Origin of the sequence: Variovorax boronicumulans NBRC 103145 (assembly GCF_001591345.1) — a bacterium.
GTDB lineage: Bacteria > Pseudomonadota > Gammaproteobacteria > Burkholderiales > Burkholderiaceae_C > Variovorax > Variovorax boronicumulans.
Genome location: NZ_BCUS01000042.1, coordinates 1 through 47283, shown reverse-complemented (window position 1 = coordinate 47283; position 47283 = coordinate 1). Strand labels below are relative to the sequence as shown.

The following is a 47283-nucleotide window of genomic DNA, read 5'->3' as shown; positions in this document are numbered from 1 at the left end:
CGGGCCGCATCGAAGCCATGCCGCGCACCCACGGCGGCCTGCAGCGCGTGGCCGACTGGCTGTCGCCCGACGCCCTGTGCCAGCAGCTCGCACCGGTGCTCGGCGAAGGCCGGGCCGTGCGCGCGGTGGTCGGCTTCGTGCTGGGCCGCCTGCCCCTGAGCGACATGCTGGCCGAGTGGCAGCAGGAACGTGCCGCGCACGGTGCGACGACACCGGCGACGGGCGAAGACCCGGCCCTGCGCGCCCTGCTCACGCGCCGCATCCACGAGGTGCTGCAGGAGATGGCGACGCCCTCGCGCAAGCTCTTCTACATCGCGCTGGCCGCGCAGGCCGTCCTGCTGGGCGTGGGGCTGTGGCTCGTGCGCTGAGCCCGACCGTCTTCGTCGGTCTTGGGGTGGCCCGCCGCCCTCGCGCTGACGCCTCGGCGACAATCAGCGCCCGCGCGGGCCTTGCGGTGTGCGCGGCCTCCATGCCTGCCTGTCTCCCCTGCCCCCCGCTTTCATGATCGTCCGGAAACGCCCGTCCGGGCTCAAGCTGTTTCTGTCCTGGCGGGGCTCCGTCCTGCCGCGCATCGCTGCGGCGCTGACGCTCAACGTGATCGTGGCCATCGTCGTCACGGTGCTGCACGGGCGCTTCGGCTCGATCAAGATCCCGCTCGGCACCGTGCCCTTCGCGCTGCTCGGCCTGCCGCTGGCGATCTTCCTGGGCTTTCGCAACACCGCGGCCTACGACCGCTTCTGGGAGGCGCGCAAGCTCTGGGGCGAGGTGATCCTGCGTTCGCGCAACCTGGCGCGTCAGTGCCAGAGCCTCATCGACGGCGATGCGCCGGTGAACGCCGGCGCCGACACCGTCCGCCGCCTGGACGACCTGCGCGTGCGCATGACCTTGCGCGCCGCGGCCTTCGCCCATGCGCTGCGCCACCAGCTGCGCGGCACCGACGCCGCCGCCGACACCCGGCCCTTCCTGTGCGAAGCGGAATGGCAGGGCCTGACGCAGGTCGCCAACCGGCCGCATGCGCTGCTGATGCACATGGGCGCCGACCTGCGCGAAGCGCTGCGTGCGCGGCGCATCGATCCGGCGCTGGCGGCGGGCGTCGACGGCACGCTGTCGGCGCTGAGCGCCGCGGCCGCGTCGTGCGAGCGCATCCTCAGCACGCCCATTCCCTTTTCGTACACGCTGCTGCTGCACCGCACGGCGTACCTGTACTGTTATCTGCTGCCCTTCGGGCTGGTGGACTCGGTCGGGTTCATGACGCCGGTGGTGGTGCTGATCGTGGCCTACACCTTCTTCGGCCTGGACGCGCTCGGCGACGAGATCGAGGAGCCCTTCGGCACCGAGTCGAACGACCTGCCGCTCGAGGCCCTGTGCCGCACGCTCGAGATCGACCTGTGCCAGTCGGTGGGCGCTCCGGCGCCGGCGCCGCTGGTGCCGGTCGACTACTTCCTGCGCTGACACCCGCCGCGCGCGCGGTGCCGGCTTTTCTTTTCCCTGCCTGACGAAAGAAAGACGTTTTGTCCCCCATGCCGCACGAAGACCGCATCCGCCTGCCCGCCCTGCGCAGCAGGATCACCACCGCCGAGGCCGCCGCCGAATGGATTCGCGACGGCATGGTGGTCGGCATGAGCGGGTTCACGCGCGCCGGCGACGCCAAGGCCGTGCCGCTGGCGCTCGCGGCCCGCGCGCGCCGATGAAGATCACGCTGATGACCGGCGCCTCGCTGGGCGGCGACGTGGACCGCCAGCTGACCGAGGCCGGCGCCATCAGCCGACGCATGCCGTTCCAGGTCGACACCGTGCTGCGCCAGGCGATCAACCGCGGCGAGGTGATGTTCATCGACCACCACCTGTCGGAAACCGTCGAGATGCTGCGCACGCGGCAGATCCCGCCGATCGACATCGCGATCATCGAGGCCGTGGCCATCACCGAGACCGGCGCGCTGGTGCCGAGCACCTCGATCGGCAACAGCGCGAGCTTCGCGATCCTGGCCGACAAGGTGATCGTCGAGATCAACACCTCGCAATCGACTGCGTTGGAAGGCCTGCACGACATCTTCATTCCCAAGCACCGCCCGCAGCGCGAGCCGATGCCGCTGGTGGCGCCGCACGACCGCATCGGCACCAGCGCCATCGAGATCCCGCCCGAGAAGATCCTGGGCATCGTCATCACCGACAAGGCCGACAGCACCTCCACCGTGCTCCCGGCCGATGCCGAGACCGCGGCCATCGCGGCGCACCTGGTGGCCTTCTTCGAGCGCGAGGTGGCGCAGGGCCGGCTCACCGAGCGGCTGCTGCCGCTGCAGGCGGGCATCGGCACGGTGGCCAACGCGGTGATGTCGGGGCTGGGTGCGGGGCCCTTCGAGCACCTCACGATGTACTCGGAGGTGCTGCAGGACTCGACCTTCGACCTGTTCGACGCCGGCAAGCTGGACTTCGCCTCGGGCTCGTCGATCACGCTGTCGCCCGCGAAGGCGCGGCAGGTGTTCGGCGACCTGGAGCGCTACAAGGACCGGCTGGTGCTGCGACCGCAGGAGGTGAGCAACCACCCGGAGATCATCCGGCGCCTGGGCATCATCGCGCTGAACACGGCGCTGGAGGCCGACATCTACGGCAACGTCAATTCGACCCACGTGCTGGGCACGCACATGATGAACGGCATCGGCGGCTCGGGCGACTTCGCGCGCAACGCCTACCTGTCGATCTTCGCGACCAAGTCGGTCGCCAAGCAGGGCGCGGTGTCGAGCATCGTGCCGATGGTGTCGCACGTGGACCATGCGCCGCAGGACGTCGACATCCTGGTCACCGAGGTGGGCCTGGCCGACCTGCGCGGGCTGGCGCCGCGCGAGCGGGCGGCGGCGATCATCGCCAACTGCGCGGCCGAGCCGTACCGCGCGATGCTGCAGGATTACTACACGCGTGCTGTGGCGACCTGCGGCGGCCACACGCCGCACCGGCTCGAAGAGGCCTTTTCGTGGCACGTGCGCTACCGCGACACGGGCACGATGCGGGTCGACTGAAAGCAGAAAGGCCGGTCCTTGCGGGCCGGCCTTTCCTTCTTGTCAGCGCTTGAAGCGGGGGCTCAGAGCGCCAGCATCAGCTTGAGGTTCTGCACCGCGGCGCCGCTGGCGCCCTTGCCCAGGTTGTCCAGGCGCGCGATCACCACGGCGTGGCGGTGGTCCTCGTTCGGGAACACGCGGATCTCCAGCTGGTTGGTGTCGTTGAGCGCCAGCGCGTCGAGCTTGCCGTCGTCGGTCGGCGGCAGCACCTTCACGAACTGCTCGGGCGTGTTGCTCTTGGCGTAGTGCGCGGCCAGGGCGTCCTGCAGGTCGCCGGCCTTCGGCTTGCCGGGCAGCAGGTCGAGGTGCAGCGGCAGCTGCACCAGCATGCCCTGCTTGAAGTTGCCCACCGACGGAATGAAGACCGGGCGGCGCGTGAGGCCGGTGTAGGTCATGATTTCGGGGATGTGCTTGTGCTTCAGGCCCAGCGCGTAGGTCTCGAACAGCGGCGCCTTGCCGCCCTCGTAGTCCTCGATCATGGTCCGGCCGCCGCCCGAATAGCCGCTCACCGAAGGCAGCGACACCGGGAAATCGGCCGGCAGCAGGCCCGCATCGACCAGCGGGCGCACCATGGCGATCGCGCCGGTGGCGTAGCAGCCGGGGTTGCCGACGCGGTCAGCCTGGGCCACGGCCTGCCAGTGGCCTTCGACGAGTTCGGGGAAGCCGAAGACCCAGCCCGGCGCGATGCGGTGGGCGGTCGAGGCGTCGATGATCTTGGGCTTTTTGCCCGGGAGCTGGTCGATCAGCGCGACCGACTCGCGTGCCGCGTCGTCGTGCAGGCACAGCACCACGAGGTCGACGCCGGCCATGAGCTCGCGCTTGGCGGCCACGTCCTTGCGCAGCTCGGGCGCGATGCTCACGAGCTCGATCTGCGGCATCGTCTGCAGCCGCTCGCGAATTTGCAGGCCGGTGGTGCCGGCTTCGCCGTCGATGAAAACCTTGGCCATATCGGAGTATGCGTAGGGTGGCTAGAAGAAAGTACGTATTGACCGCAACCGCGCATCAAGTATTGGTGCGGCGCACCATGATACAGTCCGCGGTTGTTCGCCGCCCCCAGCCGTCAGGCTGCCGTCGCCCGCGAACAACAGAGCAGAAACAACAGTCTCACTCCCGATCTCCCGTTCTCAACCTCCTCCTTCCGAGAGACATCCCTCATGAAGATTCACGAGTACCAAGGCAAGGAAATCCTTGCCAAGTTCGGCGTGCCGGTGCCGCGCGGCATCCCGGCCTATACGGTTCAGGAGGCGGTCGAGGCCGCCCAGAAGCTTGGAGGCCCGGTCTGGGTCGTCAAGGCCCAGATCCACGCGGGTGGCCGCGGCAAGGGCGGTGGCGTCAAGGTCGCCAAGTCGATCGAAGACGTCAAGAAGCTGGCTGGCGAGATCCTCGGCATGCAGCTCAAGACCCACCAGACCGGCCCTGAAGGCCAGAAGGTGCGTCGCCTCTACATCGAAGACGGCGCCGACATCAACAAGGAATACTACATTTCGGCCGTGACCGACCGCGCCACCCAGAAGGTGGCGTTCATCGCTTCGAGCGAAGGCGGCATGGACATCGAGGAAGTGGCCCATTCCACCCCCGAGAAGATCATCACGGTCTACGCCGACCCCAAGGACGGCCTGACCGACGCGCAAGCCAAGGAAATCGCCGACGGCATCGGCATGCCGGCCGATTCGACCGCCCAGACGGTCGACATCCTGAAGAAGCTCTACACCTGCTACATGGAGACGGACGCCTCGCTGGTCGAGATCAACCCGCTCAACCGTGACAGCAAGGGCAACGTCGTCGCCCTGGACGCCAAGTTCAACTTCGACAGCAACGCGCTGTTCCGCCACCCCGAAATCGTGGCCCTGCGCGACCTGGACGAAGAAGACGCGGCCGAAGTCGAGGCCTCGAAGTTCGACCTCGCCTACATCTCGCTGGACGGCAACATCGGCTGCCTGGTGAACGGTGCCGGCCTGGCCATGGCCACCATGGACACCATCAAGCTGTTCGGCGGCGAGCCGGCCAACTTCCTGGACGTGGGCGGCGGTGCCACCCCCGAGAAGGTCACGGAAGCCTTCAAGATCATGCTGAAGAACAAGAACGTGGAAGCCATCCTCGTGAACATCTTCGGCGGCATCATGAAGTGCGACACCATCGCCACCGGCGTGATCGCAGCCTGCAAGGCCGTGAACCTGCAAGTGCCGCTGGTCGTGCGCATGAAGGGCACCAACGAAGTCGAAGGCAAGAAGCTGCTGGCCGAGTCGGGCCTGCCGATCATCAGCGCCGACACCATGGCGGACGCGGCCCAGAAGGTCGTGGCAGCAGTCAAGAAGGCCTAAGGAACAAGTCATGTCGATCTACATCAACAAAGACACCAAAGTCATCACGCAAGGCATCACCGGCAAGACCGGCCAGTTCCACACCGAGAAGTGCCAGGAATACGCGAACGGCAAGAACGCCTTCGTGGCCGGCGTGAACCCGAAGAAGGCCGGCGAGTCGATCTTCAACATCCCGATCTTCGGTTCGGTGAAGGAAGCCGCCACGCAGACCGGCGCCACCGTGTCGGTGATCTACGTGCCGCCGGCAGGTGCCGCGGCCGCCATCTGGGAAGCTGTCGAAGCCGACCTGGACATGGCGATCTGCATCACCGAAGGCATCCCGGTTCGCGACATGCTCGAAGTGCGCAACAAGATGAAGGCCAAGGAAGCGGCCGGCGGCAAGAAGACCTTGCTGCTGGGCCCGAACTGCCCCGGCCTGATCACGCCCGACGAAATCAAGATCGGCATCATGCCCGGCCACATCCACCGCAAGGGCCGCATCGGCGTGGTCTCGCGTTCGGGCACGCTGACGTACGAAGCCGTGGCTCAACTGACGGAAATCGGCCTGGGCCAATCGTCGGCAGTCGGCATCGGCGGCGACCCGATCAACGGCCTGAAGCACATCGACGTGATGAAGGCCTTCAATGACGATCCGGACACCGACGCCGTCATCATGATCGGCGAAATCGGCGGCCCCGACGAGGCTGACGCAGCCCGCTGGTGCAAGGACAACATGAAGAAGCCGGTCGTCGGCTTCATCGCCGGTGTCACCGCCCCTCCCGGCAAGCGCATGGGCCACGCCGGCGCGCTGATCTCGGGCGGCGCCGACACGGCCGAAGCCAAGCTCGCCATCATGGAAGAGTGCGGCTTCACCGTGACGCGCAACTTCTCGGAGCTGGCCAAGCTGCTCAAGGGCAAGCTGTAAAAAGCACACGCACCGCTGGCGGCATTCCCGCCGCTCGCATTACCACGCAGAAATGAAAAAGCGCCCGCATTGAGTTGCGGGCGCTTTTTTAACTACAACACAGTGGAATCAGAGACATGGAACTTCTTCAAAGCACGGACTTCTGGATCGGTCTGATCAAGATCGTCTGGATCAACATCATCCTCTCGGGCGACAACGCCGTCGTGATCGCCATGGCGGCGCGATCGCTGCCGCCCGCACAACAGAAAAAGGCCGTGCTGTTCGGCTCGGGCGCGGCCGTCGTGCTGCGCATCGTGCTGACGGTGGTGGCGGCCAAGCTGTTGGCGCTGCCCTACCTGCAGATCATCGGCGGCGCCCTGCTGCTGTGGATCGGCCTGCAGCTGCTCAGCGAGGAAGACGAAGGCGACGGCGAGTCCAAGGAATACGGCAGCATGTTCGCGGCCGTGCGGACCATCCTGCTGGCCGACCTGGTGATGAGCCTGGACAACGTGATCGCCGTGGCGGCCGCCGCGCAAGGCAGCATGGTGCTGCTGGTGTTGGGTCTGGCCATCAGCATCCCCTTGGTGATTTTCGGCAGCACGCTCATGATCAAGCTCATGGAACGCTTCCCGATCATCGTCATGCTGGGTGCCGCGCTGATCGGCTGGGTCGGCGGCGAGACCATCGTGAGCGACGTGTCGCTGCATGAGGCGCTGGCGGCCAACCCCTGGATGCACTACGTGGGCGCGATCGCCGGCGCGGTGCTCGTCGTGGCCCTGGGCCGCTTCCTGCAACGGCGCGCACGCGCTGCTGCGCACTGATCCCTTCAAAAGCGAGCGCTGACAAACGATGGCAGGTGTTGGCGTTTCCCTTTTCTCCAGTCGACCGGCGCTGAGCTGGGAGTTTGCGGCGCTGACCGATGTCGGGCGCCTGCGCGCCCACAACGAAGACGCGGTGCATGTCGATCCGGCCCTCGGCCTGGCGTTGCTGGCCGATGGCATGGGCGGTTACAAGGGCGGCGAGGTGGCCAGTGCCATGGCCATTTCGCTGATGCACGCGAGCTTTGGGCGCTGGTTCGCTCAGGCCGGCATGCAGGCGCCCGCCCGCGTGGTCCGGCGTGCGCTGCAGGCGGCCACCGACGAGGCCAACGGCGCCATCCTCCAGGCGGGCATCACCCACGAAGAACTGCGGGGCATGGGCACGACCCTGGTGCTGGCGGCGTTCCGCCCCCAGCGCGTGGTGGTCGGCCACATCGGCGATTCGCGCTGCTACCGCCTGCGCAACAACAAGCTGGAGCAGCTCACGCGCGACCATTCGCTGCGCCAGCAGCAGCTCGACGCGGGTGCCATCACGCCCGAAGAGGCCTTGAACTCCCCCACCCGCAACCTCGTGACGCGGGCCATGGGCGTGGAAGCCCAGGTGTTGCTGGAGATGCACGAGCACAGCGCCAGGCCGGGCGACCTGTACATGCTGTGCTCCGACGGGCTCAGCGAGATGGTGCCGGATGCGCAGCTTTTCACGCTTTTGAGCCGTGATCTGGGGCTGAAGGAGATGGCTTCACTTTTGGTTGCAATTTCAAACGACAATGGCGGACGGGATAACATTTCAGTTGTTCTGGCCAAGGCGGGCGTCAGCGAAGCGACCCGCGGGGCCATGTAGCAGCCAACCCAGGCGGCGGACCGTTTGCGCCGCCTGACGGTGCTGGATCTTTGCAAACGGGGAGTAATCGGCCATGCCGAAGATGATCATTTCGGTCGATGGCGTCGTCATCGGCCAAGTGGCGCTCGCCAAGAACCGCACGACGTTGGGCCGGCGCGCCTACAACGACATCGTGATCGACAATCTCGCCGTCAGCGGCGAGCATGCCGTGCTGCACATGAGCGGCGGCGAAGTCGAAATTGAAGATCTCAACAGCACCAACGGCACCTACGTCAATGCGCTGGCCGTCCAGAAGCAGGCGCTCCAGGACAACGACGTCATCGAGGTCGGCGGCTGCCGCATCCATTTCCGCTCGCACAGCAACCTCATGGCCGGCCCTGGCTCCGTGCGGGCCTCGCTCTCCGAGTATTCGGCGCCGATGCCGCTCTCGTCGGCACCCACCGAATCGGGCGCGCTGGTCGAGCTGGGCGTGCCCGTGCTGCGCGTGCTCTCGGGCACCAACGAAGGCCAGGACGTCCCGCTGCAGAAGGTGGTCACCACCATCGGCAAGCCCGGCGTCGCCGTGGCCGTCGTCACCCGCCGCCGCCAGGGCTACGTGGCGGCCACCGTCGTCGGCAGCGTCACGCTCAACGGCGCCCCGCTGGGCGCCGAAGCCGTCGCGCTGCAGGAAGGCGACGTGCTCGAACTCGGCGGCGCCTCGCGCATGCAGTTCGTCCGGATCTGAGCCGGCCCGGACGCCCTGCTCCGCTCCCCGTTTTCTCGCCGGCAGGCATTTGTTGTCCAAGGCTGACCAGCCATGAGCGCATTGCGGCGGCACTGGCCGCGCATCGCCATCACGCTGCTGCCGGTGGTGCTGGCGTTGCTCCATGCCACCGGCGCTTGGCGGCTGGGCGTGATCGAGCACCTGGATCACCTGATCTACGACGCCCGCCTGCGCGCCACCATGCCGGGCACGCCCGACACGCGGGTCGTGATCGTCGATGTCGACGACGCCAGTTTGGCGCGTGAAGGCCAGTGGCCCTGGCCGCGCGACAAGATCGCCAGCCTCACGACGGAACTGCTGGCCCGCCAGCACGTGGCCGTGCTCGGTTTCGACGTGATGTTTCTCGAGCCCGATCGCAGCTCCGGCCTCGGGCGCCTGAAGGAAATCGCAGCCGGGCCATTGAGCGGCGTGCCGGGCCTCGCCGCCGAGATCGACCAGCTCGCCCCCACCCTCGACCACGACGCCACACTGGCCCAGGCCCTGCGTGGCCAGCCCGTGGCGCTCGGCTACTACTTCACCCGCACCGAACAGCCCAGCGCCAAGGGGCTGCTGCCGGCGACGCCCGTGCTGCCACCCGACGCCTTTCCGCCCCATGCTTCCTTCGTCACGCTCTGGAACGGCTTTGGCGCCAGCCTGCCGGTGCTGGGGCGCGCGGCGCCGGTCGCGGGGTTCCTGAATACCCTGGTCGGTGACGGCAGCGACGACGGCGTGATCCGCAGCGTGCCGCTCATCGCCCGCTACGAAGGCGAGCATGCGTCGCCCGGGCACTACGAGTCGCTGGCGCTGGCGGTGTACCGGCTGGCGAACGGCTCGCCGCCCGTGCGGCCGGCGCTCGTGGCCGGCGACGGCAACTTTCCGCGCCTGCAGGCGCTGGTGCTGGGGTCGCTGCGCATCCCGGTCGACCAGAGTGCCAGCTTGCAGGTGCCGTTTCGCGGCCCCGGCGGGCCGCGCGCAGGGTCGTTCCGCTACGTGGCCGCCGCCGACGTGCTCGAGGGCCGGCTGGCGCCGGGCGAACTCAAGGGCAAGATCGTGCTGCTCGGCGCCACCGCGCCCGGCCTGCAGGACCTGCGCGCCACCCCGGTCGGCGCGGCGTTCCCGGGCGTCGAAGTGCACGCCAACATCGTCTCGGGCTTGCTCGACCGGCGCCTGCTGGCCGTGCCCGACTACGCGCCGGGTTATGAAGTGCTGACCGTCCTGGCGGCGGGGCTGCTGCTCGCGTTCGGGCTGTCGCTGCTGTCCGCATCGCGCGCCGTGCTGCTCGGCGCGGGCGTGGTCGCCGCGCTGGTCGGCCTCAACACCTGGCTCTACGTCGGCCACAGCCTCGTGCTTCCGCTGGCGTCGGCGCTCGTCATGGTGGCGCTGGCCTTCGCGCTCAACATGAGCTGGGGCTACTTCGTCGAATCGCGCGCGCGGCGCGGGCTGGTGCGGCTCTTCGGCACCTACGTGCCGCCACAGCTGGTCGACGAAATGCTTGTGCGCCCCGGCCGCTACAGCATGCGCGCCGAGAGCAAGGAAATGACCGTGATGTTCTGCGACATGCGCGACTTCACCCGGCTGTCCGAGCAGATGGCGCCGGCCGAGCTGCAGGCCTTCCTGAACACCGTCTTCAGCCGGCTGACCGAGGTGATCAGCGCGCACCGCGGCACCGTCGACAAATACATGGGCGACTGCGTCATGGCCTTCTGGGGCGCGCCCATCGACACGCCCGGCCATGCCGCGCTCGCCGTGCAGGCGGCGATCGACATGGCCGCTGCCGTGCACGACATCAACCGCCAGCACCGCGCCAACGGCCGCCCCGAGATCAGCGCGGGCATCGGTTTGAACAGCGGCCTCATGAGCGTCGGCGACATGGGCTCGACCGCGCGCCGCAGCTATACCGTGGTCGGCGACGCGGTCAATCTCGCGTCCCGGCTGGAGGGCCTGAGCGGACACTACGGGGTCGAGATCGTGGCCAGCGGCGCCACCCGGGAGGCGGCGCCCGGGTTCGTCTGGCAGGAACTCGACAGCGTGCGCGTCAAGGGCAAGGCCCAGGCCGTCGCCATCTACACCCCGCTCGTGCCGGAAGCTGCGGCCGAGTCGCAGGACACACGGCAGCAACTCGACCGCTGGAGCCAGGTGCTCGCCGCCTACCGCCGCCAGGATTGGGCGCTGGGCCGGAACTTGCTGGCTCCCCTGCTCGCCGCGGATGCGAAAAAAGTCCTTTACCAGCTCTACGCCCAGCGTTTAGCCTCGATGGCGCTTCGCCCGCAAGACCCGGACTGGGACGGCGCCACCCGGTTCGACACCAAATGACGACAGACGCATACAAGGGGTCTTCCACAATGCAGGTTCGCGTGCTGGGTTGCTCGGGCGCCATCGCCAAGGACTGCCGCACCACCTCGTTCCTGGTCGATGCGGACCTGCTCGTGGACGCCGGCACGGGCGTCGGCGACCTCACCCTCGACGAGATGGCCGCCATCGACGACGTGGTGCTCACCCACTCGCACCTCGACCACATCGCCGCCCTGCCCCTGATGCTCGACGCCGTCGGCAGCCGCCGCACCCGGCCCCTGCGCGTGCATGCTCTGGCGGCCACCATCGACGCGCTGCGGGCGCATGTGTTCAACAACGTCATCTGGCCGAATTTCGAACGCATTCCCAGCCCCGAATCGCCTTTTGTGAGCTTTCACGAGATCGCAGTCGGGCAGTGCCTCGAGCTGGGCCGCGACGCTCCCAAGCTGATCGAAGTGCTGCCGGCGGTCCACACCGTGCCGGCCTGCGGCTTCGCCATCCGTCGGGCCGAAGGCGGCGCCCACTGGGTCTTCAGCGGCGACACCGAGCGAAACCCGCCCTTCTGGGAGCGCATCAACGCGATCGACGTGGCGATGCTGGTCATCGAGACGGCCTTCAGTTCGCGCGAAGAGGCTCTGGCCGAACGCAGCCTGCACCTGTCGCCGGTGGCGCTGGCGCACGAGCTGGCGCACATCGATCCGGGCAAGCAATACCCGATCTACATCACCCACACCAAGCCCGCAGAGACCGAAGAAATCATGAGCCAGATCGAGATGCTGGCGGGGCGGGAGGTGGCTGGCTTGGCGCAACGGGACATCCGCTGGCTCAAGGCGGATGGGGTGCTGACCTTCTGACCGGAAACGGTCGGGCATGACAAATTTGTCGACACAATTGGCATCTGAGTGCGAGTTGTGTCACATCATGTAACCATCTTGTGACCAAAGGCGGCCTGATCGAGGGCTGCAGGGTGGGGAAGCTGGGTGGCACGGATGCTGCGGAAGTTACTCCGCTCCGGGCTGGTTCCCGGGCTTTACAAACCAACCTGGAGTTAATGAATGAACCGTCGTTCTATCGCACGCAATGTGCAAAAGGGTTTCACCCTGATCGAATTGATGATCGTTGTGGCGATCATTGGTATCTTGGCTGCGGTGGCGCTGCCGGCCTATCAGGATTACACGACCCGCGCCAAGGTCAGCGAACTTCTTCTGATGGCAGCGCCGGCCAAATTGGCAGTGGCCGAAACGGCGTCGTCGTTCGGGGATCTGCAATCTGTGACGGCGACCAATAACGGCTACAGCTTCCCTGGTGCCACCAAATATGTGTCGGGCGTGACAATTGCAGCTGGGGGCGAAGTGACGGTTGCTTCACTCATTCCGGGCGCAGGCGGCAACATCGTCCTGACCCCCACGGCCGTCGCCACCGGCAGCGCTCAACTGACGTGGAAGTGCACGACGACCATCAATGTGAAGTTCGTGCCGGCTGAATGCCGCCCCTGAACTGGGTGAGCTAGCCTTGATGAAAAGCGGCCCTTCGACGGGCCGCTTTTTCGTTGATCGCTGTGCGGCGACGATGCCGCACTCGACAATCCCTCTGCATTCAGCCGGATGAACCTCTCTATCAACGTTGGACGCCGGCTCAGGTTTGCCGATGCGAACCGCAGTCTCACGCGCCCAGCGGTCTACGTCATATGCACGCTGCTCGCGGTCGCGTGGACGCTTTTCGCCGGCAAGGACGTGCCATGGGATGCGCTGCATTACCACCTGTACGCTGGTTTCAGTGCCCTCAACGATCGCTTTGCGATCGACTTCTTTCCGGTGGGGTCACTGACCTATCTGAACCCCTACGCGCATCTCCCCCTGTACCTGATGGTGCATGCGGGCTGGCCCTCGCTCGCCATCGGCATCACCTTCGCGTGCCTGCACAGCGTGATCCTGTGGATGACCTACGAACTGGCGTGCGCCGTCAGCCGCCGCAGTGATGGCACGGCCCCTATCGTGGTGACCTGGGCTGCGGTTGGGCTTGCGTTGTTCAATCCTGTGCTGCTGCAGGAAATAGGCTCGTCATTCACCGACATCACGACGGGTGCGTTGGCGCTCGGCGGATACGTCGCGATCGCAAACGCTTTCAATGGCGGCCGCCTCGGCCTTGTCGCTTTGGCTGGCGCGTTGCTCGGCGCGGCCGCGGCGTTGAAGCTGTCGAACGCGTTCCTGGCGCTTATCCCGGCACTGCCATTCGTGCTGGGCTGCGTGGCGACGGTTCGGTTGCGAGTGCGCGCCGTGCTGGTATTTACGGTCTGTGCGGGCGGGGCCGCGTTCGCTATCTTCGCGCCATGGGCATGGCGCCTTGAGCAGGCCTTCGGCAACCCGTTCTTCCCGATGTTGAACGATGTCTTTCAGCCACCCGACGCCACGACAGGGGAGATGCGCAACCAAACCGCTCCGTACATGTCGGCGATCGAAGCGCTGGGACGATTGTTCAACGCAATGCGCGACCCGCGCTTTCTACCCTCCTCTCTGACCGAAGCGCTTGCGCGGCCCTTCGACATGTTGAGCCCGCGGCGGCTGATTCACACCGAAATCATGGCGGCCGACGCGCGCTATGCTGGCCTGCTGATGCTGGTCGTGATGGGGTTGGCGGTTGGCGCGTGGCGGCGATGGCGCGGCACCACTGCGGCCGTGCAACCAAGTCGTCAGCCCTTTGCCTGTCTGGCTGCGGCGTTCCTGATCAGCTGGGTGATCTGGATCGCCATCAGTGGCAACAGCCGCTACTTTCTACCCATGGCATGCGTGGCGGCTGTGCTCCTGGCAGCGGGGCTGCATCGCGTGTTTGTCGGCGCGCCGCGTGCACTCGCCTACGCACTCGCCGTGGTCTTCGGCATCCAGGGGGTGCTGCTGTGGCAGGCAGCTGAATTCCGTTGGGGCGGGCAGCCATGGGGCGGACAATGGGCGCAGGCGACGATACCTCAGCGTCTGCAAACTGAGCCGTACCTGTATCTTCCAATGGACTCGCAATCGCAGTCGTTTCTCCTGCCGTCGCTGGCGCCTGGTTCGGCTTTCCTGGGCATCAGCACCGGCCTCACGCCGGAAGGGCCAGTCGGTCGGCGTGCCTTGGCGGTGATCGAGACCAACCTCACACGGCTGCGTACGCTCAAGCTCGTGCGGGCGATCGAAGCGGATGGGCGGCCAGTGGCGCCCGCTGCGTCGACTTTCGACTATCAACTGCGGCGTTTCGGCCTGCGCGTCGACACCTCGGACTGCGATTACATCAGCTACAAGGGCAACCCGGATGTCGTTGAGCGATCGGGGGCTCAATCCGGTCCCCGCGATCAGGTTTACCTCTATACCTGCCGCGTGGTGCCGGGGCCCAAGCAAACTGAAACCGAGCGCGAGCGCAAAGTCATTGTCGATCTGGTGCTCGATCGGGTCGAAGACGCATGTCCCTGGTTGTTCCCGTCGGGCGGGGGCAGCTACCGAAGCGGGGCCATCTGGCGCCGCAACTATGCCGACGTGGTCACCTGGGTCAACGATGAGGGCCAGGTGCGATTCGCCGACCTGATCCGTGGCGGCGGGGACGTCGTCACCATAGGAAGGGAAGAAGACTGGATCAAATCGCCGCAGAAGCTGACCTGCTGGCGCACCGAGGGTCGCGCCCATGTTGAACTCTCGAAGCGCTGAAATGATCACGCAAGTTCGGTTGTCATCGGACGACGCTGCTGTCGGGTCAAATGCAGGCCCCTCGCCAGGTTTTGGGCTGGTGGGAGGTATGGGAGAGATACCAGCCATCGAGGCCAACCTTTTGCAGCACTGCTCGAGCGGCAAGGGCGACCATACGCCGGGTGCTTCTGCAAGCGAGGCCGTCGTGCGCTCAATCTCCGACGTATCGCCGCCCCTTATATCCGCATCCATGCCCACCGTCGTCGGGGCTGGGCCACAGCTCGAATTGACGATCCTGATGCCTTGCCTCAACGAGGCGCGCACTTTGCCGACTTGCATTGGCAAGGCAAAAGCCTTCCTGGCGCTCGCCGGCATTCACGGTGAAGTGCTGGTGGCCGACAACGGCTCGACGGATGGGTCACAGAGGCTGGCTGCGTCGTGCGGCGCGCGCGTCGTCGACGTGCCGGTGCGCGGTTATGGTGCGGCACTGATCGCCGGCATCGATGCTGCGGCAGGCCGTTACGTCATCATGGGCGATGCCGACGATAGCTATGACTTCGGCGCCCTTGCCCCCTTTGTCGCCGAACTGCGCGGGGGAAATCAGCTTGTGATGGGGAACCGCTTCCGCGGTGGCATCTTGCCCAGTGCAATGCCTCCATTGCATCGCTACCTGGGCAACCCGGTGCTCAGCTTCATGGGACGGCTATTCTTCAAGTCCAAGATTGGCGACTTCCACTGCGGCTTGCGCGGCTTCGAGCGCGAAGCCATCCGACAACTTGAGCTAAGTTGTGAAGGCATGGAGTTCGCCAGCGAGATGATCGTCAAGGCATCCTTGAGCGGGCTGCGTGTCGCCGAAGTGCCGACCGTTCTTTCTCCGGACGGCCGAGATCGGCCCCCGCATTTGCGGACCTGGCGCGACGGCTGGCGGCATTTCCGATTTCTGCTGCTGTTCACGCCGCGCTGGTTGTTTCTGTATCCGGGTGCGGTGCTGACCTTGTTGAGTCTCACGCAACTGTTGCTTGCGCACTTCCACCCGGTCAACCTGGGCCGCTGGCCGGTCGGCATCCATACCCAACTGTTCGCGGCCGCAGGCATGGTGGTGGGCTATCAGACCATGCTGTTCGCCATGGGCGCTGTACTTGCTCGGCATTGCGCGCGTCTGAATACGCCGCACCCGCGGGAACGATGGGCGCTGCGCGCGGCCGGCGGAGGATGGCTGTCGGTCGGGGGAGCGCTTGCGACGCTGGCTGGATTGGCAATGTGTGCGAGCCTCACGTGGCAATGGGGGCGTACCGGCTTCGGAGCGCTGGATCCCGAGACCGCCATGCGGCAGATCATCCCCGGCGTTGCGCTGTTGTTGATGGGAACGCAATCGTTGTTGGCTGCGATTTTTTTTGCAGCGCTTCGAAGCGCTTTCGACCTGCGGCGAGGAGCCAGGCCTGCGCATGGCATCGAGCCCGAGCTCCCAGGGACATGAACGGTGTTGCAGGCTGGCCAACCGGCAGTCTGCGCTCCTGCATATCCTTGCTCCATTGAGCACTTCATCGGAACAGGCAAGTCTTGCCCACCTCTCAGCATGAGTAAAGAGAACAACCAGAGTCGTGATTGGCCATCCGAAGGCCTGGAGCATCTGCGCGCCTGCCCGATCTGCGCAGGTGAGCGCCGTCATTGCGTGCATCAGGGCTTGGCAGATCATTTGTTCAACGCACCGGGACGTTGGGATCTGTACGGCTGCGAGCAGTGCGGCACAGCCTATTTGGATCCCAGGCCCAATCGTCAAACGATCCATCTAGCGTATCAAGACTACGGAACGCACGAAAGCCAGTTGGACGATGATCCAGAGCAGCCAGGAACGGATTGGCGTGGGTCTCTCAAACAGGCCATCCTGCGCGCATACATTCGCGTGCGCTTCAGCAGCAAGCCGTTCAAGCCGAGGGATGTCTTTGCAGGCGCGATGTGGCTTCGCCCATTTTTGAGGCCGCGTTTCGATGCGGCCATGCGGCATCTTCCTGTTTCGATCAAGCCCGGCACAGTGCTGGATATTGGCTGCGGAAACGGCCGTTTCCTGGCGTGGGCACGCGTCGCGGGCTGGCAGGGTTGTGGCACCGAATTCGACACACAAGCGGCGGCAGTCGCACGCGCGAAAGGGTTCGATGTTCACGAAGGGCCTCTGGATGAATTGGTCAACAGCGGTAGCAAGTTCGATGCGGTCACCATCAGTCATGTCATCGAGCATGTGCACGAGCCATCCACGCTCTTGCGAGCTGCGCGTCAATTGCTCAAACCAGGGGGGCATTTCTGGATCGAAACCCCCAACATCAATGCACGCGGCCATGCGTATTTTGGTGCGGGTTGGGCGGGACTTCATCCGCCACACCATCTCCAAGTGTTTGCACCAAAGGCGTTGGAAAGGCTGCTTCAGGACGCCGGGTTCATCGATATTCGTGTTGCTTCTTCGCAATCCGGCTGGCGGGCGATGGCTTCCTTGAGCCGACTGGCAGATCCGGCGCAAATGGGCAATATCCGTTCCCAAGCGATCCGCGAAGATATGGCGGAATTCCTGGGGCACAGCGATGCGGCACAGAGAGAGTGCATTACGCTGACGGCGACAGTGTCTGCTTGAATGGTTCTCGGCGTGTCAATCCCATCGCAATCGATGTCCGATTCCATGAGCGGCACAGTGTTCGCTGTGGTCGTTACCTACAACCCGGACGACAAGCTGGCCGACCGGTTGCAGGCCTTGCGCGAGCAAGTGCACGGGCTCTTGGTCGTGGACAACGGTTCAAACAACGCCGAAGCTGTGCATTCAATGGCGTTGCAAGCTGGGTGCTCAGTGGTCCTCAACCTCGAGAACCTTGGCATTGCCGAAGCCCTCAATCAGGGCGCCCGTGCCGCCATTCAATTTGGAGCCGAATGGCTTGCGACCTTTGATCAGGACAGCCAGGTAGCTCCGGAAGCTATTGCGCAATTGCTGGCTGCTTCTGCGACATTGCCGCAGCTAGACCGTGTCGCGATCCTGGCCATGAGCCATCGCGACCGTGGGACAGGGCGTGATTACCATCGCGCCGGCGAAATCTTGAAGGAAACGGAGCAATGGCGGTCGGTGCGCACGACCATCACATCGGGCAGCTTGGTGCGCGTATCGGTTTTCCCCCAAGTGGGATTTTTTGATACACGGCTTTTCATAGATACAGTTGATCTGGAGTTTTGTCTGCGCTGTCGCAGCCAGGGGCTGATGGTGATGGAAAACCGAGTGGTGATACTTGCCCATTCGATGGGGAATTCCACAACCCGTGTGGTATTTGGATTCCCGCTCGTGCTGACTGGGCACTCTCCGCTACGTCGCTACTACATCACCCGCAACCAGCTTGAAATGTGCCGGCGCTTCGCTGGAGCCGACCTGCGTTGGGCGTTGGGAGCGTTCTGGGATCTGACAAGTGGTAGTGCAATTACCCTGTTGCTGGAGACTGAACGTCGCGCAAAGTTGTACGCGATGCTCTCTGGACTGGGTGATTTCATGTTGCGCCGCTTTGGACGGAGAACGCGGCCGTTGTAGACGCGTGTTGGCCAGCCCACAGTTCCTCATCGGGGGCGGCTGATCAGGCCTCGGCCGGTAATCCAGCTTCCCAGCAGAAGCAGGCGCAGCAGCACATCGCCGACAAGTGATTGGCGAAAGCGCGCTGGGGTTATCAGCAGTCGCATGGCGGTTGTTGGTCTGCGGCTGTCGAAGTAAGTGTCCAGCAACTGTCGGTCCACCGCATTCAGTTCTGCGGCGTGTACAGCGCGAAAATTCTCGATCTGCTCGTACATGATATGAACCCAGTTCTTCTTGCGGAGAAAGCGCAGGATCGCGAGGTAGCGTTCCATGCCGGAGCCCATTCCAATCGCATTGGCGCCATGCTGCCGATAAAGGATGGTGGGCTCGCGATCAACGACGACCTGGCCGAACGCCGCGATGACCAGGTACAGCCACCAGTCGTGAAAATAGATGCGATCCGGGTCGCCATATTGACGCGCCAAAGGCAGGGCCGCGCGATTGATAGCACAGGTGCAACCGGTCACGATATTTTCCGTCAGCGCATTGCGAAACGACGGTGGCCGCTCCCACATTGGCGATAGACCGAGGGGGAGCAGCTGTTCGTTGACCAGCCGAAGGCGTGAGCAATACAACGCGGGTTTGTCTTGCAGCGGTGCTAGGTGTGCGGCAGCTCGCTCGATCTTGTTCGGCAGCCATACGTCGTCCTGGTCGCTCAGCATGATCAGATCTGCGTCGTCGGGCGCGGCGTCGAGTAGCTTGAAGAAGCTTCGGACGAAACCGACGTTGGGTCCGCAGGTCACCGTAATGCGCGAATCCCCGAGCGCTTGAACGCGCGCGACGGTTTCGTCGGTCGATCCATCGTCGCGCACGATCACGCGGCCGCCAGTTGGCAATTGATCGAGGATGGAGCGAAGTTGCTCTTCCACGAGGCGCTCGCCCTGCCAAGTGGACATCAATACGACGACGTTCATGGGAGTCTCCGTTCGTTGGCCCGCATATGCCCCTTAGCCCCGAACAAGGCCCGTCACCTTGCCTAACAAGTTGGTGATGTGCCACGAAACGGACTTGAACAATGTGGTGCCGCGCTCTCGCGCCTGTTTTTCGCGGGCGCGCTCGGTATCGAGTTCGGTCCCTAGCAATGCAAGTTGCTCTTGGCAATTCGTCCGACCTTCTGCCTTGCATTGCGCCATCATCTTCATCGAGGGGAGCGTGGCGATCTGTTGATCAATGCCGTCTCTGATCATTGCTTCTTGAAAACGCAACATTCGCAGCGGGTGAGTCACGGCATCGACCATCGCCTTCTCACACCAGTCCTCGACGAATCTTCGGGGCGCCTGCTTTGTACCTTGGTCCGGAATCTTTTCTAGAAGAAGGGCGAACTCGATGGCTTGAGATCTGGGGAGATGCTCAGCGAAATACATCGAATTCAATCGCCAGTGCCACGCCCCCTCTGACATTCCGGCAACCAGCAATGACGCAAACTCCTCCGGACTCCATGCATGGACGTGAATGGTGCGCCTCCGATGCAATGCGAATCGCGCCGCATCCAAAAGCTTTGGGTTGTACCACCCGCGAACTTCACGCGGGTGTATTGGTGGCTGGTTGTAGATTGCCTCGCAAAACTCACGAATGCTCGCTTCGTCTACTTCAGTCACACCCGCACGATATTTGGCAAGCGGCACCGAAAAAGGCGTGGGCATTCGCATCGCGTCGAAAGTCCGGCTTCGGTCCGGCACCACCAACAGCAGCTTTCCGCCAACGCGGAGCACCCTGGAGAACTCTGCAATGACTTCAAGCGGATTAGCGACATGCTCAATGACATGCGAGGCGACTAGTCCATCAAGAGAGCCTGATTCAAGTTGCGGCAGTCCTTCAGTATCGAGATCGATGTCGTAGTGAGATTGAATACCAGGTGGCATTCCGACTAACTCTGGAAAGTTCTTGTCCCGACCCCCTTCGACTGAGCGATCTGCATATCTAACTTTTGCAGTGGGTGCAACGACGAAGGGGCGGCTACCGGGGCCTACCTCCAAGACCTCACCATCGATAGAAAGGCCAATGAGATCGCGAGGGCTGGTGATCATGAGTCAATGGTATTGAGTTGCAAGGGACGTTTGATTCGCAACGTGCCTGCTCTTGAAGCTGTCGCTATCAATTCGACCGCGCATGCGCATCGTGATTCACCCCGCGATTGGCCGTGATCCTTTGGATCAGAGACCATGCCAGCAGAGCGAGCAACAGCACGAGTCCGAACGGCCATTGAGACGTTGAGGAGAGCTTTGTCCTCATGACAAGCGCCAGAATCGCAGCCATAAGGACTGCAGGGATCGCAAGAAGCCGGAGCGTCGAAAGCAGCGTGCCCGCCAAGTAGGAGAGAAGAAGGAAATCTATCGCAACCCTGGCGGTAAATACCGCAGCGGCGCCCACAAGGCCCCATGCTTGAAGCGCGATGTACAACGCTGCGAGGTATGGCAGCAACTCGACCATATGACTCTTTGCCACGAGATCGGGGCGCCCGCTTGCGATCAGCTTGGTGAAGGGCACGATAGCGAGGCTGTTAAGCCAGAAGGCAAAGCACAGGACTTGCATCACGTCAGCAGACTGGACGGCGAGCTCCGGTGAGATCCACCACGCGAGGAATGGCGCCGACAACAACAATCCCGCCGCCATGAGCGGCGACAGCCATACGCCGAGCGTACGCAGGCCAAACATGGCCAGCTGATGCCGTTCGGCGTCTGAGGTTGAACGGGCAAAACGAGGAAACAGGGCTTGGTTCAGTGCCGATGAAAGCAACGTAGTGCGTTCCGTCATTTGGAAGGGAATGACGTAGTAGCTGATTGACTTGGCGCCCAATTGGGCACCGATTGCAAAGCGGTCGGCAACGGTCATGAGCGGCCCAACAATTCCACTGACGGTTGTCCATCCGCCAAACCTCAGCAACTGCCAGGCGTATTGCCCATCGACCGATACCGAAGAACCCGCGAGATAGTGAGTGCCGCAGCGCAACAGCATCGGTACCAGCACGAGTAAACGAACGGCGACTACCGCGGCAACAAGTCCAGGTAGCTGAATGCCAATCGTCATTGCTACAGCCAAGGGGGCTAGCAATGCCAGCACACTGACTGATGCGCCGATCAGGTTGAGCTCTCCGAATGCATTGCGAGCCTGAAATGAACCGCTCAACACGCCTGCGAGGGTTGTCGCCGGCACCAATGCTGTGGCCCACGGCAAGGCTGCAAGGAGTTCGACACGCAAGCCGACCTCGATGGATGAGTGCTGTGTAAAGAACCACGCACCTAGAGGCTGGGCAGCGAGGGCGCCCGCCAATCCGAGTCCGAGGCTGAGCGACAGCGCCGTCCAAAGTACCTTGGCATGTTCGCTCTTCGGTTTTCCGGTCATTTGTGCGAGCTGACGGGCTGTTGCCTGGCCAATTCCCAGGTCGAACAGACCCAAATATCCGAAGAAGAGCCAGATCAGAGCCAGCACTCCAAAGCGAGTCTCCCCAATCAAGCGCAAGTAGACTGGTATTGTGAGCAGCGACACCACGAGCGGCAGAGCTTGGCCGATCAGGTTGTAAGCCGTGTGACGCTGTAGGCTCATGTGCTCGAGGAGGAGGGGCGTTGAGTTAGAAGTTCGCGGACAAGATCGCGACGCACGCGCCGAATGCGCCGAGTTCGAAACATGGGCGGATGGCCCACGCAAGCTGACAGATCGAGTGAATCACGGCAAGTGTATTGCGTGGCTCAACGGACCTGGCCAAAGCTCGCCGCTGGTTGAACAGTCCGCGCGGACCGGCGGGGTTACACGGGCCTTCAAGTTTCACACGATCCGGAGTGCTAGCCATCGGGGCATCTTCAGAGTGAAAGCGACGTGCTGTTGAACACTACTTCTACTCGCAGCCTTGACCTAACTGCCAGACCATTCACCTCGCCGGGAGAAAACTCCGCGGCCATGAAAGCTTCGCGTGCGGCTTGCTCGAAAGCTGGGGGGAGTGTCGGCTCTTCGGCGTCGATGCGCTGAACGCGACCTTGCTCATCAATGAAGAGCGAAAGAATACCGACAAGTCGCTCGTCCGTTAATTCGCCAGGCGGAGCCTCGAGCGCGATGGTCGTTTTGGCAACGGGGGGCGTCGACAGTTGATTGCGTGGAATGTAGCTGTCGATCTCAACCTCGAGCGCGACAGGGGCAGGGGCAGGGGCAGGGGCAGGGGCAGGGGCAGGGGCAGGGGCAGGGGCCGCGAGAGATCGTGTGCGTGTTGACAGTTCCTCCTTGAGGATGGACGCGCGTCCAGATACGTGAGACGTCTCGCTCGCCGGGGGGGATGCATGAATTGGCGAAGGCAAGGAAGGAAGGGCACGAACCGTTCGCGCCTGCATGGAGCTGGCGACATGCTTGACGGGACTACTTGCCGCCCACATTGGGGCGACCGGAGAGATGCGTGTCGAAAGCATGCCGGCGTGAAGCGCCAAAGAGAGCACTGCGCTCGCACAAAATATGTATCGCATCTTCGCCTGGCCTGGCGCACGCCAAGCCAGGACCGCTTTCATCGCAGATCAGTCCACCAGCTCACGCCAGGAGGTCCGATGGACACTGCCAGAGCCTGAGGACGTTGCCACCGGCGGCGTTTCAACCACGTTGTCGCCATTGCTCTTCTGATAAATGATGCGGGCATTGCCATTGCTGTCCTGCACCCATGTCATGCCCATGATCAATCCGTCGGTGCTCCAGAGTCCTCCGGCCGGGTTGGTGGTGACTACACCGCCATTGGCCACGTTGAGGTAGTAGCGCCAAGCCGTGCCGCCCGATGCGCAGGCATCGCCGTTCGGGATGGCGGTGGCAATCGACAGGGTGCTGTATTGCAGGCCCAGGTTGGTGTTCACGCGTTCACGTGAATGCGGCAGATCGATCCACCATCCTCCCTTGGTCGACCAGTTGACCGCCGTATTGGATACCGAAGCCGCAGTGGCCGTTGCCACAGGGCCGTTCAAGGTAAATGTCTGCCTGACGAAGTTCGCAGTATCGGCGCGCACGTCGCTCCATCCGGTGGCAGTAAGTGTGTCTCTCACCGCATAGATGCTTTGCTGCGTCGAATCCGTGATGTCGGTTGCGCCGAGGTATCGACCTGTCGCAACCACGACCACCGGGCGGCCGGAGATCTCGACGGTTTCCGGTTTGGTGGTGATGGGTTGCGGCGTCGAGGCATCGACCTGGAACTTGGCGAGTCGCATCGCTGCCCGGTTGGGCGGCAGGAGCGCGTCAATATCGAAACGCCAGAGGTTGCCTTGCAAATCGCCGCCATAGAAGCGTTTGGCCGTGTTGTCGCTGGTGCTTTCGATCCAGGCGTTGATCTTTGCCAGGCCGCTCGGATCCGTGCTGCTGCCGTCGCTGGTAGCGATGTCCAGCAGCAGGGCGCCGGTATTGGCATTCAACACGTAGAGGTGACCTTTGCCATCGGCGTTGTTGTAGCCAGAGGCGAAGGTAACGATCCAGGTGCCGTCGCTGCGTTTGGCAATCACCGGGTTGCCGAAGCTGAGGCCCAGGTTGGCGTCGGTGAATTCCCAAAGGGCCTTGGGATCGTTGGGGTCGGTGATGTCGAGTGCGTAATAGCCGCGTCCACCACTGTTGAGACCGCCAACGACGATGGTTTTCCAGGTGGTTCCGACCTTGATGTCGCCCATGACCGGCGCGCCGTCCACGGAGTATTGATGCTTCGATCCGTAGCTCGTGTCGGCCATCTTGTAGAGGTTGGGCATGACTGCGCTCGGTACGTAGGCCCAGAGCTCGGTGCCGCCCGTGTCGTTGGTGGCGGCCGAGAAGGCATGCAACATGCCGTCGTTCGACCCCACATACACCACGGGCGTACGCGCTGCCTTCGCAGTGACGAAATCAGCGTAGCCCGCGTCAGCATACCGGAACGGTGGCTTCCCGACATGGACCGGGGCGCCGTTGATGATGTCGCCCAGCACATGATCGCGTTTGCGATAGAGCGCGGGGATGTTGGTGTTGGACGCGTCGACGCTGGCCGATTCGTGGGTCCGTACGCCGCGCAGGTAGTTGACCAGGTTGGTGCCGTTGTTGGCCAGTGTCTTGTTGCTGGCGGACAGTTGCGAGCACTGCGCTGCAATGAGGCTCTGTCCGCAGAGGTTGTCGAAGTAGCCTTTTTGCGCAGCGCTCAGATTTCCATACTCGAAGCTTCGAAGGGCCGAGCCATCGCTGAAATAGATCCTGCGGGACGAAGGAGTGGTCGCGTCGAGTTTCGCTTGGGCAGACCAGGTGGCGGTACTCGCAATAACACCTGTCGAGCCGTTGATTGAGAAGGCCTGAAGGTCACCGGTCCACAACTGCGTGGTGTAGCTGGCCCGGAAGACCAGGTTGTTGTCGCCGGCCACCAGTTGAAGCGAACTGGTCGAGGCGGTGGCGCCGGAGCCGGCCACTTGCTGCACCGAGGTGACGACACCGTTAATGGCTTCGCTCAGTGCACCGGCATCGAGTGCCGAGTAGTACTGGCCGCGGCCATTGACGGCTGCGTGCCACAGGTCGTCGACGTTGGTGGCGTTGCCACCCTCGCCGTTGTTCAGATCCGCGCCCTCCGGCACAGGCCAAGTCAAGGCGCCGCTGGTCAGGTCGGCGTAGGTGCCGGTGGTCTGGGTCAGGTAGTTCTTGTCGTAAGGCAGCGTGCCGCTCACGCCGAGGCCGATCGTGAACGAGTTCATGTGCTGCCATGCAGCCCTGTCGTTACCGACCGGTCGCACGATGTTGCTGCAAACATCCTGGTTGCTGCCGGAACTGCTTGAGGTGCAATTGCCGAGCGCACTCGTGCGCAGGTCTGTTGCAAAGTAGTATTGGGCAACGTCGGCCAGTGTGTTGCCGGTGCCGCCAGATGTGGACGGCGTTTGAGTGGGTGTGCCTGCAACGGCCGGCTGGCGAACCGGGGGCGAATTGGATGTGACCGCTGGTGTAGACCATGCACTCCAGCCTCCAGGGGCCGGATTCGAATAGGTCGTCTGGTCATCTCCCTTTGCGGTCTGGTAGGTCGAGGTCGATGTCCCAGTTGTGAAACTGCTGTCAACAGTGGGAGGACCATTGCCGGTGAACGTCTCGGTTGGCGTCGCGGTGTTGATCCAGGTGGAGGTGGTGCGCGGGCTGGTGCTTCTGGATGTCTCGACACCATCGGTTGTCACGACCGTCTCGGTGTAGGACTCGGTTGCAGATTGCGGCGTTGTACGGGTCCGGGTTTGCGTCTCGGTGTAGCGCTGATTTGTGCGCGTAGTGACGAGGTACTTCCCCTTGTTCGGATTGTTAGTCTTGGGCGTTGAAGAAACCGTGACGGAGGTGCGCGTCCAGTCTCTGGATTGGGACTGGGTGGAAAGCGCATTCTGGGTCAGCGCCACGGTGTAGGGTGTCACCGTGGTAACGATCAACCGCGTGTCATCCCGCATCGGGCGGGCTTCGCTACCGTCTTGCTGCCCAATTTCGCTGGTACCGTTGAGCTTCAAGCCCTTGGCCTTGTTCCAGTAGCCGTCTGTAGAAAGCAGTGCGTAGTTGCGTTGGCAGGAGTACTGGACTGGATCGTAGCTTTGATCTGGGGCCTTGTTGGCGAAGTAGCGCCCTGCTTTGGACAAGGCTGCGCGCAAGGGTGTCCAGCCATTCGGCGAGGCGTTGTAGAGGCTGCTGTAGAAGTTAGCCTTCTGGTCGCTATCGAAATCCTTGACGTCCCGAAAGTAGTTGCTCCCATCTACAGCAGTTCCATCGCTGATCGTGCTGAAGCCAACGCGATAGCTCGAGTCGAGCACCGAGATCGCCCGCCCCATGGCGGTGCGCATCAACAGGTAGCGCTTGCGGTAGTACGAGTACCAGTTGGCGTAGTTTTGAGCGTCGTTGGAAGCGCTGGTGACCGTGACGAGGGTAAAAACGCCGCTCGACGAGTCAGTCGAGGTTCGGCACTCGTTGTAGAAGGTGTTCCGGACGGCGCCACTGCTGGTGTATACCCAGCCCATTTTGGGCTGCGTGCCGCTGTAGGTGTAGTAGTACCGGTTGTTGAGGTTTGTGGTGCCACTCGACGTGTCATAACCATCGACACGTGCCGCTGTAAAAACTGCATTGGGGTAGGACGTCCCATCAGCGTTGAGCGGTGGCGCATAGGTCATCAACGGATCGTAGGCCACGCCATTGCACTGCGCGGAGCGGTATCCATACCTGCCGTTGCCACTGCCGTTGGACATTTCGTCTGGCATGTAGTCGCTGTCCATGCTTCCCGAGTCATCGAGAACGAACAACAGATTCGGCTTGGCTTGAACCGCAGGGAGTGTTGCCAGCGGCTGGTTCGAGAGGTCGGTGGGTGCCGCTTCGATCACGGGAGCGAACGACCCCAGCAGCAACGCGCAGACCATCACCGCACAACAGATGGCCTGCCTTTTGTACTTGCGGTCGAGGGCAGGATTGGATCTATTTGTCATGATGTTGAGTTCTTTGTGTCTCGCGCCGGAGGAGGCGCTTCCTCATCAGAAATGCACAATGGTTTCGGTGAAGCTGGCGGTGTTGCGCGCGCCCAGCACGCGGACCACGATGCGGTAGTACGGGCCGGATGCACCACCGGGAAACGGCTGTTCGGCGTAGTTCATCTCGCCCTTCTTGCTCACGTTGGCGCCGCCACCTGAAATCGGTTTGGCGCAACTGATACTCGCGTCGGTGACGTAGTTGCCCGGTTTGGAGCACAGTCTGAAGATGACGAATCGGGCGTTGTTGCTGTTGATGACGCCAGCATCCGCCGTGGTGACGGTGCAGCCGTTGTAGGTGCCCGTCGTGGCGGACTGGCAGGTGTTGCCGTCCCAGTCGATCAGTTGGCGGTTGTTGCTTGTCGCGAGTTGCCGGCCAGTGACATCAATGGGCGGTTTTGCAGTGACCCCATCGGCAGCAAGCTCCTGCGTGCTTGCGTAGTAGCCGCTCGATGCCGCATCGGTGTTCAGGCTGGCGCTGTTGGCGGTCAGCCAATCAATGGCCTGGCGTGCAGCCTGGTCTGCTGCAGAGGTGGCGTCCTGCTTGAAGCCCATGTTGCCCAGAAGCAGCGTGCTGGTATCCACCGAACGCACCAGTGCCAACGTTGCAAGCAAAAGCGCAACCAGCGTCAGCAGGGCAAAAAGCAGTGAGACGCCGCGCTGTGCGCGTCGTCGTGGGGAAAGATTCAAAGGCCTGATTTGCATGGCGATGACTCAGGAGTTCCAGAGGACGTTGCGCAGCGGCACGATCGTGTCGTAGACCTTGAAGCGATAGTGTTGCCATTCGGCGACCTGGCTCACTCGCAGTGCAATGCACTTGCTGGTGCCGTGGCAGGTTGCGGTGCCGGCGATGGTGGCGTTGGCACCGACGTCCCATTGGGGGGCATTCGCTGTGACGATCTCTTTCTCGTACTGATTGCTGCGCGCCACCACCGCGATACGGATCGCGAGCACCTGGAGCCAGCCCACGTTGGTGGTCGGCGTCACGTTGTCGTAGGTGTCGACGACGCCGTCGCCATTGGTGTCCTTGCCGTACAGGGCCTGGAGGTTGACGATCTGCGGATAGAGTTCCAACGGCGGATCGGTCAGTGCTCCATTCACCGGAGAGCGTTCGACCATCTGGAGGCTGTGGGCACTGCTGATCGAGTAACTGCGATAGACCATCGAACCCATGTTCAGCAGATAGCTGCCTGACATGTATCCACTCGCCGGAAATATGCTGTTCTGATTCCACTTGCTCGCAGCGGTGGCGGCGTGGGGCACGCGCGTAGGGCCCAGGGTCGTGGCGGGGGATGTGGTGTCGTTGGTCACGCTGAAGAGCGTGCATCCCACGCCGGAACCCTGGAGTTTCGGCACGGCAATCATCATGTTGCCGACCGCGGCGCCCAATGAGGACGCCACTTCGAAATAGTTGCTGGACTGCGGGTGCTCCTCCTTGAGGACCATGGGTACGGAAAAGTTGGTGGTCTGACCCTGCAAGACGGTGATCGTGTCCGGCGCGTCGGTGTCGGTGCTGGTGCCGTTGGTGATGACCACGGGTGCCAGCGGAAAAACGAATGACGCGCCGCCAGCGTCGTACTTCCCCGTCACTGAACAGCCGAGGGCATCCGGGCTGGCGGCCGCACCGTAGCCAGCCATCTGCACATCGCGTTGGAGGGTGAACAGCGACAACGCGCCGTTGACCTGCGCATCGCTGCCCATCGTGATGGAGCGCTTCTTGCCTTCAGCCAGCGCGAGCACCTGGCTGATGACCAGCACTGTGAGAAGTCCCAGGACGAGGCCGACCATGAGCTCGACCAGCGTGAAGCCGCGCTGGGAAGGACACTTGGCGACGGGGGATTGGTGAATGGTGCGCATCTCAGTTCGCAGCCTTGGCGACGGTGGTGTGGGTGACGTACTGATGTGTTTCACCACCCGGCATCGTCCAGCTGATGGTGACGGCGACATCGCCAGAGGTCGCATTGACCGTGACTGCACCGGTCCCACCAGGCAGGCTGCTGCCGACTTTGCTCTGCCATTCGCTGCATCGAGCTTGGGAGGCGCAGCCGGCGCCGTCATAGCTCGCGAGATTGGCAAGATCGGACCACATGCGTCCGTTCAGTTCGCTGGCCAGGTAAGCGGCATCGGCGCGCACCTTGGAAGCGGTTTGGGCGCGTGTCATCGATGCCTGCAGGCCTACCAAGCCGAGCACGCCGAGCATGAAGATCAGCAATGCCACGAGCACTTCGATCAAGGCGATGCCTCGAGCGTGCCGTGCTTGGCGGGACGTGCACCGCATCGGGCGAAGCCGGTCGGTCGCACGCACGCGATTCATTCGATTCAGCATTTACGGGGATCCTTTGCCGCGCTGTCGACGATGGCCGGCTCGCACATGCGCACCGAGCCGGAGGGCGAGACAACGATGCGCAACGCTCGGGCGCCAGTGGTGGTCCCGGTCACGTCAATCTGGCCAATGGCGTCGGTGTTGGCAACGCGTCCGAATCCGTTGAATGTGACGCGCGTGCCCTCGGTCGAGCCGTCAGCGGATTGCACGGCCGCCACTGAGACTCGTCCCCCACTGTCCCCGGATGCGCGTCCTGTGACGATCATGGGGGAGCTGTTCGTGGACGGCGCATCTGCGCAATGTCCGACCGGCGAGTTCACGCTTACGATCCAGGCGCCGCTGGCGCCCGAGAGAGAACAGTCATCGCTCAGCACGGCAGGGTCGTTGAGCGACACCAGCCACAGCGACACGCTCTGATTGCGCCGCACAGCTTCGCCGCGCGCCAGTTGGAGCCCGTTTTGCAGCGAATCGGCAACGTTGCGGATGCGGGTGTTCTCCAGCCATGAGCCGATGCTCGGCATCGCAGCGAAGAGGATCAGCGCCAGCACCGCGATGGTGACGACCAATTCGACCAGTGTGAAGCCGCGTTGACGCACGGTGATCGGCATGGTTCGATCAGCAGGCATTGGCGCTGGTAAGCCAGCACGGTTGCGTCACGGTGCTGCCCTTGAATTGGGTGGTGGCTCGGTCGCCGTTCTGGTTGATGGTGTACGTATGGCCGACCGCCCGTCCCGCGCTGCCTGTGGCAGTGATGACATAGTTCTGCTGGCTGGCGGACGTCGAGCAGGTGTAGCCGAAGTACTTGGCACCGGAAGGCGTAAAGGCGGCCGCCGCGTTGGCGGCGCAATTGGTTCCCGAGGGCCCGTAGTTCCGGTTGTCCTGGTAGTACTGCTCCATCGTCGCCCGATAGGCGGAAAGCGTATTGAACGCCTCAGGCAGTTGCCCGCGTCGAACGTAGTCGTTGTAGCTCGGGAGCGCGATGGCAGCCAGGATGCCGATGACGGCCACGACGATCATGAGTTCGATGAGCGTGAAGCCCTGCAAACTGCGGCGCCGCACGGCCGCCACTTTCACGGCGAATTGTTGTCTGGTCATCGAACAGGCCTCTCGGCTGCCGCTGCGGTGGCCGAGCGGCAGGCAATGGTTATTTAGGATTGTTATAGAGTGTCCATAACTGTTTCTAAATGCAAATCCACTCATCCGCCGCGTGCTGCCACTCATCGGCGATGGCGGGTTGGCATGATGGGTCGATGAATCGCCTTGACGCGTCCTTGCCGGCGCCTCCTCTGCACGCGCCTTCGCGGCTTGCTGAATTCGTCTGTGCCGGCCTCGTGGCCTGGCCCTTTCTTTCCCCGCTGGTGGGCGGCCCCTCGATCAATGTCTGGCAGCAACTGATGTCATGGGGCTGTGTTGCGGGGCTGCTCGCGATGGCGCCGTTCGCCTTTCCCTCGAAGGGACTGCGCGCCGGGCTGGCGGTGATGGCGGTTTTCGTCGTGCTGTCCGCAGCCGTGGGTACCGGAGCCACGCTCTTGCTACCGACCTTGGGCGCTTTGGCGGGGATTGCCACAGCAGCTTGTCTCGGCGCAGGAGTGGCGCAGCAGCGCGGGCCGCTGGGTCACGCGTTGGCCGTCGGGCTGCTCGCCGCCGGTCTGCTCAGCGCCCTCCTGGGCCTGCTCCAGTACTACGGTGTCACTGAGTTCCTTGGTGCGTTGACCTCGTCGCCCACTTCCGGCCGCGGCTGGGGCAACCTCCGCCAGCCCAACCAGTTCGCCACGTTGATCAGTCTGACGCTGGTCGCGGCGCTGTGGTGGCGCGCTACATCGCGGTCACCGCGCATCCGCCGGCTGTTCGTTCCCGCCGGCGGGCTTCTGGTAGCGGCCCTTGTGGCCTCGGGATCACGCACCGGCTTCCTGCAGTTGCTGCTGATCGCCATCGGTACCGCTGCCATGGCGTGGCGGGAGCGTCGCCGGGCGCCGCGGCACGCCGGTCCGGCAGACTTTCGCCTGCCAGCCCCCCCGCTCCTGCTCGCCGCCATCCCGCTGTACGCCGCCCTGCACTGGCTGCTGCCGTACCTGGCCAGCGGCGGTGACGCTGGCCACGCGGTCGCCTCCGGCACCGGCATGCTCCACCGCCTGCAGCCCGCCGCCGTCACCACCGACAGCCGCGTCGTCCTCTGGCACAACGTCCTGACCCTCATCGCCCAACGCCCCCTCGCCGGCTGGGGCTGGGGCGAACTCAGCTTCGCGCACTTCGCCACGCTGTACAGCGGCCCGCGTTTCCCCGTGATCCTCGACAATGCCCACAACCTGCCGCTGCACCTCGCGGTCGAGTTGGGCATTCCGGCGGCGCTGCTCATCTGCGGTGGTTTTCTGTGGATGGTGGGGGCGGCAAAGCCCTGGTGCGAGCGCGACCCCTTGCGGCTGATGGCGTGGGGCCTGCTCGGCGTCATCCTCGTGCACAGCCTGCTCGAGTACCCGCTCTGGTACGGCCCGTTCCAGCTGGTGTTCGGCCTGTGCCTCGGCATCCTGTGGCCGGCATCACCCAAGCGGCCGGAAGCGAGCGGCAAAAAAAAATTGGCCGCATTCGCAGCCGCCGCGACCTGGGTTGTCATCATCGGCTACGCCGCCTGGGACTACACCCGCGTCAGCCAGATCTACCTGCCGCGCGACGCCCGCATGTCGGCCTACCGCGACGACACGCTCGCCAAGCTCCAGGGCTCATGGTTGTTCTCACGCCAGGTGGATTTCGCCGAGGTGACGCTGACAGCCGTCACGCCGGCGAATGCGGCGCACATGCACGAACTGGCCGGGCGGGTGCTGCATTTCTCCCCCGAGCCGCGCGTCATCGTGAAGTTGATCGAAAGCGCCGAGTTGCTGGGCCGCGATGCCGAGGCGCATGCCTGGGCCGAGCGCTTCCGGGTGGCGTTCCCGGCCGCGTTCGCCCGCTGGCTCGACAACCGACCGGACGACGCGCCCGAGCTGTAGCCGCTGGAATTCAGCCCGCCGTCGCGACGTAGCTGCCCGACTTCCCGCCGTGCTTCTCCAGCACATGCACGTCGGTGATCCGCATCCCGCGGTCCACGGCCTTGCACATGTCGTAGATGGTGAGCAGCGCGACCTGCACGGCGGTCAGGGCTTCCATTTCCACGCCGGTCGGGCCGACGGTCTCGACGGTCGCGGTGCAGGCCACCTGCGGCGCCTGGCCGCCCTCGGCGAGCGCGAAGGCCACGGCCACGCGGGTCAGCGCCAGCGGGTGGCACAGCGGGATCAGGTCGCTGGTCTTCTTGGCCGCCTGGATGCCGGCGATGCGCGCGATGCCCAGCACGTCGCCCTTCTTGGCGGTGCCCGATTCGATCAGCGCCAGCGTCGCAGGCTGCATCTCGATGCGGCCAGTGGCCACGGCCACGCGGTGGGTGGCGGGCTTGGCCGCCACGTCGACCATGTGGGCCTGGCCCTGGGCGTCAAAATGGGTGAGGGTGCTCATCGGTGAACGTTCGTTTTGAAGATGCATCATACGAGCCCGAGCCACAGACGAGGAATGCCGCGCTTGACTCCCTCTTCCCACAAGAAAACCCGCCCGACGCCCCTCCGGCATGCGGTGTGCGCTACCTTTTTGATAGCTTCCCAGGTGCTGCTGCCGGCCCCCGCGCTGGCGCAGGTGCAGCAGATCCTGCCGGGCCTCGGTGACGGCGGCGAGATGACGGCCAGTGCCGAGCGCCGGCTGGGCGACCAGATCGTGCGCGAGCTGTACCGCGACACCGACTACATCGACGACCCGGTGATCGCCGCCTACGTGCAGGACATCTGGCAGCGCCTGCTGGCCGCCGCGCGCGCGCGCGGCGAGCTCACGCCCGAACTCGACGAGCGCTTCGCCTGGACCATCCTGCTGGGACGCGACCGCAACATCAACGCCTTCGCGCTGCCGGGCGGCTACCTCGGGCTGAACCTGGGGCTGCTGGCCGCGGTCGGCAGCCGCGACGAGTTGGCGACGGTGCTCGGGCACGAGCTGTCGCATGTCACGCAGCGCCACATCTCGCGCATCATGAGCAAGCAGGGCAAGCAGATGCCCCTGATGATCGCCGGCCTGATCCTCGGGATGATCGCGGCCAGCAAGAGCCGCAACGCCGACGCCGGCCAGGCCGTGATCATGGGCAGCCAGGCGCTGTTCATGCAGAACCAGCTGAGCTTCTCGCGCGACATGGAGCGCGAGGCCGACCGCATCGGTTTCGGCGTGATGACGCAGGCGGGCTTTGCGCCGCAGGGCGCCGCGGCGATGTTCGAGAAGCTGCAGTACGCCTCGCGCCTGAACGACAACGGCTCGTACCCCTACCTGCGCAGCCACCCGCTGACGACCGAGCGCATCTCGGACATGCAAGGGCGGTTCCAGTTCCGCGCCGACGCCGCGCCGCCGGTGGTGCCGTTGGTCATGGACCACGCGATGGTCGCCTCGCGCGCCCGCGTGCTGACGCGCCCGGGCGTCGACGTGCTGCGGCTGTGGGTCAATGCTGCGTCGAGCGGCGAGTTCGCGGGCAGTTCACCGGCCCAGCAGGCGGGCACGCTCTACGCGGCGGCGATGGCGGCCAAGGAGCTGCGCGATTTCAAGGCGGCGCGCGCGCTGGCCGAGCGGCTCGTGGCCCGCACGGCCGACGATGCGGCCGCGAGCAAGCAGGCGCGCTGGCTGCAGGCGGAGATCGAACTCGCGGCCGGCGGCGCTTCTCGCGCGGCGGCACTGCTCGACGCCAAGTCGAAGGAGCGGCCCGAGATGATCCTCGCGGCCGAAGCGGCGATCGCCCAGCGCCAGCCCGCGCCGATGGTGCCCGTGCTGCGCGACTGGGTGGCCGTTCATCCGCGCGATGCCACGGCCTGGCGCACGCTGGCCAATTTGTACGGGGCGCAGAACGACACGCTGCGCGCCATTCGTGCCGATGCCGAGGCCAACGTGGCGATCCTCGACTACCCGGCGGCGCGCGACCGCTTCAAGGCGGCGCAGGAGCTGGTCCGCAAGTCGGGCGCGCCCATCGACCACTACGAGGCATCGATCATCGACACGCGCGCACGCGCCGTCGACGTGCTGGTCAAGCAGCAGGCCGAGGAGCCGCCGCTGAAGTAGTGAAGCGTCGAGGGGCGGCGCTCAGCGCCGGGAGGACAGCAGCCCGCCCAGTGCGCTCTCGATGAGCAGCCCGAGCAGCGAATAGATCAGCGAGCCCAGCAGCGCGGCGAGGAAGCCGTTCACATGGAAACCGCCGAGCAGGCCCGAGGCGGCCCAGAACAGCAGGGCGTTGATCACGAACAGGAACAACCCGAGCGTGACGATGGTGACCGGCAGCGTCAGGATCACCAGCACCGGCCGCACGACCATGTTGAGCAGGCCGATCACGGCCGCCGCGAGCAGCGCCGCACCGAAACTCTGGACCTGGACGCCGCTGTAGAGGTAGGCGACCGCGAGCAGCGCGACGGCGCTGAGCAGCCATTTGAGGAGGATGCGCATGCGCCGCAGGATACCCCACGGGCCCGCACAAAAGAACAAGCCCCGCTGCGTTGCCGCAGCGGGGCTTGTGTCGGTTCGGGAGGGCGTGTGGCCCCGCCCCGGGCTTACTCGGCCAGCTCGTTGGCCAGCACCAGCAGTGCGCCCATGCCCATCACGGCGCCGGGAAAGGCCCAGCCCGATTGCTTGGGCGGGGTCTGGTCGGGCGTGACCGGTTCCAGGTCGACGCCGATCTTCGGGCGGCGCGCATCGACCACGTGGGTGGCCGCGTGCTCGCGCTTGAGTTGCTGCGTCAGGTCGGTCAGCGGGCCCTTGGCCAGCACCGCCGTCACCTGGCCGCCGTTGCGTTCGAGCAGCGGCAGCATCTGCGCCTGCACCTTGCTGAACCACTTGGCGCGCCAGTTCTCGCGCGCGCTGTGGCTCACCCACTTGCTGATCCGGTGTGTCATGCGCGGCGCGCAGGCCACGAGCACCCAATGGCGCGCCACGACGTTGTCGGCATCCGGCGCCAGTTCGGCGAACTGCTCGCTGGCATAGACGGCGTCGTCGACGTAAAGAATGATCTTTTCCATGAGTGCTCTCCTTTGATAGTTAGAGTGACAGAGACCGGATTGATGCAAGAAGTTTCAGTGCGGGGCGTTTATCGTTCAACGAACGCTCAGTGGGCCGGGGTGGCGGGGGCCGGCTTGCGCGAAGCCACCCACTTGCCGATCGCCAGCACCAGCAGCGCACCGATGATGCCGGCGGCGTACTTGATGGTGTCGGTCTGCGGCACCTTCGGCACCCAGGTCCAGTTGGCGGGGTTCGCCAGGGCCGGGTCGGACACGGCCATCGTGCCGGCGATCCAGCCCAGCAGCATGCCGCCCAGCGTGATGATCATCGGGAAGCGGTCCATCAGCTTGATGACCAGCTGGCTGCCCCAGACGATGATCGGGATGCTCACGAGCAGACCGAAGATCACCAGCGGCATCTGGTGGCCGTCGCCCGCGCCTTGTGCGGCACCGGCGATGGCGATCACGTTGTCCACGCTCATGACCAGGTCGGCCACGATCACGGTCTTCACGGCGCCCCAGAGGCGGTCGCTGCCGGCGATGTTGCCGTGCGCGTCGTCATGGTCGGGAGCCAGCAGTTTCACGCCGATCCACAGCAGCAGGATCGCGCCCACCAGCTTCAGGAACGGAATCGCGAGCAGCGTGAGTGCGAAGAAGATCAGGATCACGCGCAGCACGATGGCGCCGGCGGTACCCCACAGGATGCCCTGGGTGCGTTGCGCGGGCGGCAGCTTGCGACAGGCCAGCGCGATGACGACGGCGTTGTCGCCGCCCAAAAGAATGTCGATCATGATGATCTGACCGACCGCGACCCAGAATTCCGGGGCCATGAACTGTTCCATAGATTCCTCTTTGTCTTGGCGCCACGCCCGCAGCTCCCTGATGGGACCACGACGGGCAGCGGCATGCCGATGCGTTTCGATTCACCCTGCACGGGTGCGGTCGAAAGCGGGGGAGCGAAGGCCGGGTGACACCGGGGACTTGCGAACGCTTCGACCAAACCTGCGCAGGTTCAAATCGAAGGTCTCGCTCGACAACAGCAAGCGCGCCGACCTGCGTCCGCGCGTGTGTCGCCCGACAGGCCGGAAGTGTTGTGCTTCGTATTGACGACCTGACGATTCACGCTGCCCGGGGACAGCGATCGGGAGCTACTCCCCTTCGTGGGCGGGATTAGAGCATTGAAGACCGCGCCGAGGCAACCAAAAGTTTTCTTTACATTTGAAGGCAAATGTCCGGAGGGGCGCATGCAGCGGGCACTTGATGCTCCATTTTTGGGAGCGCCTATGGCCCTAGGAAGGAGCGGGACATTGCGGGACTATGATCGCCGCTCGCTGTTTTTTCACTCTCCATGGCCGCCATCCACATCACCGACATCGAGGCCGCCATCAACCACTGGCGCGAGAAGTCTCCCTCGCCCGACGGCATCACGCTGGCGCCCGAATTGCGCGCGCTGGCCGAGGTCTACGCGCTCATGGTCTTCCACCACGAAGACGAGGTCGACGAGGTCGGCTTTCCCGCCAAGGCCTGGGCCGCCTGGCTCGACTGGTACCACAGCACGCCCGACACGCCCTGCATCGCGATCTGCTCGACCAGCCAGGGCGACGACGAGTGCAAGGGCTGCGGCCGCAGCTTCGACGAGGTGCAGTACTGGCCGGCCATGACGCCGGTCGAGAAGCGCGTCACCTGGCGCCGCATCACCATGGAAGACTCGGCCTGGCGCTTCAACCGCTATGCCGAGCGCGCACGCGAAGCCGAGCCGACCGCTGCAGAGACCGAGTTCGACCCGGACGACGAGAAGAACTGGGCCCCCTGACCATGCGCCGCCTCGCGCAAGCCCCCAACCTCGCGATTGCGACCGTGTGGGCGCACGCCTTGCGCGAGGAGGGTGTGGCCGCGACGGTGCAGCGCGAATTCCTCGGCGCGGTCATGGGCCAGCTGCCGCCCGACCAGTGCCTGCCTGAGATCTGGATCGACGACGAATCGCAGTACGAGCTCGCGAAGCGCCTGCTGCACGAACTGCAGAACCGCCCGCAGCGCAGCTGGCTGTGCGTGTGCGGCGAGCAGGTCGAAGGCGGCTTCGAGCAGTGCTGGCAGTGCGGCGAGATGATGCCGGCGGCCTAGCCGCGCGGGCTCTTCACTTCCACTTGAGCAGTTCGACGTCGATGCTGTTCACGCCGTCGCCCAGCGTCAGCGTGCTTTCCTGGATCGTCGCCTGCAGCTGCATGCTGCGCTGCGCCAGCCTGGCGAGCGCCTGCGAGGCCTCGGTCGGCACGCGGTAGACCTTCAGGTTCTGCGGCCGCGTGAGCTTGCTCTCGATGACGCGCCACCAGATCTCGGCCGCGTGGTTGAAGCAGTAGACGATCACCTCGTCCGCCTTGCCGCAGGCCTTGATGATGGGCTTGTCCTCGGGCTGGCCGACCTCGATCCAGATCTTGGTCTGGCCCGTGAAGTCGCGCAGCCACACGTCAGGCTCCTCGACGTTCGACAGGCCCGCGCCGAAGGCCAGCGTGCCGTCGCCGTTGCAGATGTCCTGCAGCTGGTGCGCGTTGAGCGCGAGCGCGACCAGCCGGATCATCATCCGCTCGTCGGTCTCGCTGGGGTGGCGCGCCAGGGTCAGCGCATGGTCGGCGTAGTAGCCGTGGTCGATGTCGGCCACCGCGAGGGTGGCCTTGAAGATGGTGGATTTGAGAGCCATGGGTGCGCGAGTGTATGCGCGCGCCCCTTCGGCCTCAGAACGCCAGCGACGCCTGCAGGTACACCGTGCGCGGCTGGCCCACGTACTTGCCGCCGTTGTTGTCGACCGAACGGTTGTAGTAGCGGCGGTCGAACAGGTTCTTCACGCCCACGGCCAGCTTCAGGTGGCTCAGCGACGGGCCGAAGTCGTAGGCGGCGCGCAAGTTCACCGTGCCGTAGCCCGGGATGTCGCCCAGCCGCCCGCTCGCGTCTTCCACGGTGATGTACCTGGCGCCGTCGTCCGGCGAGCCCGGCGAACGCTGCTTCGATTGCGCGTAGAGGTCGGCGTTGAGCGTCCACGGCCCGCGCTCGTAGCGCGCGCCGAGCGTCGCGACATGGCGCGAGTAGAAGGGCAGGTCGCGCCCCGCGAACACGCCCGCCTTCGAGGTGGCCTGCGTGTACGTGTAGGTGCCCGACACCGACAGCCCCTTGAGCGCGTCGCTCAGGCTGCCCAGGTCGTAGCGCAGCGCCGACTCCAGCCCGCGGTGGCGCGTGGCGCCCAGGTCGGTCCACTGGCCGACGTCGCCGGTGATGGAGCGCGCCAGCTGCAGCTCCTTGTCGAAGTTGATGTTGAACAGCGTCAGTTCGCCGCTCCACGATTTGCCCTTGTACTTGGTGCCGATCTCGTAGGTCTTGGCTTTTTCGGGGTGCAGGCTGGTGGTCGACTGCGCGAGCTGGGCGTACTGCTGCGGCCCGAACGACACGCCGGCATTGGCGAACAGCGTCCAGCGCTCGCTCATGCGGTAGAGCACCGACAGCGTGGGCAGCACCTCGTTGGAGTCGATCTTCGGGTAGATCGCGTTGGTGATGCGGTTGTTGGCCACGGTGAACACGTCGTTGTGCGAGCGGAAGGATTCGTAGCGCACGCCGGGTGTGACCGTCCAGTTGCCGAAGTCGATGCGGTCGTCGATGTAGAACGCGTGCGCGGTCGTGCCGCCCTTGCTGGTCTGGTACGCGGGCTGCGCGAGCGCGTAGGCGTCGAAGCCCGGCGCCGGCCGGTAGTAGCTGCTGCGCGTGGCCGTTTCGGAGGCCTCTTCCTTCAGGTAGCGTGCGCCGATGCTGATTTCCTGCACCACGCTGCCCGAGTCGATCAGGCGCGAGTAGCGGGGCTCGAAGGCGTAGGTCTTGTAGTTGCGCGGTGCGGTGGTCAGGCGGCGGCGGTTGGCGTTGGCGCCCGTGCCTTCCTGCTCGAGGTAGCTGCTGCGGTACGAGTCCGTGTAGTAGGTCAGCATCTCGAACTTGTTCACGCCGTCGTTGTGCGTGTACCTGAGCGAGCCGTCGGTGCGGCGGCCCGTGAACTCGTCGTAGGGGCGGTCCGACTGGAACGGGTTGGCCGCGAACTGCGCCGTCGTCAGGCCGCCGGGCATGCGCCCCTTGCCTTCGAAGTGGTGCAGCGAGATCGCGATGTCGTCGGTCTTCGAGATTCGGTAGGCGCCCTTGAGCATCAGGTCGTCGATGCTGGTCTTGTCGTTGCCCTGGCGCCAGCCGTCGCCATGCGTGCCCGAGTACAACAGCGCCAGGCCCAGGCCGTTCTCGTTGGTGCCGCCGATGAACAGGTTGGGCGTGCTCTTGGTGCCGCCGCCGTGGCCGGCGCTCTCCACGCCCACGCCGACTTCGCCCGCGAACTGCTTGGGGATCGAGCGCGTCACGAAGTTGATGATGCCGCCCACGTTCTGGGGGCCGTAGCGCACCGAGCCCGCGCCGCGCACCACGTCGACCGCCTCGAGGCTGCCCAGCGACACCGGTGCCAGCGACAGCTGCGGCTGGCCGTAGGGCGCGTAGGCCAGCGGCACGCCGTCCAGCAACACGGTCGAGCGCGGCGACAACCGCGAGGTCAGGCCGCGCACGCCCACGTTGAGCGAGATGTCGCTGCCGCCGGTGCCGTTGCTCTCCTGCACCTGCACGCCGGGCACCTGGCGCAGCACGTCGCGCACGCTGGCCGAGCCGCTTTCCTGGATCTGCTGGCGCTCCACGATGCTGCGCGCGCCGGCGTGCTCGAGCACCTTGGTCTCGGTGGGCGTGCCGAGCCAGTCGCCGGTGACGGTGATGGCCTCGAGCGACTTCGACGGCTCGGCGTCGGCCGCGAAGCTGTGCAGGCTCAGGGGCAGCAGGGCCAGGGCGATGGCGGTTTTTTTGTGCGGGAACAAGGGAGTCCTCCTCGATGTATTTGTGATGGATGAAGGGATGGGATGTGTGCGTCGTTCAGGGCGCCGCGCCGCGCGACAGTGCCTGGCTGCGCGCGGCCGCAGCCACCGCACGCCGGCGCCACCAGAGCCACACGCCGCTCAGGCCGAGACCGGCCAGCGCCAGGCCCAGCAGCGCGGTGACCGCCTGGTGCACCACGCCGCCGAGCACGCCGGTGTGCAGCGGATAGATCACGACCACCGCGCCGTTGCCGGTGTCCATGTCCTGCCAGCGGCGCACGCCGAGCAGCTCGCCCGTGACCGGGTGCACCCACACCGAGCCGATGCCGTTCGGGTGCGGGTCGTCGGCGAGCCGGAAGCGCACGCGCAGCGGCCGGTCCGCGCGGCCGGGCACCTGCACGTAGCCGATGGGCTGGCCGGGGAACACGGCCTGCGCGCGGGCGACGAGGTCGTCGAGCGGCAGGCGAGGGCCGGTGGAAGTGCCCTTGGGCACGATCGGCGCCTTGGCCGGCGTCTGTCCGAGGGTGGTCGAGATGAAACCGCCCAGCGGCCGCCAGGCCATGTAGGCGCCGGTGAAGACCGACACCGCGATCAGAAGCCCGAGCACGACACCGCCGGTGCGGTGCAGGTCGAACAGCCCGCGCAGCAGGCCGCGGTCCAGCACGATGCGCAGCGAGGGCGGCCAGCGCGCCGGCCACCACAGCACCACGCCGGTGACCAGCAGGAACAGGTACGCCAGCGCGGCGATGGCGAGGATGCCCTTGCCCGTGTCTTCCAGCAGCAGGCTGCTGTGCAGCTCGAACAGCAGGTTGTAGGCGCCTTCGTGCGTGCCGCGGCGCCCCTGTTCGGCGCCGGTGGCGGGGTCGAGGTAGAGCGTGCCGTCCCACGGGCCGCGCACCAGCACCCAGAGCGTGTCGCCGGGCTGGCGTGGCGGGCGCAGCGTGAAGTTGGTGTCGGGGCCGAACTCGGCGAGCAGGCGCTGGCGCAGCGGCTCCAGCGGTGTCGAGTCCGTGTTGCTGCCGCTTCGCGCCGTGAAGAACTCAGGATGGCCGGCGCGGTCGAGCGGCAGCGCCACCACCAGCACGGCGCCCAGGAGCGCCGTGAGGGCGAGCAGCGGCCCGAGCGTGAGGCCGATCCATCGGTGGAGCGTGAGCCAGAGGCGTCTCAGTGGGGCGCGCCGCATGAACAACGGGGACGTCGGGGCGTCCCGTCAGGGTTGTCGGCTGGCGTGCCCTGCACAGGGCACGTTGGCTGGAAGGTATCGCTGGGCGAACGAGGCGCACCGGCCGTGGGCGGCACGGGCCGGCGGATCGTCGCGGGGGAAGCCTAAATTCTACGGGCCAGCTCGGTCGCCTTGCCGGTGTAGCTGGCAGGCGTCATGGCCAGGAGGCGGGTCTTCTCTTCCTCGGGAATGGCCAGCGAGCGGATCAGCCCGTGCAGCGCCTCGGCCGTCACGGTCTTGCCGCGCGTGACTTCCTTGAGCTGCTCGTAGGCGCCCTGCACGCCGAAGCGGCGCATCACGGTCTGGATCGGCTCGGCCAGCACTTCCCACGAGGCCTCGAGGTCGTCGGCCAGCGCTTCCTGGTTGATCTCGAGCTTGCCCAGGCCCGTGGCCAGGCTCGCGTAGGCCAGCGTGGCGTAGCCGAAGGCCACGCCGATGTTGCGCAGCACCGTGCTGTCGGTCAGGTCGCGCTGCCAGCGGCTGATGGGCAGCTTCTCGCTCAGGTGGCGCAGCACCGCGTTGGCCAGGCCCAGGTTGCCTTCGGCGTTCTCGAAGTCGATCGGGTTGACCTTGTGCGGCATGGTCGAGGAGCCGATCTCGCCCTTCTTCAGGCGCTGCTTGAAGTAGCCCAGGCTCACATAGCCCCAGATGTCGCGCGAGAAGTCGACCAGGATGGTGTTGACGCGCGCCACGGCGTCGAACAGCTCGGCCATGTAGTCGTGCGGCTCGATCTGGATGCTGTACGGCTGGAAGCTCAGGCCCAGGCCCAGCGGCGCGGGCGTCTCCACGACCTTGCGGCTGAAGGCTTCCCAGTCGAACTCGGGCCAGGCGGCCAGGTGGGCGTTGTAGTTGCCCACGGCGCCGTTCATCTTGCCCAGCAGTTGCACGGCGGCGATTTGCGCGCGGGCCTTGGTCAGGCGCACCGCCACGTTGGCGATTTCCTTGCCGACGGTGGTCGGGCTGGCGGTCTGGCCGTGCGTGCGCGAGAGCATCGACACGTCGGCGAACTGGTGCGCCATTTCGCGCAGCTTGGCGATCAGGCCGTCGATGGCCGGCAGCACCACGGTGTCGCGCGCGGCCTGGATCTGCAGGGCGTGGCTGGTGTTGTTGATGTCCTCGCTGGTGCAGGCGAAGTGCACGAATTCGGCGGCGGCCAGCAGCTCCGGCCGGGCTTCGAACTTCGACTTGATCCAGTATTCGACGGCCTTCACGTCGTGGTTGGTGGTCTTCTCGATGTCCTTGATGGCCAGCGCGTCGGCCTCGGAGAAGTGCGACACCAGCCCCATCAGGTACTTGCGGGCGCCGCCCGTGAGGGGCTTGAACTCCGCGAAGCCGCAGTCGGACAGCGCGATGAACCAGGCCACCTCCACCTGCACGCGACGGTGCATATAGCCCTGTTCGCTCATCAGCGGGCGCAAGGCCGCGAGTTTGGCCGCATAGCGGCCGTCAAGGGGGGAGAGGGCGGAGACGGTGGAAAAGCTCATGCCCGAATTTTAGGCGGCTGCCGGGTGGCCGCGCCGCGGGGGAATTCGGGCGCCGTCTTTTTCCCTTCACCTAAAATGCCTGCGAACAAACGTTAACAAGCGATGGGGAGAGAGCCTTCATGAAACTGATCGGATCCGCCGCCAGCCCGTATGTGCGCAAGGTGCGCGTGGTGCTGGCCGAAAAGCGGCTCGACTACCAGTTCGTGATCGAAGACGTCTGGTCCGCAGACACCACGATCGCCCATTCGAACCCGCTGGGCAAGGTGCCGTGCCTGATCATGGAAGGCGGCGAGGCGATGTTCGATTCGCGCGTCATCGTCGAATACATCGACACCCTGTCGCCCGTGGGCAAGCTCATTCCGCAGCAAAGCCGCGAGCGCGCCGAGGTCAAGACCTGGGAAGCGCTGGCCGACGGCGTCATGGACGCCGGCGTGCTGTGGCGCCTCGAAGCCACCTGGACCGGCCGCGCCGACGCCGAGCGCAGCGCCGCCTGGATCGAGCGCCAGCGCGCCAAGGTCCAGGCCGGCGTGGCCGCCATGGCCAAGGGCCTGGGCGACAAGCCCTTCTGCAGCGGCATCCACCTGAGCCTGTCCGACATCGCGGTCGGCTGCGCGCTGGGCTGGCTGGGGCTGCGTTTTCCCGAGATCGACTGGCGCGGCGACCACGCCAACCTGGCCAAGTTGTACGACAAGCTCATGCTGCGGCCGAGCTTCATCGACACCCAGCCCTGAAACGACAAAGCGCCCCGTGGGGCGCTTTTTTCTTGGGGCCCTTCGGGCCACCGCATGCGGGAAGGCCGAGGGGGCGCTGCGTCATCGCGGGCCCCGCTGTCGGCGGGAAGACAAAAATGCTGCGAGGCGCCCCGACACGAAGGAGGGAGGGAGGGAGGAGGAGAAGAATCGCCTCGGGATTTCAACCGGACGGCAGGCGCCCGGAAGACCTCGCAACATGAAAACCTGTGGGCCTTGGCCGCCCACGCTCAAGTATGAGCGCGGTGCCGCCGCACGGTTCCCGTTCGAGTGGTAAACGTTTGTGACTCAAAGTTCACATTGCAGGGCCGGTCAGTCGCCGCTGGGGCCGAGCTGTTTCTCGATCACCTGGATGAAGCCGTTCTCGTCGGGCGCCGTCATGCTCGACCACGCCTGCACCACCTTGCCGTCGCGCCCGATCAGGTACTTGTAGAAGTTCCACTTCGGCGTCGTGCCCGAGGCCTGCGCGAGCTGCTTGAACAGCGGGTTGGCGTCGGTGCCGCGCACCGACGACTTGGCGAACATCGGGAATTTCACGCCGAAGGTGCTTTCGCAGAAATCGGCGATTTCCTTGTTGGAGCCCGATTCCTGGGAGAAATCGTTCGACGGGAAGCCCAGCACCACCAGGCCGCGGGCGCGGTACTTCATGTCCAGCGCCTCCAGCCCCTTGTACTGCGGGGTGAAGCCGCAAAAACTGGCCGTATTGACCACCAGGACCACTTTTCCGGAGTACTGGCAAAGGTTCTGGGGCTTTTCATCCTGCAGCCGCGGGAAGCTGTGCTGCAGGATCGCCGGGCATCCGGTGGCGCCGCCCACCGCGGGCGCGGCAGGGGCTGCGGGGGCCGTCTGGGCACCCGCCGACAGGGCGGCGGACAGGCCCGCCACGAGGGAAAAGGCCGTGGCGCAACGTCGCAGCATCGACAATCGGGCGGGGGTTCGCATGACGGGCTCCTGGATCGAAAAGGGGGGTGTGCATCTATGGCGCGGGCGCGCGCGCAAGCACATCATCGCGCGTCTGTCACGGGCGCGCCAAACGGCCCGACTAAAATCGGCGGCCATTGAAAGACTTTGATGCTCTACCCGGAACTCTTCAGACAACTCGAATCCGTCCGCTGGGACATGGACAAGGACATCCCCTGGCAGTCGTTCGACGCTTCCTTGCTGACTGAAGAGCAGGCGCAGACCATCAAGATGAATGCCATCACCGAGTGGTCGGCGCTGCCGGCCACCGAGATGTTCCTGCGCGACAACCGCCACGATAGCGACTTTTCGGCGTTCATGTCGATCTGGTTCTTCGAAGAGCAGAAGCACTCGCTGGTGCTCATGGAGTACCTGAAGCGCTTCAGCCCGCAGCACGCGCCCACCGAGCAGGAGCTGCACGAGGTGCGCTTCGACTTCGACCCGGCGCCCCCGCTCGAAACCCTCATGCTGCACTTCTGCGGCGAGATCCGCCTGAACCACTGGTACCGCCGCGCCGCCCAGTGGCACACCGAGCCGGTCATCAAGCACATCTACACCACGCTGAGCCAGGACGAAGCCCGCCACGGCGGCGCCTACCTGCGCTACATGAAGCGCGCCATGGAAAAGTTCGGCGACGAAGCCCGTGCCGCCTTCACCAAGGTCGGCGTGCTCATGGCCAGCGCGCGCCGCACCGCCCAGGCGCTGCACCCGACCAACCTGCACGTGAACAAGGCGCTGTTCCCGAACGACACCATCCAGAGCCGCATGCCCGATCCCGACTGGCTCGAGCACTGGCTGGACAAGCAGATCAAGTTCGACGCCGGCTGGGAAACCAAGGTCGGCGAGCGCATCCTGCACAACCTGAGCCTGCTGATGAACCGCAGCTTCAAGACCGTGCAGGAGCTGAACCGCTACCGCAAGGAAGTCTCGGCCACGCTGGGCCCCAAGCCCGAATACCAGGGCGCCTGAGCCGCCCCCAAGATCTAAAAAATCGCCCCGCATGCCGGGGCGGTTTTTTTTGGGCGCGAGCTGTCACAACGCGGTGACGTCAAACGTCTAATCGGGCATGGACGACCCGACCCTCACCTTCGACAGCCACCGCCGCCGCCTCCAGGGCATCGCCTACCGCATGCTCGGCTCCGTGGCCGAGGCCGAAGAGGTGGTGCAGGACGCCTGGCTGCGCTGGCACGAGGCCGACAAGGCCAGTTTCGACAGTGCCGAAGCCTGGCTCGTGACCGTCGTCACGCGCCTGTCGATCGACCGGCTGCGCAGCGCCAAGGTCCAGCGCGAGCACTACATCGGCCCGTGGATGCCCGAGCCCACGCTCACCGGGTCGCCCGACACGCCCGAGGAAACGCTCGAGCGCGTCGACAACATCTCCGTCGCCTTCCTGGCCGTGCTCGAGCGCCTGGCGCCCGAGGCGCGCGCCGCCTTCCTCATGCGCGAGGTGTTCGACGCCGACTACGACGAGATCGCCCAGACCCTCGGCAAGAGCGAGGCCGCCTGCCGCCAGCTGGTGCACCGCGCCAAGGCCCAGGTGCAGGAGGCGCGCCCGCGCTTCCAGGTCTCGCGCGACACCCACCAGCGCCTGCTGCGTGCCTTTGCCGACGCTGCCGCGCGCGGCAGCATGCAGGACCTGAAGGCGCTGATGGCGGAAGACGTCGAACTCATCGGCGACGGCGGGGGCAAGGTGCAGACCTTCAGCAAGATCCTGCGCGGCAGCCAGCGGCTGGCGCAGCTGTACTTCTCGCTCTGGCGCCGCATGGGCGCCGGCGTGCACATGGAACTGGTCGAGCTCAACGGCGAGCCCGGCATGCTGCGCTTTCTGGACGGCGAACTCGAATCGGCCCAGACCTTCGAGATCGAGGGCGAGCGCATCGTGCGCATCCGCGCCCAGCGCAACCCCGACAAGCTGGCGCGCATCGCCCAACTGTTCGCGGCCAAACGGGGCGGTTGAAGAAAAAATTCGCGCGGCCTGTCACAGGGCCGGTGGCCGGCGCGTCTTCAGGGTGTAGCAAGCAGATTTCGCTGTTTTCCTTCAACCACCCTGGAGTACATCTCATGAGCCAAGCCCCCGCCCTCCGTCTCGCCTGGACCAAGTTCGCCCCGAAGTCCTTCCAGGCCATGATCGCCGTCAACGGCAGCTTCGAGTCGAGCACGCTCGGCAAGGTGCTGATCGACCTCGTCTTTGCCCGCGTCTCGCAGATCAACGGCTGCGCCTACTGCCTGGACATGCACGTGCGCGACCTGCGCGTGCAGGGCGAAGACTGGCAGCGCATCAACAGCCTCGCCACCTGGCGCGAAGTGAGCCTCTTCAACGAACGTGAGCGTGCGGCACTCGACTGGGCCGAAACGCTCACGCGCCTGGCCGACCACCACGCCGATCGCGATGCCGAGTTCGAAGCCCTGAAGGCCGTGTTCAGCGACCAGGAAATCGTCGAGCTCTCGCTCGCCGTGGCGCAGATCAACGCCTGGAACCGCCTCGGTGTGGGCCTGCGTTCGCAGGTCGTGGCCAAGGCGATGCCCTGAACCTCAGCGCCGCTCGACCACCATCGGCGCGATGCGCAGGTTGTCGCGCAGCTGCGTGACGGCCTCGCCCGCCGCATTGCGTGACGGGAACGGCCCGGCCTGCAGGCGGTGCGTGCCGGCTTCGCTGAACACGCGCAGCTGCGGCGCCAGCGTGGGCAGGCCACGTGCGGCCTGGCTTCTCAGGGTCTCGGCGCCGTCGCGTTCTCGGAACGCGCCGAGCTGCACCCAGAAACCGGCGGCAGCGGAAGAGGGTGCCGAGGGGGCCGCAGGCGCGGCGAGCGGGGCCAGCGGCGCAAGGTCGGTCACCACCATCGCTTCACGCGGTCCGGCCGGTGCCTCGGGTTCCGACGGTGCCGCGGCCATCACCGGCGTCTGCGGTGCCACGGGCATCGTCGCGGCGGGGGCAGCAGCGGCCGTCATCGCGACCGGCGCGACCCAGGCCGACGGCACGGCCACCGGCGCCGCCGCC

General features: G+C 65.1%; 41 protein-coding genes and 2 pseudogenes. 23 read left to right on the top strand and 20 right to left on the bottom strand.

Translation table 11 applies throughout. From position 1 onward, the window contains the following. The 3 genes and pseudogenes from VBO01S_RS14405 to scpC all read left to right on the top strand — a co-directional run. Positions 1-368 (top strand): annotated as a pseudogene (locus VBO01S_RS14405) (hypothetical protein); the annotation flags it as partial. Positions 369-501: 133 nt separating this feature from the next. Then, positions 502-1452, top strand: a complete 951-nt coding sequence (locus VBO01S_RS14400; protein ID WP_062475335.1) for a bestrophin family protein — start codon at positions 502-504, stop codon at positions 1450-1452. Between the two features lie 68 nt (positions 1453-1520). Further along, positions 1521-3013 (top strand): annotated as a pseudogene (scpC, locus tag VBO01S_RS14395) (succinyl-CoA:acetate CoA-transferase ScpC). A gap of 62 nt (positions 3014-3075) precedes the next feature. Here the strand turns inward: scpC and argC are convergent. Then, positions 3076-3999 carry an N-acetyl-gamma-glutamyl-phosphate reductase gene (argC, locus tag VBO01S_RS14390; protein WP_062475332.1) on the bottom strand — a complete coding sequence of 308 codons (924 nt, stop codon included), beginning with the start codon at positions 3997-3999 and terminating at the stop codon, positions 3076-3078. A 207-nt stretch (positions 4000-4206) separates the two neighbouring features. Between argC and sucC the strand changes: the two genes are divergently transcribed. From sucC to VBO01S_RS14335, 12 genes are all read left to right on the top strand, one after another. Further along, the gene (gene sucC / locus VBO01S_RS14385; RefSeq protein ID WP_062475330.1) at positions 4207-5373 is read left to right on the top strand and encodes an ADP-forming succinate--CoA ligase subunit beta; all 1167 of its coding nucleotides are present in this window, start codon (positions 4207-4209) and stop codon (positions 5371-5373) included. Positions 5374-5383: 10 nt separating this feature from the next. Further along, positions 5384-6277, top strand: coding sequence for a succinate--CoA ligase subunit alpha (sucD, locus tag VBO01S_RS14380; protein WP_056575184.1), 894 nt, complete (start codon positions 5384-5386; stop codon positions 6275-6277). 116 nt (positions 6278-6393) lie between these two features. Then, a complete protein-coding gene (locus VBO01S_RS14375) occupies positions 6394-7077 on the top strand; it encodes a TerC family protein (protein WP_062475329.1) in 684 nt (227 codons plus the stop codon). A 28-nt stretch (positions 7078-7105) separates the two neighbouring features. Then, complete coding sequence (locus VBO01S_RS14370) at positions 7106-7915, top strand: Stp1/IreP family PP2C-type Ser/Thr phosphatase (RefSeq protein ID WP_062475327.1); 810 nt, start codon at positions 7106-7108, stop codon at positions 7913-7915. Between the two features lie 73 nt (positions 7916-7988). After that, the gene (locus VBO01S_RS14365) at positions 7989-8639 is read left to right on the top strand and encodes an FHA domain-containing protein (protein ID WP_062475325.1); all 651 of its coding nucleotides are present in this window, start codon (positions 7989-7991) and stop codon (positions 8637-8639) included. A 72-nt stretch (positions 8640-8711) separates the two neighbouring features. Then, entirely contained in the window at positions 8712-10970 is a 2259-nt protein-coding gene (locus tag VBO01S_RS14360) for a CHASE2 domain-containing protein (protein ID WP_062475323.1), read from the top strand. A 29-nt stretch (positions 10971-10999) separates the two neighbouring features. Next, complete coding sequence (locus tag VBO01S_RS14355; RefSeq protein WP_062475321.1) at positions 11000-11803, top strand: 3',5'-cyclic-nucleotide phosphodiesterase; 804 nt, start codon at positions 11000-11002, stop codon at positions 11801-11803. Positions 11804-12004: 201 nt separating this feature from the next. Beyond that, the gene (locus VBO01S_RS14350) at positions 12005-12445 is read left to right on the top strand and encodes a pilin (protein WP_062475320.1); all 441 of its coding nucleotides are present in this window, start codon (positions 12005-12007) and stop codon (positions 12443-12445) included. Positions 12446-12553: 108 nt separating this feature from the next. Further along, positions 12554-14623, top strand: coding sequence for a hypothetical protein (locus VBO01S_RS14345; protein ID WP_062475318.1), 2070 nt, complete (start codon positions 12554-12556; stop codon positions 14621-14623). Positions 14624-14852: 229 nt separating this feature from the next. Next, positions 14853-16079: a glycosyltransferase family 2 protein gene (locus VBO01S_RS14340; protein WP_062475359.1), complete on the top strand. Its 1227-nt coding sequence runs from the start codon at positions 14853-14855 to the stop codon at positions 16077-16079. A gap of 99 nt (positions 16080-16178) precedes the next feature. Next, positions 16179-17225 carry a class I SAM-dependent methyltransferase gene (locus tag VBO01S_RS31840; RefSeq protein WP_082818140.1) on the top strand — a complete coding sequence of 349 codons (1047 nt, stop codon included), beginning with the start codon at positions 16179-16181 and terminating at the stop codon, positions 17223-17225. A 33-nt stretch (positions 17226-17258) separates the two neighbouring features. Then, the gene (locus VBO01S_RS14335) at positions 17259-18158 is read left to right on the top strand and encodes a glycosyltransferase family 2 protein (RefSeq protein ID WP_062475316.1); all 900 of its coding nucleotides are present in this window, start codon (positions 17259-17261) and stop codon (positions 18156-18158) included. A 26-nt stretch (positions 18159-18184) separates the two neighbouring features. Here VBO01S_RS14335 and VBO01S_RS14330 read toward each other — a convergent pair whose 3' ends face one another. The 9 genes from VBO01S_RS14330 to VBO01S_RS14290 all read right to left on the bottom strand — a co-directional run bounded on the left by VBO01S_RS14330 (position 18185) and on the right by VBO01S_RS14290 (position 30053). Beyond that, positions 18185-19111 (bottom strand): glycosyltransferase family 2 protein, encoded by a 927-nt coding sequence (locus VBO01S_RS14330; RefSeq protein WP_062475314.1) that lies wholly within the window; start codon positions 19109-19111, stop codon positions 18185-18187. 33 nt (positions 19112-19144) lie between these two features. After that, positions 19145-20224 carry a methyltransferase domain-containing protein gene (locus tag VBO01S_RS31835; RefSeq protein WP_082818138.1) on the bottom strand — a complete coding sequence of 360 codons (1080 nt, stop codon included), beginning with the start codon at positions 20222-20224 and terminating at the stop codon, positions 19145-19147. A 67-nt stretch (positions 20225-20291) separates the two neighbouring features. After that, positions 20292-21740, bottom strand: coding sequence for an oligosaccharide flippase family protein (locus VBO01S_RS14320; protein ID WP_062475308.1), 1449 nt, complete (start codon positions 21738-21740; stop codon positions 20292-20294). A 953-nt stretch (positions 21741-22693) separates the two neighbouring features. Then, positions 22694-26596: a pilus assembly protein gene (locus VBO01S_RS31825; protein WP_082818136.1), complete on the bottom strand. Its 3903-nt coding sequence runs from the start codon at positions 26594-26596 to the stop codon at positions 22694-22696. A 45-nt stretch (positions 26597-26641) separates the two neighbouring features. Next, positions 26642-27340 carry a pilus assembly protein PilX gene (locus VBO01S_RS14310; RefSeq protein WP_157627368.1) on the bottom strand — a complete coding sequence of 233 codons (699 nt, stop codon included), beginning with the start codon at positions 27338-27340 and terminating at the stop codon, positions 26642-26644. Between the two features lie 9 nt (positions 27341-27349). After that, positions 27350-28492 (bottom strand): PilW family protein, encoded by a 1143-nt coding sequence (locus VBO01S_RS14305; protein ID WP_062475302.1) that lies wholly within the window; start codon positions 28490-28492, stop codon positions 27350-27352. 1 nt (position 28493) lies between these two features. Next, positions 28494-28913: a type IV pilus modification PilV family protein gene (locus VBO01S_RS14300; protein WP_492698622.1), complete on the bottom strand. Its 420-nt coding sequence runs from the start codon at positions 28911-28913 to the stop codon at positions 28494-28496. 41 nt (positions 28914-28954) lie between these two features. Then, positions 28955-29566, bottom strand: a complete 612-nt coding sequence (locus tag VBO01S_RS14295; protein WP_062475297.1) for a GspH/FimT family pseudopilin — start codon at positions 29564-29566, stop codon at positions 28955-28957. Positions 29567-29573: 7 nt separating this feature from the next. Further along, on the bottom strand, positions 29574-30053 hold the full coding sequence (locus VBO01S_RS14290; RefSeq protein WP_082818134.1) for a type IV pilin protein: 480 nt from the start codon (positions 30051-30053) through the stop codon (positions 29574-29576). A 155-nt stretch (positions 30054-30208) separates the two neighbouring features. Between VBO01S_RS14290 and VBO01S_RS14285 the strand changes: the two genes are divergently transcribed. Next, the gene (locus tag VBO01S_RS14285) at positions 30209-31942 is read left to right on the top strand and encodes a PglL family O-oligosaccharyltransferase (RefSeq protein WP_082818133.1); all 1734 of its coding nucleotides are present in this window, start codon (positions 30209-30211) and stop codon (positions 31940-31942) included. A 10-nt stretch (positions 31943-31952) separates the two neighbouring features. Here the strand turns inward: VBO01S_RS14285 and moaC are convergent, their stop codons facing one another. Further along, a complete protein-coding gene (gene moaC / locus VBO01S_RS14280; RefSeq protein WP_062475294.1) occupies positions 31953-32441 on the bottom strand; it encodes a cyclic pyranopterin monophosphate synthase MoaC in 489 nt (162 codons plus the stop codon). Positions 32442-32495: 54 nt separating this feature from the next. Between moaC and VBO01S_RS14275 the strand changes: the two genes are divergently transcribed. Continuing rightward, positions 32496-34067: a M48 family metalloprotease gene (locus tag VBO01S_RS14275; protein WP_062475290.1), complete on the top strand. Its 1572-nt coding sequence runs from the start codon at positions 32496-32498 to the stop codon at positions 34065-34067. Positions 34068-34088: 21 nt separating this feature from the next. On the opposite strand, the gene VBO01S_RS14270 is transcribed toward VBO01S_RS14275, so the two are convergent. The 3 genes from VBO01S_RS14270 to VBO01S_RS14260 form a co-directional block, all read right to left on the bottom strand. Further along, a complete protein-coding gene (locus tag VBO01S_RS14270) occupies positions 34089-34445 on the bottom strand; it encodes a phage holin family protein (protein ID WP_062475287.1) in 357 nt (118 codons plus the stop codon). A gap of 104 nt (positions 34446-34549) precedes the next feature. Beyond that, positions 34550-35014, bottom strand: a complete 465-nt coding sequence (locus VBO01S_RS14265) for a hypothetical protein (protein ID WP_062475284.1) — start codon at positions 35012-35014, stop codon at positions 34550-34552. A gap of 86 nt (positions 35015-35100) precedes the next feature. Then, entirely contained in the window at positions 35101-35835 is a 735-nt protein-coding gene (locus VBO01S_RS14260) for a TerC family protein (protein WP_062475282.1), read from the bottom strand. A gap of 506 nt (positions 35836-36341) precedes the next feature. On the opposite strand from VBO01S_RS14260, the gene VBO01S_RS14255 reads away from it, so the two are divergent. Further along, positions 36342-36806, top strand: coding sequence for a DUF3717 domain-containing protein (locus VBO01S_RS14255; RefSeq protein WP_062475279.1), 465 nt, complete (start codon positions 36342-36344; stop codon positions 36804-36806). A 2-nt stretch (positions 36807-36808) separates the two neighbouring features. Continuing rightward, positions 36809-37114 carry a putative signal transducing protein gene (locus tag VBO01S_RS14250; protein ID WP_062475276.1) on the top strand — a complete coding sequence of 102 codons (306 nt, stop codon included), beginning with the start codon at positions 36809-36811 and terminating at the stop codon, positions 37112-37114. 13 nt (positions 37115-37127) lie between these two features. Here VBO01S_RS14250 and VBO01S_RS14245 read toward each other — a convergent pair whose 3' ends face one another. The 4 genes from VBO01S_RS14245 to purB form a co-directional block, all read right to left on the bottom strand. Continuing rightward, positions 37128-37688, bottom strand: coding sequence for a YaeQ family protein (locus VBO01S_RS14245; protein WP_062475273.1), 561 nt, complete (start codon positions 37686-37688; stop codon positions 37128-37130). A gap of 34 nt (positions 37689-37722) precedes the next feature. Next, positions 37723-39873, bottom strand: a complete 2151-nt coding sequence (locus VBO01S_RS14240) for a TonB-dependent receptor family protein (protein WP_062475270.1) — start codon at positions 39871-39873, stop codon at positions 37723-37725. 55 nt (positions 39874-39928) lie between these two features. Next, on the bottom strand, positions 39929-41053 hold the full coding sequence (locus VBO01S_RS14235; RefSeq protein WP_062475350.1) for a PepSY-associated TM helix domain-containing protein: 1125 nt from the start codon (positions 41051-41053) through the stop codon (positions 39929-39931). Between the two features lie 143 nt (positions 41054-41196). Continuing rightward, on the bottom strand, positions 41197-42576 hold the full coding sequence (gene purB, locus VBO01S_RS14230) for an adenylosuccinate lyase (RefSeq protein ID WP_062475267.1): 1380 nt from the start codon (positions 42574-42576) through the stop codon (positions 41197-41199). A 119-nt stretch (positions 42577-42695) separates the two neighbouring features. On the opposite strand from purB, the gene VBO01S_RS14225 reads away from it, so the two are divergent. After that, positions 42696-43307 carry a glutathione S-transferase N-terminal domain-containing protein gene (locus tag VBO01S_RS14225; RefSeq protein ID WP_062475264.1) on the top strand — a complete coding sequence of 204 codons (612 nt, stop codon included), beginning with the start codon at positions 42696-42698 and terminating at the stop codon, positions 43305-43307. A 330-nt stretch (positions 43308-43637) separates the two neighbouring features. Here the strand turns inward: VBO01S_RS14225 and VBO01S_RS14220 are convergent, their stop codons facing one another. After that, a complete protein-coding gene (locus VBO01S_RS14220) occupies positions 43638-44267 on the bottom strand; it encodes a glutathione peroxidase (protein WP_062475261.1) in 630 nt (209 codons plus the stop codon). 129 nt (positions 44268-44396) lie between these two features. Between VBO01S_RS14220 and VBO01S_RS14215 the strand changes: the two genes are divergently transcribed. From VBO01S_RS14215 to VBO01S_RS14205, 3 genes are all read left to right on the top strand, one after another. Then, entirely contained in the window at positions 44397-45254 is an 858-nt protein-coding gene (locus tag VBO01S_RS14215; RefSeq protein WP_062475258.1) for a ferritin family protein, read from the top strand. A 97-nt stretch (positions 45255-45351) separates the two neighbouring features. Then, positions 45352-46242 carry an RNA polymerase sigma-70 factor gene (locus VBO01S_RS14210; RefSeq protein WP_062475255.1) on the top strand — a complete coding sequence of 297 codons (891 nt, stop codon included), beginning with the start codon at positions 45352-45354 and terminating at the stop codon, positions 46240-46242. 104 nt (positions 46243-46346) lie between these two features. Further along, positions 46347-46814 (top strand): carboxymuconolactone decarboxylase family protein, encoded by a 468-nt coding sequence (locus VBO01S_RS14205; protein WP_062475252.1) that lies wholly within the window; start codon positions 46347-46349, stop codon positions 46812-46814. Positions 46815-46817: 3 nt separating this feature from the next. On the opposite strand, the gene VBO01S_RS14200 is transcribed toward VBO01S_RS14205, so the two are convergent. Continuing rightward, a partial coding sequence (locus VBO01S_RS14200; protein WP_169805053.1) for an SPOR domain-containing protein occupies positions 46818-47283 on the bottom strand: 466 nt, incomplete at its 5' end.

Coding starts and splice junctions, on each gene's coding strand:
- VBO01S_RS14305 (WP_062475302.1), bottom strand. CDS start 28,492: ATGCGCACCATTCACCAATCCCCCGTCGCCAAGTGTCCTTCCCAGCGC.
- VBO01S_RS14265 (WP_062475284.1), bottom strand. CDS start 35,014: ATGGAAAAGATCATTCTTTACGTCGACGACGCCGTCTATGCCAGCGAG.
- VBO01S_RS31825 (WP_082818136.1), bottom strand. CDS start 26,596: ATGACAAATAGATCCAATCCTGCCCTCGACCGCAAGTACAAAAGGCAG.
- VBO01S_RS14360 (WP_062475323.1), top strand. CDS start 8,712: ATGAGCGCATTGCGGCGGCACTGGCCGCGCATCGCCATCACGCTGCTG.
- VBO01S_RS14245 (WP_062475273.1), bottom strand. CDS start 37,688: ATGGCTCTCAAATCCACCATCTTCAAGGCCACCCTCGCGGTGGCCGAC.
- VBO01S_RS14285 (WP_082818133.1), top strand. CDS start 30,209: ATGAATCGCCTTGACGCGTCCTTGCCGGCGCCTCCTCTGCACGCGCCT.
- purB (WP_062475267.1), bottom strand. CDS start 42,576: ATGAGCTTTTCCACCGTCTCCGCCCTCTCCCCCCTTGACGGCCGCTAT.
- VBO01S_RS14295 (WP_062475297.1), bottom strand. CDS start 29,566: ATGCCGATCACCGTGCGTCAACGCGGCTTCACACTGGTCGAATTGGTC.
- sucD (WP_056575184.1), top strand. CDS start 5,384: ATGTCGATCTACATCAACAAAGACACCAAAGTCATCACGCAAGGCATC.
- VBO01S_RS31840 (WP_082818140.1), top strand. CDS start 16,179: ATGAGTAAAGAGAACAACCAGAGTCGTGATTGGCCATCCGAAGGCCTG.
- VBO01S_RS14310 (WP_157627368.1), bottom strand. CDS start 27,340: ATGCAAATCAGGCCTTTGAATCTTTCCCCACGACGACGCGCACAGCGC.
- VBO01S_RS14275 (WP_062475290.1), top strand. CDS start 32,496: ATGCCGCGCTTGACTCCCTCTTCCCACAAGAAAACCCGCCCGACGCCC.
- VBO01S_RS14320 (WP_062475308.1), bottom strand. CDS start 21,740: ATGAGCCTACAGCGTCACACGGCTTACAACCTGATCGGCCAAGCTCTG.
- VBO01S_RS31835 (WP_082818138.1), bottom strand. CDS start 20,224: ATGATCACCAGCCCTCGCGATCTCATTGGCCTTTCTATCGATGGTGAG.
- VBO01S_RS14205 (WP_062475252.1), top strand. CDS start 46,347: ATGAGCCAAGCCCCCGCCCTCCGTCTCGCCTGGACCAAGTTCGCCCCG.
- VBO01S_RS14220 (WP_062475261.1), bottom strand. CDS start 44,267: ATGCGAACCCCCGCCCGATTGTCGATGCTGCGACGTTGCGCCACGGCC.
- VBO01S_RS14345 (WP_062475318.1), top strand. CDS start 12,554: ATGAACCTCTCTATCAACGTTGGACGCCGGCTCAGGTTTGCCGATGCG.
- VBO01S_RS14215 (WP_062475258.1), top strand. CDS start 44,397: ATGCTCTACCCGGAACTCTTCAGACAACTCGAATCCGTCCGCTGGGAC.
- VBO01S_RS14370 (WP_062475327.1), top strand. CDS start 7,106: ATGGCAGGTGTTGGCGTTTCCCTTTTCTCCAGTCGACCGGCGCTGAGC.
- VBO01S_RS14335 (WP_062475316.1), top strand. CDS start 17,259: ATGTCCGATTCCATGAGCGGCACAGTGTTCGCTGTGGTCGTTACCTAC.
- VBO01S_RS14210 (WP_062475255.1), top strand. CDS start 45,352: ATGGACGACCCGACCCTCACCTTCGACAGCCACCGCCGCCGCCTCCAG.
- VBO01S_RS14270 (WP_062475287.1), bottom strand. CDS start 34,445: ATGCGCATCCTCCTCAAATGGCTGCTCAGCGCCGTCGCGCTGCTCGCG.
- VBO01S_RS14400 (WP_062475335.1), top strand. CDS start 502: ATGATCGTCCGGAAACGCCCGTCCGGGCTCAAGCTGTTTCTGTCCTGG.
- argC (WP_062475332.1), bottom strand. CDS start 3,999: ATGGCCAAGGTTTTCATCGACGGCGAAGCCGGCACCACCGGCCTGCAA.
- VBO01S_RS14255 (WP_062475279.1), top strand. CDS start 36,342: ATGGCCGCCATCCACATCACCGACATCGAGGCCGCCATCAACCACTGG.
- VBO01S_RS14225 (WP_062475264.1), top strand. CDS start 42,696: ATGAAACTGATCGGATCCGCCGCCAGCCCGTATGTGCGCAAGGTGCGC.
- VBO01S_RS14340 (WP_062475359.1), top strand. CDS start 14,853: ATGCCCACCGTCGTCGGGGCTGGGCCACAGCTCGAATTGACGATCCTG.
- VBO01S_RS14350 (WP_062475320.1), top strand. CDS start 12,005: ATGAACCGTCGTTCTATCGCACGCAATGTGCAAAAGGGTTTCACCCTG.
- VBO01S_RS14290 (WP_082818134.1), bottom strand. CDS start 30,053: ATGACCAGACAACAATTCGCCGTGAAAGTGGCGGCCGTGCGGCGCCGC.
- VBO01S_RS14300 (WP_492698622.1), bottom strand. CDS start 28,913: ATGCGGTGCACGTCCCGCCAAGCACGGCACGCTCGAGGCATCGCCTTG.
- VBO01S_RS14330 (WP_062475314.1), bottom strand. CDS start 19,111: ATGAACGTCGTCGTATTGATGTCCACTTGGCAGGGCGAGCGCCTCGTG.
- VBO01S_RS14250 (WP_062475276.1), top strand. CDS start 36,809: ATGCGCCGCCTCGCGCAAGCCCCCAACCTCGCGATTGCGACCGTGTGG.
- VBO01S_RS14355 (WP_062475321.1), top strand. CDS start 11,000: ATGCAGGTTCGCGTGCTGGGTTGCTCGGGCGCCATCGCCAAGGACTGC.
- moaC (WP_062475294.1), bottom strand. CDS start 32,441: ATGAGCACCCTCACCCATTTTGACGCCCAGGGCCAGGCCCACATGGTC.
- VBO01S_RS14235 (WP_062475350.1), bottom strand. CDS start 41,053: ATGCGGCGCGCCCCACTGAGACGCCTCTGGCTCACGCTCCACCGATGG.
- sucC (WP_062475330.1), top strand. CDS start 4,207: ATGAAGATTCACGAGTACCAAGGCAAGGAAATCCTTGCCAAGTTCGGC.
- VBO01S_RS14260 (WP_062475282.1), bottom strand. CDS start 35,835: ATGGAACAGTTCATGGCCCCGGAATTCTGGGTCGCGGTCGGTCAGATC.
- VBO01S_RS14375 (WP_062475329.1), top strand. CDS start 6,394: ATGGAACTTCTTCAAAGCACGGACTTCTGGATCGGTCTGATCAAGATC.
- VBO01S_RS14365 (WP_062475325.1), top strand. CDS start 7,989: ATGCCGAAGATGATCATTTCGGTCGATGGCGTCGTCATCGGCCAAGTG.